General features: G+C 68.1%; 54 protein-coding genes and 2 tRNA genes (2 of these 56 only partly in view). 32 read left to right on the top strand and 24 right to left on the bottom strand.

Translation table 11 applies throughout. The features are described 5' to 3' along the window. The 3 genes from RCP38_RS12800 to RCP38_RS12790 form a co-directional block, all read right to left on the bottom strand. Positions 1-700, bottom strand: partial view of a glycosyltransferase family 4 protein gene (locus tag RCP38_RS12800; RefSeq protein ID WP_308473322.1) — the 5' portion only. It extends 545 nt beyond the left edge of the window; only the first 700 of its 1,245 coding nucleotides appear in the window; its start codon is at positions 698-700; the stop codon falls past the left edge of the window. Between the two features lie 109 nt (positions 701-809). Then, a complete protein-coding gene (locus RCP38_RS12795) occupies positions 810-2,345 on the bottom strand; it encodes a glycoside hydrolase family 57 protein (RefSeq protein WP_308473321.1) in 1,536 nt (511 codons plus the stop codon). Then, positions 2,342-3,139, bottom strand: a complete 798-nt coding sequence (locus RCP38_RS12790) for a class I SAM-dependent methyltransferase (protein WP_308473320.1) — start codon at positions 3,137-3,139, stop codon at positions 2,342-2,344. Before RCP38_RS12790 ends, RCP38_RS12795 begins: the two co-directional genes overlap by 4 nt. 196 nt (positions 3,140-3,335) lie before the next feature. On the opposite strand from RCP38_RS12790, the gene RCP38_RS12785 reads away from it, so the two are divergent. The 9 genes from RCP38_RS12785 (at position 3,336) to mnmA (ending at position 13,607) form a co-directional block, all read left to right on the top strand. After that, positions 3,336-4,127, top strand: a complete 792-nt coding sequence (locus RCP38_RS12785; protein ID WP_308473319.1) for an electron transfer flavoprotein subunit beta/FixA family protein — start codon at positions 3,336-3,338, stop codon at positions 4,125-4,127. Positions 4,128-4,162: 35 nt separating this feature from the next. Beyond that, positions 4,163-5,119, top strand: a complete 957-nt coding sequence (locus tag RCP38_RS12780; protein WP_308473318.1) for an electron transfer flavoprotein subunit alpha/FixB family protein — start codon at positions 4,163-4,165, stop codon at positions 5,117-5,119. A gap of 46 nt (positions 5,120-5,165) precedes the next feature. Then, positions 5,166-7,934: a helix-turn-helix transcriptional regulator gene (locus RCP38_RS12775; protein WP_373692354.1), complete on the top strand. Its 2,769-nt coding sequence runs from the start codon at positions 5,166-5,168 to the stop codon at positions 7,932-7,934. A 101-nt stretch (positions 7,935-8,035) separates the two neighbouring features. Continuing rightward, a complete protein-coding gene (locus RCP38_RS12770) occupies positions 8,036-8,776 on the top strand; it encodes an SDR family oxidoreductase (RefSeq protein WP_308473316.1) in 741 nt (246 codons plus the stop codon). Next, positions 8,773-9,501, top strand: a complete 729-nt coding sequence (locus RCP38_RS12765; protein WP_308473315.1) for an SDR family NAD(P)-dependent oxidoreductase — start codon at positions 8,773-8,775, stop codon at positions 9,499-9,501. Before RCP38_RS12770 ends, RCP38_RS12765 begins: the two co-directional genes overlap by 4 nt. A 117-nt stretch (positions 9,502-9,618) precedes the next feature. Next, the gene (locus RCP38_RS12760; RefSeq protein WP_308473314.1) at positions 9,619-10,470 is read left to right on the top strand and encodes a GNAT family N-acetyltransferase; all 852 of its coding nucleotides are present in this window, start codon (positions 9,619-9,621) and stop codon (positions 10,468-10,470) included. Between the two features lie 32 nt (positions 10,471-10,502). Then, a complete protein-coding gene (locus RCP38_RS12755) occupies positions 10,503-11,285 on the top strand; it encodes a lysophospholipid acyltransferase family protein (RefSeq protein WP_308477261.1) in 783 nt (260 codons plus the stop codon). A gap of 64 nt (positions 11,286-11,349) precedes the next feature. After that, positions 11,350-12,534, top strand: a complete 1,185-nt coding sequence (locus RCP38_RS12750) for a cysteine desulfurase family protein (protein WP_308473313.1) — start codon at positions 11,350-11,352, stop codon at positions 12,532-12,534. Continuing rightward, positions 12,531-13,607, top strand: coding sequence for a tRNA 2-thiouridine(34) synthase MnmA (gene mnmA / locus RCP38_RS12745; RefSeq protein WP_308473312.1), 1,077 nt, complete (start codon positions 12,531-12,533; stop codon positions 13,605-13,607). Before RCP38_RS12750 ends, mnmA begins: the two co-directional genes overlap by 4 nt. Before the next feature lie 16 nt (positions 13,608-13,623). On the opposite strand, the gene RCP38_RS12740 is transcribed toward mnmA, so the two are convergent. Next, positions 13,624-14,247 carry a sensor domain-containing protein gene (locus RCP38_RS12740; RefSeq protein WP_308477259.1) on the bottom strand — a complete coding sequence of 208 codons (624 nt, stop codon included), beginning with the start codon at positions 14,245-14,247 and terminating at the stop codon, positions 13,624-13,626. A 62-nt stretch (positions 14,248-14,309) separates the two neighbouring features. Here RCP38_RS12740 and RCP38_RS12735 point away from each other — a divergent pair, with 62 nt between their 5' ends. Then, on the top strand, positions 14,310-15,332 hold the full coding sequence (locus RCP38_RS12735) for a uroporphyrinogen decarboxylase/cobalamine-independent methonine synthase family protein (protein WP_308473311.1): 1,023 nt from the start codon (positions 14,310-14,312) through the stop codon (positions 15,330-15,332). Here the strand turns inward: RCP38_RS12735 and RCP38_RS12730 are convergent. After that, positions 15,329-15,724 carry an MmcQ/YjbR family DNA-binding protein gene (locus RCP38_RS12730; RefSeq protein WP_308473310.1) on the bottom strand — a complete coding sequence of 132 codons (396 nt, stop codon included), beginning with the start codon at positions 15,722-15,724 and terminating at the stop codon, positions 15,329-15,331. The two genes, RCP38_RS12735 and RCP38_RS12730, sit on opposite strands and share 4 nt — an antisense overlap. Positions 15,725-15,757: 33 nt before the next feature. Between RCP38_RS12730 and ligA the strand changes: the two genes are divergently transcribed. Beyond that, positions 15,758-17,848, top strand: coding sequence for an NAD-dependent DNA ligase LigA (gene ligA / locus RCP38_RS12725; protein ID WP_308473309.1), 2,091 nt, complete (start codon positions 15,758-15,760; stop codon positions 17,846-17,848). A 5-nt stretch (positions 17,849-17,853) separates the two neighbouring features. Here the strand turns inward: ligA and RCP38_RS12720 are convergent, their stop codons facing one another. Continuing rightward, positions 17,854-18,519 carry an ACT domain-containing protein gene (locus RCP38_RS12720; RefSeq protein WP_308477257.1) on the bottom strand — a complete coding sequence of 222 codons (666 nt, stop codon included), beginning with the start codon at positions 18,517-18,519 and terminating at the stop codon, positions 17,854-17,856. Between the two features lie 79 nt (positions 18,520-18,598). On the opposite strand from RCP38_RS12720, the gene gatC reads away from it, so the two are divergent. The 4 genes from gatC (at position 18,599) to RCP38_RS12700 (ending at position 21,868) form a co-directional block, all read left to right on the top strand. After that, complete coding sequence (gatC, locus tag RCP38_RS12715; protein ID WP_308473308.1) at positions 18,599-18,898, top strand: Asp-tRNA(Asn)/Glu-tRNA(Gln) amidotransferase subunit GatC; 300 nt, start codon at positions 18,599-18,601, stop codon at positions 18,896-18,898. Further along, the gene (gatA, locus tag RCP38_RS12710; protein ID WP_308473307.1) at positions 18,895-20,376 is read left to right on the top strand and encodes an Asp-tRNA(Asn)/Glu-tRNA(Gln) amidotransferase subunit GatA; all 1,482 of its coding nucleotides are present in this window, start codon (positions 18,895-18,897) and stop codon (positions 20,374-20,376) included. Before gatC ends, gatA begins: the two co-directional genes overlap by 4 nt. A 37-nt stretch (positions 20,377-20,413) precedes the next feature. Beyond that, the gene (locus RCP38_RS12705) at positions 20,414-21,445 is read left to right on the top strand and encodes an ATP-dependent 6-phosphofructokinase (RefSeq protein WP_308473306.1); all 1,032 of its coding nucleotides are present in this window, start codon (positions 20,414-20,416) and stop codon (positions 21,443-21,445) included. Positions 21,446-21,535: 90 nt separating this feature from the next. Continuing rightward, on the top strand, positions 21,536-21,868 hold the full coding sequence (locus tag RCP38_RS12700; RefSeq protein ID WP_308473305.1) for a hypothetical protein: 333 nt from the start codon (positions 21,536-21,538) through the stop codon (positions 21,866-21,868). Positions 21,869-21,900: 32 nt separating this feature from the next. On the opposite strand, the gene RCP38_RS12695 is transcribed toward RCP38_RS12700, so the two are convergent. Continuing rightward, positions 21,901-22,287: a DUF2237 family protein gene (locus tag RCP38_RS12695; protein WP_308473304.1), complete on the bottom strand. Its 387-nt coding sequence runs from the start codon at positions 22,285-22,287 to the stop codon at positions 21,901-21,903. Positions 22,288-22,329: 42 nt separating this feature from the next. On the opposite strand from RCP38_RS12695, the gene tenA reads away from it, so the two are divergent. Then, positions 22,330-22,992, top strand: a complete 663-nt coding sequence (tenA, locus tag RCP38_RS12690; RefSeq protein ID WP_373692353.1) for a thiaminase II — start codon at positions 22,330-22,332, stop codon at positions 22,990-22,992. 38 nt (positions 22,993-23,030) lie between these two features. Further along, positions 23,031-24,533 (top strand): Asp-tRNA(Asn)/Glu-tRNA(Gln) amidotransferase subunit GatB, encoded by a 1,503-nt coding sequence (gatB, locus tag RCP38_RS12685; RefSeq protein ID WP_308473302.1) that lies wholly within the window; start codon positions 23,031-23,033, stop codon positions 24,531-24,533. A 75-nt stretch (positions 24,534-24,608) separates the two neighbouring features. Here gatB and gjpA (RCP38_RS12680) read toward each other — a convergent pair whose 3' ends face one another. From gjpA (RCP38_RS12680) to RCP38_RS12670, 3 genes are all read right to left on the bottom strand, one after another. After that, a complete protein-coding gene (gene gjpA / locus RCP38_RS12680) occupies positions 24,609-25,688 on the bottom strand; it encodes an outer membrane porin GjpA (protein WP_308473301.1) in 1,080 nt (359 codons plus the stop codon). A 328-nt stretch (positions 25,689-26,016) separates the two neighbouring features. Then, positions 26,017-27,084 (bottom strand): outer membrane porin GjpA, encoded by a 1,068-nt coding sequence (gjpA, locus tag RCP38_RS12675; RefSeq protein WP_308473300.1) that lies wholly within the window; start codon positions 27,082-27,084, stop codon positions 26,017-26,019. 285 nt (positions 27,085-27,369) lie between these two features. Further along, positions 27,370-28,491, bottom strand: coding sequence for a PQQ-dependent sugar dehydrogenase (locus RCP38_RS12670; RefSeq protein ID WP_308473299.1), 1,122 nt, complete (start codon positions 28,489-28,491; stop codon positions 27,370-27,372). A gap of 142 nt (positions 28,492-28,633) precedes the next feature. Between RCP38_RS12670 and RCP38_RS12665 the strand changes: the two genes are divergently transcribed. Next, the gene (locus tag RCP38_RS12665) at positions 28,634-29,449 is read left to right on the top strand and encodes a DoxX family protein (RefSeq protein WP_373692352.1); all 816 of its coding nucleotides are present in this window, start codon (positions 28,634-28,636) and stop codon (positions 29,447-29,449) included. Positions 29,450-29,478: 29 nt separating this feature from the next. Here the strand turns inward: RCP38_RS12665 and RCP38_RS12660 are convergent, their stop codons facing one another. Beyond that, positions 29,479-29,817 (bottom strand): PH domain-containing protein, encoded by a 339-nt coding sequence (locus tag RCP38_RS12660; protein ID WP_308477255.1) that lies wholly within the window; start codon positions 29,815-29,817, stop codon positions 29,479-29,481. A 157-nt stretch (positions 29,818-29,974) separates the two neighbouring features. Between RCP38_RS12660 and RCP38_RS12655 the strand changes: the two genes are divergently transcribed. The 5 genes from RCP38_RS12655 to ilvC all read left to right on the top strand — a co-directional run bounded on the left by RCP38_RS12655 (position 29,975) and on the right by ilvC (position 35,146). Next, complete coding sequence (locus RCP38_RS12655; protein WP_308473297.1) at positions 29,975-30,637, top strand: TetR/AcrR family transcriptional regulator; 663 nt, start codon at positions 29,975-29,977, stop codon at positions 30,635-30,637. Then, positions 30,634-31,491 carry a metal-dependent hydrolase gene (locus RCP38_RS12650; protein WP_308473296.1) on the top strand — a complete coding sequence of 286 codons (858 nt, stop codon included), beginning with the start codon at positions 30,634-30,636 and terminating at the stop codon, positions 31,489-31,491. The genes RCP38_RS12655 and RCP38_RS12650 overlap by 4 nt, the downstream gene beginning before the upstream one ends. Before the next feature lie 207 nt (positions 31,492-31,698). Then, a complete protein-coding gene (locus tag RCP38_RS12645; protein ID WP_308473295.1) occupies positions 31,699-33,579 on the top strand; it encodes an acetolactate synthase large subunit in 1,881 nt (626 codons plus the stop codon). Then, positions 33,579-34,091, top strand: a complete 513-nt coding sequence (gene ilvN / locus RCP38_RS12640) for an acetolactate synthase small subunit (RefSeq protein WP_024443377.1) — start codon at positions 33,579-33,581, stop codon at positions 34,089-34,091. Before RCP38_RS12645 ends, ilvN begins: the two co-directional genes overlap by 1 nt. Before the next feature lie 53 nt (positions 34,092-34,144). After that, the gene (ilvC, locus tag RCP38_RS12635; RefSeq protein WP_308477253.1) at positions 34,145-35,146 is read left to right on the top strand and encodes a ketol-acid reductoisomerase; all 1,002 of its coding nucleotides are present in this window, start codon (positions 34,145-34,147) and stop codon (positions 35,144-35,146) included. A gap of 110 nt (positions 35,147-35,256) precedes the next feature. On the opposite strand, the gene RCP38_RS12630 is transcribed toward ilvC, so the two are convergent. The 3 genes from RCP38_RS12630 to gjpA (RCP38_RS12620) all read right to left on the bottom strand — a co-directional run bounded on the left by RCP38_RS12630 (position 35,257) and on the right by gjpA (RCP38_RS12620) (position 38,442). Then, positions 35,257-35,853: a hypothetical protein gene (locus RCP38_RS12630; RefSeq protein ID WP_308473293.1), complete on the bottom strand. Its 597-nt coding sequence runs from the start codon at positions 35,851-35,853 to the stop codon at positions 35,257-35,259. 189 nt (positions 35,854-36,042) lie between these two features. After that, positions 36,043-37,476, bottom strand: coding sequence for a phytoene desaturase family protein (locus RCP38_RS12625; RefSeq protein WP_308473292.1), 1,434 nt, complete (start codon positions 37,474-37,476; stop codon positions 36,043-36,045). Between the two features lie 153 nt (positions 37,477-37,629). Continuing rightward, positions 37,630-38,442, bottom strand: coding sequence for an outer membrane porin GjpA (gene gjpA, locus RCP38_RS12620; protein WP_308473291.1), 813 nt, complete (start codon positions 38,440-38,442; stop codon positions 37,630-37,632). 616 nt (positions 38,443-39,058) lie between these two features. Here gjpA (RCP38_RS12620) and serA point away from each other — a divergent pair. Both serA and RCP38_RS12610 read left to right on the top strand, forming a co-directional pair. Beyond that, positions 39,059-40,645: a phosphoglycerate dehydrogenase gene (gene serA, locus RCP38_RS12615; RefSeq protein ID WP_308473290.1), complete on the top strand. Its 1,587-nt coding sequence runs from the start codon at positions 39,059-39,061 to the stop codon at positions 40,643-40,645. Then, complete coding sequence (locus RCP38_RS12610) at positions 40,642-41,658, top strand: 3-isopropylmalate dehydrogenase (RefSeq protein WP_308473289.1); 1,017 nt, start codon at positions 40,642-40,644, stop codon at positions 41,656-41,658. The genes serA and RCP38_RS12610 overlap by 4 nt, the downstream gene beginning before the upstream one ends. Here the strand turns inward: RCP38_RS12610 and RCP38_RS12605 are convergent. The 6 genes from RCP38_RS12605 to RCP38_RS12580 all read right to left on the bottom strand — a co-directional run bounded on the left by RCP38_RS12605 (position 41,655) and on the right by RCP38_RS12580 (position 47,461). Next, a complete protein-coding gene (locus RCP38_RS12605; RefSeq protein ID WP_308473288.1) occupies positions 41,655-42,851 on the bottom strand; it encodes an MFS transporter in 1,197 nt (398 codons plus the stop codon). The genes RCP38_RS12610 and RCP38_RS12605 overlap by 4 nt on opposite strands. Before the next feature lie 47 nt (positions 42,852-42,898). Next, positions 42,899-43,801, bottom strand: a complete 903-nt coding sequence (thpD, locus tag RCP38_RS12600) for an ectoine hydroxylase (protein ID WP_308473287.1) — start codon at positions 43,799-43,801, stop codon at positions 42,899-42,901. Then, entirely contained in the window at positions 43,798-44,205 is a 408-nt protein-coding gene (locus tag RCP38_RS12595; RefSeq protein ID WP_308473286.1) for an ectoine synthase, read from the bottom strand. The genes thpD and RCP38_RS12595 overlap by 4 nt, the downstream gene beginning before the upstream one ends. Then, entirely contained in the window at positions 44,202-45,479 is a 1,278-nt protein-coding gene (gene ectB / locus RCP38_RS12590) for a diaminobutyrate--2-oxoglutarate transaminase (protein ID WP_308473285.1), read from the bottom strand. The genes RCP38_RS12595 and ectB overlap by 4 nt, the downstream gene beginning before the upstream one ends. A 188-nt stretch (positions 45,480-45,667) precedes the next feature. Next, entirely contained in the window at positions 45,668-46,177 is a 510-nt protein-coding gene (gene ectA, locus RCP38_RS12585) for a diaminobutyrate acetyltransferase (RefSeq protein ID WP_308473284.1), read from the bottom strand. 27 nt (positions 46,178-46,204) lie between these two features. After that, positions 46,205-47,461: an MFS transporter gene (locus tag RCP38_RS12580; RefSeq protein ID WP_308473283.1), complete on the bottom strand. Its 1,257-nt coding sequence runs from the start codon at positions 47,459-47,461 to the stop codon at positions 46,205-46,207. A 109-nt stretch (positions 47,462-47,570) separates the two neighbouring features. Here RCP38_RS12580 and RCP38_RS12575 point away from each other — a divergent pair, with 109 nt between their 5' ends. From RCP38_RS12575 to RCP38_RS12560, 4 genes are all read left to right on the top strand, one after another. Then, positions 47,571-48,359, top strand: coding sequence for a fumarylacetoacetate hydrolase family protein (locus RCP38_RS12575; protein ID WP_308473282.1), 789 nt, complete (start codon positions 47,571-47,573; stop codon positions 48,357-48,359). After that, positions 48,356-49,828, top strand: a complete 1,473-nt coding sequence (gene gltX / locus RCP38_RS12570; RefSeq protein WP_308473281.1) for a glutamate--tRNA ligase — start codon at positions 48,356-48,358, stop codon at positions 49,826-49,828. The genes RCP38_RS12575 and gltX overlap by 4 nt, the downstream gene beginning before the upstream one ends. Before the next feature lie 100 nt (positions 49,829-49,928). Beyond that, positions 49,929-50,000 (top strand) — tRNA-Gln (locus RCP38_RS12565). 73 nt (positions 50,001-50,073) lie between these two features. After that, a tRNA-Glu gene (locus RCP38_RS12560) sits at positions 50,074-50,146 on the top strand. Positions 50,147-50,213: 67 nt separating this feature from the next. Here RCP38_RS12560 and RCP38_RS12555 read toward each other — a convergent pair. Beyond that, positions 50,214-50,714: a PPOX class F420-dependent oxidoreductase gene (locus RCP38_RS12555; RefSeq protein ID WP_308473280.1), complete on the bottom strand. Its 501-nt coding sequence runs from the start codon at positions 50,712-50,714 to the stop codon at positions 50,214-50,216. Positions 50,715-50,749: 35 nt separating this feature from the next. Beyond that, positions 50,750-51,451 (bottom strand): IclR family transcriptional regulator, encoded by a 702-nt coding sequence (locus RCP38_RS12550; RefSeq protein WP_308473279.1) that lies wholly within the window; start codon positions 51,449-51,451, stop codon positions 50,750-50,752. A gap of 55 nt (positions 51,452-51,506) precedes the next feature. Here RCP38_RS12550 and leuC point away from each other — a divergent pair, with 55 nt between their 5' ends. The 3 genes from leuC to RCP38_RS12535 all read left to right on the top strand — a co-directional run bounded on the left by leuC (position 51,507) and on the right by RCP38_RS12535 (position 54,446). After that, positions 51,507-52,925 carry a 3-isopropylmalate dehydratase large subunit gene (gene leuC / locus RCP38_RS12545; RefSeq protein ID WP_308473278.1) on the top strand — a complete coding sequence of 473 codons (1,419 nt, stop codon included), beginning with the start codon at positions 51,507-51,509 and terminating at the stop codon, positions 52,923-52,925. 28 nt (positions 52,926-52,953) lie between these two features. Further along, positions 52,954-53,550 (top strand): 3-isopropylmalate dehydratase small subunit, encoded by a 597-nt coding sequence (leuD, locus tag RCP38_RS12540; protein WP_308473277.1) that lies wholly within the window; start codon positions 52,954-52,956, stop codon positions 53,548-53,550. Between the two features lie 188 nt (positions 53,551-53,738). Further along, positions 53,739-54,446 carry an HU family DNA-binding protein gene (locus RCP38_RS12535; RefSeq protein ID WP_308473276.1) on the top strand — a complete coding sequence of 236 codons (708 nt, stop codon included), beginning with the start codon at positions 53,739-53,741 and terminating at the stop codon, positions 54,444-54,446. Between the two features lie 51 nt (positions 54,447-54,497). Here RCP38_RS12535 and mutT1 read toward each other — a convergent pair whose 3' ends face one another. Both mutT1 and RCP38_RS12525 read right to left on the bottom strand, forming a co-directional pair. Beyond that, positions 54,498-55,421 carry an 8-oxo-(d)GTP phosphatase MutT1 gene (gene mutT1 / locus RCP38_RS12530; RefSeq protein WP_308473275.1) on the bottom strand — a complete coding sequence of 308 codons (924 nt, stop codon included), beginning with the start codon at positions 55,419-55,421 and terminating at the stop codon, positions 54,498-54,500. A gap of 63 nt (positions 55,422-55,484) precedes the next feature. Next, positions 55,485-55,526, bottom strand: the final stretch of a protein-coding gene (locus tag RCP38_RS12525; protein WP_308473274.1) for an RNA degradosome polyphosphate kinase. It continues 2,163 nt past the right edge of the window; the window shows 42 of its 2,205 coding nt (coding positions 2,164-2,205); the start codon falls outside the window, past its right edge — the gene reads right to left on this strand; its stop codon occupies positions 55,485-55,487.

Genomic DNA, 55,526 nt, shown 5'->3' with positions numbered 1-55,526 from the left:
TGTCGTGCACGCCCTTCTCGTATTCGAGACGTCCGACGAACAGCAGTTCCGGTGCTCCCTTACGCGGCTTCCGGCGGGCGAACGGCCAACGCGCGGCGTCGATTCCGTTGCGGATGACGGTGGTCTCGGACAATCCTGGACCGAACAGGTCGGTGATCTCGTCGCGCATGGACGCCGAGCAGGTGATCAGCGAGTCCGATTCCCGGACCAGCCAGGATTCCACAGCATGCACCTGGCGGCTCAACGGTCCCGACACCCAGCCGGAATGGCGTCCGGCCTCGGTCGCATGGATCGTGGAAACCAAAGGCACATCATAGAATTCGGCCAACGCGATGGCGGGGTGTGCCACCAGCCAGTCGTGGGCGTGCACCAGGTCGGGGCGCCACAGGCTCTGCCCGCCGTCGGTCTTCAACGACAATCCGGCCCGGACCATGGAATGGCCCATCGCCAGTGTCCAGGCCATCATGTCCTCACCGAAGGAGAACTCGTGCGGGTCCTGGGCCGCGGCGACCACCCGCACACCCTCGCTGATCTCGTCGGACGACGGGTGGGTGCTCGGGTCCGTGCCGTAGGGGCGGCGGCACAGCACGACGACATCGTGTCCGGCGGCGGCCAGTGCGGTCGACAGGTGATGGACATGGCGACCCAACCCGCCGATCACCACCGGTGGGTACTCCCACGACACCATCAGGATTTTCACGCGGCTGGTCCGTTCTGACGAGGCTGGTGCGAGGGTGCGCAAACGCGGTCGGAGGCCCGGCGTGCCGGCCGGGAAGGCGCACACGCGCGCCGGGGGGCGGAGCGGGGGGTCACCGTGGCAGCCTACGGGCATCCAGGGCGCCGAACAGGTCGTCGGCCTTATTCCATCCGTCGGCCAGGCGCTGCGCGGTTTCGCGATGACCGGCCGCCAGCGCGTCGGAGATCTCCCGGGTGGCGTGCGCGTGCAGCTGCGCGCGTGAGCGGGCGTACTCGGCGGCGGAGTCCTTGCTCACCATGAACGGCCAGTCACTGGAGACCGTCAGCAGTGCTTCCCGCAGGATCTGGTCGGCCACCCGATCGCGGGGCACCGGACCCGACGGCGTCGCCGACTGCGCCAAGGCCTTGTCGACGGCGTTCAACGCGGTCTCCACCACCTCGGAGTTCAGCTGTACCAGGTCGGCGACCTGGTCGCCGGACCACACCCGCCAGTCCTTGCCCGAACCCCACGAACCCGGCGGCAACTCGACGGACTCACCGACGAAACCGGTGTTGATCGCATCGGAGAGCGTTCCCACCCGAATACCGGCCTCCGGCAGTGCCCGCAGGACCCTGGCCAGCCAGGTCGGACCCTCGTACCACCAGTGACCGAACAGTTCGGTATCGAATGCGGCGACCACGTGCGCGGGCCGGCCGATGCGTTCGGATTCGCTCACCAGCCGGTTGCGGACCACCTCGACGAAATCGGCGACGTGGGTGTCGATCGCGGCATCGGCGCGCAGCGGGTCGTACGGCGCCTTCTGCTCGGGGGAGACGTTGCGGCCGGTCACCCGGGACGGCTTGAGGCCGGTTCGGTGGTCGTAGGTGTGGAAGTCCCGGTAGGCGTCGTGACCGGGGTAGCCCGACTTCGGCGACCAGACCCGGTAACTGACCGACAGGTCGCGGCCGAACGCGATGACGTCGGTGTCCCCGACGGGCCGGCCCAGCGCGGTGTCGCCGTGCAGCGACGGGCCGTCGACCATGAAGTGCGAGACCCCCGCGGCGGCGTAACCGTGTTCCAGCCCGGGCGTGTAGGCGCACTCCGGCGCCCAGATGCCGGTCGGACGGTGATCCAACCGCGCCCGGGCGTCGGCCAACCCCTCACGCAGCGCGAAGTCACGCAGCCGCGGCGCAAGCAGTGGCTGGAACGGATGGGCCAGCGGGCCGCCCAGCAGCTCCACCGTCTCGGCCTGCGCCAGCTCCCGCAGCAGCGGGCTGGCGCCGTGCCGCCACAGCAGTGCGAAGTCCTCGAGGGCCTGCTCGGTGGCGGCGCGTTCATGCAGCCCGAACGGACGCAGGTCCGCCAGCGTGGTGGCCTGCTCGGCGCGCAGTTGCCAGTTCGCCAGCCAGTGATGCATGCCGTCGAGGCAGTACGGGTCGTCGAGCTGGGCGGCGACCACCGGAGTGACCCCGAGCGTGAGCAGGTGTCGTCGTCCCTCGGCGGCCAGGGTCCGCAACACCCGCATCAGCGGCAGATAGGCGGCCGACCAGGATTGATACAGCCATTCCTCGCCGACCGGCCAACGACCGTGGTGGGCCAGCCACGGCAGGTGGGTGTGCAGGACCAGCGTGAACAGGCCCGGTACCGGGCCGCCGGATTTCGTCGTCACGGTCGCACCGCGATCGCCACCAGATCGAGGCTGTCATCGATGTCGCGTTCGGTGGCTTCCAGGATGTCGAAGTCGTCGCAGTCCACGGCCGCGACGTCGGCCAGCAGGTCGGCCGGCCAGGGGGCGTCGGCGACCGCCCGGGCGATCTGGGCGTCGATGATCGAGCCGCCGTGCCGGGCATCCATCGCCTGCAACGCCGGGCCGTGAAAGACCCCGAACATGCCGTCCATGGCGAAGCCGCCCTCGACCAGCAGTTCGGTCAGTTCGGCGGCGTTGAGTTCGCGGGTGTGGAACGGGTTGATGGGGGTGTCGCGCCCGGGGGAGAACGTGATCCGGTTGGGGGTCGAGATCATCAGCACCCCGCCGGGCCGCAGTACCCGCGCGCATTCGCCGATGAACTGTGCCTGATCCCACAGGTGCTCGATCACCTGGAAGTTGACCACGACGTCCACCGAGGCGTCGGGCAGCGGCAGTTCGGCGAGATTGCCCTGGATCGACTCCACCCGCGGGTAGCGGGACCGCACGTGAGCCACCGCCGCGTCGTCGTAGTCCAGGCCGATCACCCGCTCGGCCACGCCCGCGATCAGGTCGGCGCCGTAACCTTCGCCACAACCGGCCTCGAGGACGGTGCGGCCGACGCAACGCGGTGCCAGCCGCTCATAGACCACCTCGTGGCGCCGGAACCAGTAGTTCTCGACGTCGAGTCCGGGGATGGTGCGTTCCCCGGTCAGCGGCAGCGTGGTGGTGCCGGGCGGCGTGCCGGTGGGGTCGCCGGCGGGTTTCGTAGATTTCATCGCACAGGCAGGCTAACGCGAAGGCCGCGGTTCACGAACCGGCTACCCCGCACTGGCCATATCACGACCCGCTACTCTGTACAGGCGAACCGCACTAAGTTACCGGCGAGTAGCATGGTGGTGCGGCTGCGTGAATCGCTGCCCCGTCTTGCGGCCCGCCGTCGCAGGACCCCTTCGAGGAGGACGAACCACTCTCATGACGAACATCGTGGTCCTGATCAAACAGGTCCCAGACACCGGCTCGGAGCGCAAGCTCAGCGACGGTGACTTCACTCTGGACCGTGACGCTGCCGACGCCGTGCTCGATGAGATCAACGAGCGGGCCGTCGAAGCCGCGCTGCAGATCCGTGAGGCCGAAGGCGCCGAAGGCACTGTGACCGTGCTGACCGCCGGACCGGAGCGCGCCACCGAGGCGATCCGCAAGGCGCTGTCGATGGGTGCCGACAAGGCCGTGCACATCCTCGACGACGGCCTGAAGGGCTCCGACGTCGTCCAGACCGGTTGGGCGCTGGCCCGGGCCCTGGGCGCCATCGAGGGCACCGAGCTGGTCATCGCCGGCAACGAGTCCACCGACGGTGTCGGCGGTGCGGTTCCGGCGATCATCGCCGAGTACCTGGGTCTGCCGCAGCTGACCCACCTGCGCAGCCTGACCGTCGAGGGCGACAAGGTCACCGGTGAGCGCGAGACCGACGAGGGCGTCTTCGGCCTGGAGGCGTCGCTGCCGGCCGTGGTCAGTGTCACCGAGCGGATCAACGAGCCGCGCTTCCCGTCCTTCAAGGGCATCATGGCCGCCAAGAAGAAGGAAGTCACCGTGCTCACCCTGGCCGAGATCGGCGTCGAGGCCGACGAGGTCGGCATCGCCACCGCCGGTTGCAAGGTGACCGGGTCGACCCCGAAGCCGCCGAAGACCGCCGGCGAGAAGGTCACCGACGAGGGCGACGGCGGCACCAAGATCGCCGAATACCTGGTCGGCCAGAAAATCATCTAAGCGATCCCCGGACCTGGAAGAAGACGGATAAACACATGGCTGAAGTACTTGTGCTCGTCGAGCACGCTGATGGAGCGCTGAAAAAGGTCAGCTCCGAACTGATCACCGCCGCGCGTGAGCTCGGCGAGCCGTCGGCGGTCGTCGTCGGTGCCCCCGGCACCGCCGCCCCGCTGGTCGACGGTCTGAAGGAGGCCGGCGCCGCCAAGATCTACGTCGCCGAGTCCGAGGTGGCGGAGAGCTACCTGGTCACCCCGGTCGTGGACGTGCTGGCCGCACTGGCCGAGTCGGCCACCCCGGCGGCGGTGCTGATCGCCGCCAACGCCAACGGCAAGGAGGTCGCCGGTCGGCTGGCCGCCCGCATCGGTTCGGGGCTGCTGGTCGACGTGGTCGCCGTCAAGGCCGGTAACAAGGTGGTGCACTCGATCTTCGGTGGTGCCTTCACCGTCGAGGCCGAGCCCACCGGCGACACCCCGGTCATCACCGTGCGTGCCGGTGCCATCGAGGCGGCCCCGGCCGCCGGTGCCGGTGAGCAGGTCACGGTCGAGGTTCCCGCCCCCGCGGAGAACGCCACCAAGATCACCTCGCGTCAGCCGGCCGTGGCCGGTGACCGTCCCGAGCTCACCGAGGCCGCGATCGTGGTCTCCGGTGGCCGCGGTGTCGGTAGTGCGGAGAGCTTCTCGGTGGTCGAAGAACTCGCCGACTCCCTCGGCGGGGCCGTTGGTGCCTCGCGTGCCGCGGTCGACTCGGGCTACTACCCGGGCCAGTTCCAGATCGGCCAGACCGGCAAGACGGTCGCCCCGCAGCTCTACATCGCGCTGGGCATCTCCGGTGCCATCCAGCACCGGGCCGGCATGCAGACGTCCAAGACCATCGTCGTGGTCAACAAGGACGAAGAGGCGCCGATCTTCGAGATCGCCGACTACGGCATCGTGGGTGACCTGTTCAACGTCGCCCCGCAGCTGACTGAGGCGGTCAAGGCCCGCAAGGGTTAATTTCTACTGTGTGAACAGTCGCCGAAACCCCCATTTCGAATCCGAAATGGGGGTTTCTGCTGTGGACACCTCCGGCCTGCGGGGGACTCTTCGCGGGCGGGAGACCGAATGCGGTCAACTGCGCGACCTGCTCACCGCCGCCCGCACCGGCCACAGTCGGGTGCTGGTGCTACGCGGCGAGGCCGGTATCGGCAAAACCGCCCTGCTGAACTACCTGGCCGACTCCGCGCCCGATTTCCAGGTGATCCGGGCGGCCGGCGTGGAAGCCGACATGGAATTGGCGTTCGCCGGGCTGCAGCAGCTGTGCGTTCCGCTGGGCGACGGGATGGGGGAGCTGCCCGAACCGCAGCGTGCGGCGCTGGACATCGCCTTCGGTACCAGCAGCGGCTCCACCCCCGACCGGTTTCTGGCCGGATTGGCGGTGCTGGGACTGCTGGCCGGGCAGGCGGTGCAGAAGCCGGTGCTCTGCCTGGTCGACGATGCCCAGTGGCTCGATCGGGTCTCGGCCCAGACCCTCGGGTTCGTGGCTCGCCGGCTGCTGGCCGAACCCGTCGCGCTGGTCTTCGCGCTGCGCGAACCGGTCGACGGCCTGACCGGGCTGCCGAAACTGATGTTGCGCGGGCTGGCGGACACCGACGCACATGCGCTGCTCGAATCGGCGTTGCCGGGCCGGATCGACGCCCAGGTGGCCGACCGGATCGTCGCCGAGACGCACGGCAACCCGCTGGCACTGCTGGAGCTACCGCGCGGGCTTTCCGCGGCAGAACTGGCCGGCGGCTACCACCGACCGGACGTGCTACCGGTTGCCGGCCAGCTCGAACGCCACTACCGGGCCAGGATTCAGGCGCTGCCCGACGATACCCGGCAACTGATGCTGATCGCGGCGGCCGAACCGGTGGGGGACGTGACGTTGCTGCTGGGTGCGGCCCGGGTGTCGGGTCTGGCGACCGCGACCCTGGCCCCGGCCGAGGAAGCCGGCCTGCTCGAGGTCGGTGCGCGGGTGCGGTTCCGGCACCCGCTGGTGCGCTCGGCGGTCTACCGCGCGGCGCGCCTGCAGGACCGCCGCGAAGCGCACCGAGCCCTGGCGCAGGCCACCGATCCCGCCCACGACCCCGACCGGCGGGCCTGGCATCGCGCGCATGCGGCCGCCGGCCCCGACGAATCGGTCGCCACCGAACTGGAGCGCTCTGCGGGCCGGGCTGCGCTGCGCGGCGGCACCGCGGCCGAGGCGGCGTTCCTGGCGCGGGCCACCGAGCTCACCGCCGACCCGGCGCGGCGCGGATCGCGTGCACTCGACGCGGCCGAAGCCAAACTCGCCGTCGCCGAACTCGATGCGGCCGGCGCACTGCTGGCGACCGCCGAGTTGTCTCCGCTGGACGCCGGGCAGCTCGCCCGGTTGGCCCGGATGCGGGCGCAACTGGCATTCACCCGTGGCCGCGGCAGCGGCCATACACCCACCATCCTGGATTCGGTTCATCAATTCTTCAGCGCAGCAAGTCAATTGGAATCGATTGACCCGGAGATGGCGCAACAGACCCTGCTGGAAGCGGTCAGTGCGGCCATGTATGCCGGACGTGCCTTCGGCGATCGGGTACGCCACCACACCGCGGCGGCACTGGCGGCCGGCACGCCCGGTACCGCCGATCGGCCGGCCGCGCTGTTGCTGCGCGGGTTGGCCACCCGCATCAGCGCCGGCTGTCGGGCCGGCCGGGAGCCGTTGCGCGCCGCGATCGCCGCCCTCACCCCGGAGGCCTGGTCCTGGCAGGCCTTCCCGGTGGGCTACGAGGCCGCCGTGCACGACCTGTGGGACGACGAGTCCTGGTATCGGATCGCCACCCAGGCCGTGCGGGTCGCGACCGACACCGGCGCGCTGGGCGTGCTACCCACCGCGCTGGCGACTCGCGCCGGTGTGCACCTGCAGATGGGTGAGTTCGCCGCGGCACAGGCGTTGATCGCCGACGCCGACGCGCTGTCCGCCGCGGCCGGCCAGACACCGCTGCGCTACCACGGGCTGGCGTTGGCGGCATGGACGGGCGAGGAGGCGACGGCGACCGCGCTGATCGACACCGCGGCGCGCAGCGGGGCGGCCCGCGGGGAGGGCCGCGTGGTCGCGCTGATCGGCTACGCCTCCGCGGTGCTGTACAACGGCCTGGGGCGCTACCAGGCGGCCTGCGACGCGCTTCGCCCGGTCCTGGAGTACGAAGACCTCGGCCTGTACGGGATGAACCTGGCCGAACTGGTGGAAGCCGGCGCACGCTGCGGTGACCGTGCACTGGCCGAAGAAGCCCTGGCGCAACTACAGGAACGCGCCACGGTGAGCGGCACCGACTGGGGCCTGGGTCTGCTGGCCCGCTGCGGGGCGCTGCTGTGCGACGGGCCGCTCGCCGAGGCCCGTTACCGCGAGGCCGTCGAGCGGTTGGGACGCACCCGGATCGCGGTGGATCTGGCGCGGGCGCACCTGGTGTACGGCGAATGGCTACGACGGGAGAAGCGGCGCACCGACGCGCGCACCCAGCTGCGGACCGCCCACGAGATGTTCGCCCGCTTCGGTGCGCAGGCCTTCGCCCAGCGCAGCAGGCGCGAACTACAGGCGATCGGCGACAAAGCCCCCAGCCGGGTCGTCGACGGTGGCGAAGCCCTGACCCCCCAGGAACAGCAGATCGCCGAGTTGGCAGGTGCGGGTCTGACCAACGCCGAGATCGGGGCGCAGTTGTTCATCAGCGCCCACACCGTGGAATGGCACCTGCGGAAGGTCTTCGCGAAGCTGGGCATCCGGTCGCGCCGGCAACTGCGCGACGCGGCGATCACGCGGTAGACGCCCCGGCGGACTACGGACTTTCCGGGGTACCCCCACCGGGCTCCGGGTGCCAGGCTCGAGGTATCGCAAGCGAGCGGACCGAGAGGGTGTGGCTGAGAATGAAGATCACAGTGATGGGTGCCAGCGGACAGATCGGCGGCAAGGTCGTCGCGCTGCTGCGCGCCGCCGGCCACGAGACCGTCGCGGCATCTCGCGACACCGGCGCCGATGTGCTCAGCGGTGACGGCCTGGCCGAGGCGTTGGCGGGCGCCGACGTACTGGTGGACGTGGTCAACTCACCCGACTTCTCCGACGGCCCGGTATTGGATTTCTTCACCAGGTCCACCACCAACCAGGTGGCGGCGGCCAAGGCCGCCGACGTGGGGCACTACGTCGCGTTGTCTATCGTGAACTGCGACGAACTGCCCGACAGTGGCTACATGCGCGCGAAGGTGGCCCAGGAACGCATCGTCACCGAATCCGGGCTGCCCTACACGATCGTGCGCGCCACGCAGTTCCACGAATTCGCCGACGGAATCATCACCTCGATCACCGTCGACGGGCAGGTCCGCGCACCCGACGGCCTGATCCAGCCCATCGCCGGTGCCGAAGTGGCGGCCGAGGTGGCCCGCGCCGCCCAAGCCGCGCCGGCCGACGGGATCGTCGACATCGGCGGCCCGCAGAAGATGACCTTCGCCGAATTGGCCACCCTGGTGCTGGCCCACCGCGGCGAGACCCTGCCCATCGTCGTCGACCCCGAGGCGGTCTACTTCGGCACCAAGGTGGGCGAACTCCTGGTCACCGGCGACGGCGCGAGGGTGGCGACCACCCGCCTGGCCGACTGGCAAGCGGCGCAGTGAAAGAGTTGGCGGGCCTGACCGCGCTGGTGACCGGCGGAACCGCGGGCATCGGGTTGGAATCCGCGCGGTTGCTGGCCCGGCACGGTGCCGCGGTCATCATCACCGGCCGCTCAGCCGATCGCGGCGCCGCGGCGGTCGCCGACCTCGGCGCGGGGGTGCGATTCGTGGCCGCGGACCTGGCGGATCTGGCGTCGGTGAAATCCCTGGTGCAGCAATGCGGTGACGGCGTCGACATCGTGGTGAACAACGCGGCCAGCTTCCCCGGCGCGCTGACCGTGGAACAGGACGTCGCATCGTTCGAGGCCACCTTCGACACCAACGTGCGCGGCGCGTATTTCCTGGTCGCCGCGCTGGCCCCGGGCATGTTGCGGCGCGGGCACGGCAGCATCGTCAACGTCACCTCCATGGTGGCGTTCAAAGGGGTACCCGGCGCATCGAGCTACAGCGCATCCAAAGCCGCCCTGGAGTCGTTGACCCGGACCTGGGCCGCCGAATTCGGGCCATCCGGCGTGCGGGTCAACAGCGTCGCCCCGGGGCCGACCGCCACCGACGGGGTGGTCGCGGAATGGGGCGACGTCAACGACGAACTGGGCCAGGCGCTTCCGCTGGGCCGCACGGCGCGGCCCGTCGAGATCGCCGAAGCAGTGCTCTTTCTGGCCTCGCCGCGATCCAGCTTCATCACCGGATCGACGCTGCACGCCGACGGCGGCGGGGCCGCCGCCTGACGGCAACGGTCGCCGAGGCTGCAGCCCGGCGCCGCGGCACAACTCGTCACCGAGCGTGCATCCCCACGTCATGCGGTGATTGCCTCGTCGCAGTCTGGCTGCGCGACCGTGCTGAATGTGAGCACCGGTTCTGTTCTCATCGCCCCCGAGCCCGCCACCGACACTCCCGCTTCCGGGACCGACACCCCCCGCTACTCGTTGCTGGTGTCCACCGACGCCGACCTGATCGAGGCCGCACAGCGGCTGCGTCACCAGGTGTTCAGCACCGAGCCGGGGTTCTGCCTCACCGATTCGGCCGACGGAGTTCCCGGCCTGGACGCCGACCGGTTCGACGAATACTGCGATCACCTGCTGGTGCGTGACGAGGGCACCGGCGAGCTGGTCGGCTGCTACCGGATGTTGCCGCCGACCGGCGCCATCGCCGCCGGAGGCCTATACAGCGCAAACGAATTCGATGTCACCGCACTGGATCCACTGCGTCCGTCACTGGTGGAGATGGGCCGCGCGGTAGTCCGCCCCGGCCACCGCAACGGGGCCGTGGTGCTGTTGATGTGGGCCGGAATCCTGGCCTACCTGGACCGCTACCAATACGACTACATCGCCGGCTGCGTGTCGGTGCCGGTGTGCGGCGAGGGTGCCCCCGGCAGCCAGATCCGCGGCGTGCGCGACTTCGTCCGGCGACGTCACGACTCCCCGTACCGGGTGACTCCGTATCGGCCGGTGGTGGTCGACGGCAAGGGGCTCGACGAGATCGCACCCCCGGCCCGGCCGAGCATGCCCCCGCTGCTGCGCGGCTACCTGCGGCTTGGGGCCCGGGTCTGCGGCGAACCGGCCCACGACCCGGAGTTCGGGGTGGGGGACTTCCCGGCACTGTTGCGCCGCAGCGACGCGGACACCCGCTACCTGCGGCGGCTGCGGTCGGTCTCGGCGGCCACAGTGGTCTCCGGCGACAGCGCCGCGGACGCGTGAACGAACCGGTTGTCAACGCCTGGGCACCCCGCATGGTCTGCACCCCCGACTGCGTGCGGGACGGGGGAGCGCGAGCGTTTCCGCCGGTGGTGGCTCTGAGGCTGGCGATGATCGTGCTGCTGGCACCGCTGCTTCCGCTGCTGGCGGTGCCGATCCCGGGTCGCGTTCGGCTACAGCGCGGCTGCTGTCGGCTGGTGCTGCGCTGCTTCGGGGTGCGGGTCCGCACGACGGGCGGACCGGTGCGCAATCTGCGCGGCATGCTGGTGGTCAGCCCGCACGTGTCCTGGCTGGACGTCTTCGTCATCGGTGCGGTATCGCCGGGGACGTTCGTGGCGCGGGCCGACCTGATCGGCTGGCCGGGCATCGGCGCACTGGCGCGGCTGATGCGGATCATCCCGATCGAGCGAGACAGCCTGCGCGGCCTGCCGGAAGTGGTCGACACGGTCGCGGCTCGATTGCGTTCGGGCCGCACGGTCGTGGCGTTCCCCGAGGGCACCACCTGGTGCGGGCGGGCCCACGGCAGGTTCTATCCGGCGATGTTCCAGGCCGCGGTCGATGCCTCGCGGCCGGTGCAGCCCCTGCAGCTCACCTACCACCACCGCGACGGTTCGCCCTCGACCGTTCCTGCCTTCGTCGGCGACGACGGCCTGCTGACGTCCATGCGCCGACTGATCACCGCGCGGCGCACCGTCGCCCGGGTGCACGTCGCCGCCCTGCAACTCCCCGGGACCGACCGTCGCGAGCTCGCGGCGCGGTGTCAGGCGGCCGCGGGCCGGCGAGCGCGACAGCACCGACGAGCCCGTATCGCCTGTTGACTCGCGGCGGCGGCCCGCCGCCGCGCCGAGGTGGCGACGACAGGCCCGGTAGTCTGAGCAGGTCATGGTGTACCTCGACCACGCCGCCACCACCCCGATGCTCCCGCAGGCCATCGAGGCGATGACGGCTGTGCTCGGGACCGTCGGCAACGCCTCGTCCCTGCATGCGGCGGGTCGCGCGGCGCGCCGCCGGATGGAGGAGGCGCGGGAGTCCATCGCCGCCGGACTGGGGGCACGCCCCTCGGAGGTGGTGTTCACCTCCGGCGGCACCGACAGCGACAACCTCGCGGTCAAGGGCATCTACTGGGCCCGGCGCGACGCCGACGCGGGCCGGCGCCGGATCATCACCACCGAAGTCGAGCATCACGCGGTGCTGGATTCGGTGAACTGGCTCGCCGAACACGAGGGCGCCGAGATCACCTGGTTGCCCACCGATGCCGATGGATCGGTGTCACCGGATGCCCTGCGCGACGAACTCGACGGCGGCCGCGCCGACGACGTGGCACTGATCACCGCGATGTGGGCCAACAACGAGGTCGGCACCGTGCTGCCGATCGAAGAACTTGCGGCGGTCGCCGCAGAATTCGACGTCCCCATGCACTCCGACGCGGTGCAGGCGGTCGGCGCGCTGCCGGTCGACTTCGGTGCCAGCGGGCTGGCGGCGCTGAGCCTGACCGCACACAAATTCGGCGGACCCTGTGGAACCGGCGCGCTGCTGGTGCGCCGCGACATCTCCTGCGTTCCGCTCACCCACGGCGGGGGGCAGGAGCGCGATATCCGTTCCGGCACACCCGATGTCGCCGGGACAGTCGGGATGGCAGCGGCACTTCGGGTCGCGGTGGACACGCTGGACTCCACCGCCGCGCGGATCGCCGCCCTGCGCGACCGGCTCATCGACGGCGTGCTCTCCGGTATCGCCGAGACCCGGGTCAACGGATCACGCACCCGACGCCTGCCCGGCAACGCGCACTTCACCTTCACCGGCTGCGAAGGCGATTCGCTGCTGATGCTGTTGGACGCCAACGGTATCGAGTGCTCCACCGGTTCGGCATGCACCGCCGGAGTGCCGCAACCCTCCCATGTGCTGATCGCGATGGGCGCCGACCCCGCGGCGGCCCGCGGCTCACTGCGACTGTCGTTGGGGCACACCAGTGTCGACAGCGACGTGGACGCCGTCCTGGCGGTGCTTCCGGGGGCGGTCGATCGGGCCAGGCAGGCCATGCTCGCCGCCGCGGGGGTGGTCCGATGAGGGTGATCGTGGCGATGAGCGGCGGGGTGGACTCCTCGGTCGCCGCGGCCCGGATGGTCGACGCCGGCCACGACGTGGTGGGCGTGCACCTGGCGCTGTCGCGCAACCCCGGAACGCTGCGCACCGGGTCGCGCGGATGCTGCTCGCGGGAGGACTCCGACGACGCCCGGCGGGTCGCCGACGTGCTCGGGATCCCGTTCTACGTCTGGGACTTCTCCGAGCAGTTCAAGGAGGAGGTGATCGATGACTTCGTCGTCTCCTACGCCCGCGGTGAGACACCCAATCCGTGCATGCGATGCAACGAGAAGATCAAATTCTCCGCCGTCGCCGCCCGCGCCCTGGTGCTCGGCTTCGACCTGGTGGCCACCGGCCACTACGCCCGCCTCGACGACGGGCGACTGCGTCGCGCGGTGGACGCCGACAAGGACCAGTCCTATGTGCTGGCGGTGCTGACCGCCGAGCAGTTGAGCCATGCCGCGTTCCCGATCGGGGACACCCCTAAACCGCAGATCCGTGCCGAAGCCGCCGAACGCGGGCTGGCGGTGGCAAGCAAGCCCGACAGTCACGACATCTGCTTCATCCCCACCGGCGACACCCGCACCTTCCTCGGCGGCCACATCGGGGTGCGGCCCGGCGCCGTGGTGGACACCGGCGGGGCGGTTCTGGCCGAACACGACGGCGTGCACGGTTTCACCATCGGCCAGCGCAAAGGCCTGGGCATCGCGGGTCCGGGCCCGGACGGACAACCCCGCTACGTGACCGGGATCGACGCGTCCACCGGAACCGTCACCGTCGGATCGGCCGCAGACCTGGATGTGCGGGAGCTGACCGGGCGCGCCCCGGTGTTCACCTCGGGGCGGCCGTGGCACGGCCCGGTCGAGTGCGAGGTGCAGGTGCGCGCGCACGGCGAGACCGTCGGTGCGTCGGCCGAACTGGTCGGTGACGCGCTGCAGGTCCGACTGCACCAGCCGTTGCGCGGCGTGGCGGCGGGGCAGACGCTGGCCTGCTACCGCCCGGATCCGGCCGGTGACGAGGTGATCGCCAGCGCGACGATCTCCCACACCGGGGTGTGACCGCGCGCCGGCGGCGTTAACCGGGTACCTCGGCCGCCATGTTCGTGAGCACCAGTTCGGCGTCGGAGTCGGAGAAGCCGCAGTAGGTGACCTCCAGCAGCACCACCGATTTGACCTGGTACGCCCGCCCGCAGGCACCCGCCTGAGTCCGCAGGAACTGCTCGTCGGCACTCCAGTCTCCGACCAGGCCCGGTCCGCCGGGACTCTCCGAGCACTCGGCGACCGCGGCGGTCAGGCCGTCGAAGGCATGTCGTGCCGAGTCGGCATCGGGATAGACGGCCGCGCCCTGCGACACCATCGCGGGCCGGGGCGGGTACTGGTAGGTGATCTTGTGGAAACGCAGCGTCGTGGAGCCGAACACCGCGGTCTCGGCATAGATGAACCGGCACGCCGGTGGCACGGCGGCGGCGAGTTCGTCGACATCCACCGGGCCGGTGGTGTCCATGGTCGGGATGATCGTGAGCCGCTCGTCGGTACCCATGATCGCCCGCATCCGGGGGGTGCCGAGCATGATCCGGCCCGCATCCACCGCGCCGTCGGGCACCGGCGGGACCGCCGGGGGCAGGGCCATGCCGCCCACCAGGCGGCTGCAGCCGGCCAGCATCACCGTGCAGGCCCAGATCGGCGTCAGCCGCGACATCCTCACCCGATGAAGGCTAGCCCGCCGGGACACAGGTCCGGCCGCTTCAATACGGTTGACCGGTGAGTTCTTTCGCCACCGGTACCGGATTGGGGTCGTGGCCGGGCACGTCGGCCCGCGCTGCCGCCGAGGTGATCGTCGGTGAACTGGGCGGCGGCCTGGCGCACCTGGCCGAGTTGCCGGGCCGCGGGGTGGGCGCGGACATGATCGGCCGGGCCGGTGCGTTGCTGGTCGACATCGCCTTGGATACCGCCCCGCGGGGGTACCGACTGACCGGTCGTGCGGGTGCGGTGACCCGGCGCGCGGTAAGCCTGCTCGGTGAGGACACCGACGCCCTCGAGGAGGCCTGGGAGATCGCCGGACTGCGGGGCGGCGGGCATCCGGTCAAGGTGCAGGCGCCGGGGCCGTTGACGCTGGCCGCTCAGGTGGAATTGGCGAACGGGCACCGCGCGATCACCGACGGCGGAGCACTTCGGGATCTGGCCGCATCGCTGGCCGAGGGGGTCAAGACACACCGGGCGGACCTGGCGCGCCGGCTCGACACCCCGGTGGTGGTGCAACTCGACGAGCCGTCCCTGGCCGCCGCGGTGGCCGGGCGACTGACCGGGGTGACCGCACTGAGCCCGGTGGCCGCCATCGACGAAGCGGTGGCCACGACACTGCTCGACGACTGCGCCGAGACGATCGGCGGCGAGGTGATGGTGCACAGTTGTGCCTCCGATCTCCCCTGGAACGTGTTGCAGCGCAGCAGGATCACGGCGCTGTCTGTGGACTGCACGGCAGTGGAACCTGCCGACTACGACCAGATCGGCGCCTACCTCGACTCCGGCCGCACCGTGGTGATGGGGTTGATCCCGGCCCTGGCGCCGCCGCGGCGCCCCGCGGTCGAGGAACTGGCCGCCGCGGTCGTGGCGATCACCGACCGGATCGGCTTTCCCCGCTCGGTGCTGACCCGGCAGGTCGGGATCAGCCCGGTCTGTGGGATGGCCGGGGCGACCTCGGCTTGGGCGCGCACCGCGATGGGACTGGCCGGCAAAGTGGGCGAAGTGCTGGCCACCGATCCCGAGGCGATTGCCGGCGCTTAGCGCCCGTCGAGCAGCCGGATCAACCGCTGTGAAGCGACCAACCGGAACGACGCGTCGATCAGCTCACCGACTTCGACCCAGTCCACCGGTGCCGCATCGAAATCCAGTCCCAGCCACCCCGACGGTCCCAGGTAGGCGGGATAGAAGAAACGTCGATCCTGCTGGAGTGCACGCCGCTCGGATTCCTCGACCTTGATCAGCGCCGCGTGCGGGTAGCCCACCATCGTGCCGGTGGCCTTGGAGCTGCCGCCGTAGATCGCGAACATCTTCGGGGCGCAGAACACCGGGCGACCGTGGGAGATCTTTTCGCACGCCTCGGGAAAGCCCAGCGCGATCTTCCTGAGCTCGGCCAGCCCGGGGTCGTCGTCGCGGTACATGCTCGGGTGTGGCATGCCGCCAGGGTAGCCAGCCGATAACCTGCCAGGGTGAGCCCAGAGCCCGACAGTGTGCCCCCGGAACTCCGCCGACAGTGGCATGACCTGGCGGAGGAAGTACGCGAGCATCAGTTCCGCTACTACATCAAAGACGCGCCGGTCATCACCGACGGCGACTTCGACCAACTGTTCAACGCGCTGCTCGCGCTGGAGGACCAGCACCCCGAACTGCGCACCGCCGACTCGCCGACCCAACTGGTGGGCGGTGCCGGGTTCACCACCGAGTTCCACCCGTCGGAGCATCTGGAGCGGATGCTGTCACTGGAGGACGTGTTCTCCGCCGACGAACTGACCGCCTGGGGCGGCCGGGTCATCGGTGAGATCGGCGGCGACACCGCCTACCTGTGCGAACTCAAGGTCGACGGGGTGGCGCTGGGCCTGGTCTACCGCGACGGCCGGTTGCACAGCGGGGCCACCCGCGGCGACGGCCGGGTCGGCGAAGACGTGACGCTGAACGCGCGCACCATCGTCGACGTCCCCGAATACCTCACCCCCCACACCGATTTCCCGATTCCGGCCGTGTTGGAGGTGCGCGGCGAGGTGTACTTCCGGCTGGAGGATTTCGAAACCCTCAACGCCGGCCTGGTGGAAGAGGGGAAACCGCCGTTCGCCAATCCGCGCAACAGTGCGGCCGGTTCGCTGCGACAGAAGAACCCGGCGGTCACCGCTCGGCGCAATCTGCGGATGGTCTGCCACGGTCTCGGCTACACCGAGGGCTTCAACCCGGACACGCTGCACGACGCCTACCTGGCGATGAAGGCCTGGGGATTGCCGGTCTCCACCCACACCAGCCGGGTCGAGGGCATGGCCGCCGTCGCCGAGAAGATCACCTACTGGGGTGAGCACCGCCACGACGTCGAGCATGAAATCGACGGCGTGGTCGTCAAAGTCGACGACCGGAGCCTGCAACGCCGGCTCGGCGCGACCTCCCGGGTGCCGCGCTGGGCGGTGGCCTACAAGTACCCGCCGGAGGAGGCACAGACCAAACTGCTGGACATCAAGGTGGGTGTCGGCCGCACCGGGCGGGTCACCCCCTACGCCGACATGACTCCGGTCAAGGTCGCCGGATCCACGGTGGCACAGGCGACTCTGCACAACGCCTCGGAGGTCAAACGCAAAGGTGTGTTGATCGGTGACACCGTGGTGATCCGCAAGGCCGGCGACGTCATTCCCGAGGTGCTCGGCCCGGTCGTCGACCTGCGCGACGGCACCGAACGCGAATTCATCATGCCCACAACATGTCCCGAATGCGGCACCGAACTCGCCCCGGCCAAGGAGGCCGATGTCGACATCCGCTGCCCCAACTCTCGGTACTGCCCGGCGCAGCTGCGCGAGCGGGTGTTTCACGTCGCCGGACGCGGTGCCTTCGACATCGAAGCCCTCGGCTACGAAGCGGCGACCGCGTTACTGACCGCCGGCGTCATCGCCGATGAAGGCGACCTGTTCACCCTCACCGAAGAGGACCTGCTGCGCACCGACCTGTTCACCACGCAGAAGGGCGTGCTGTCCAAGAACGGCCAAGCGCTGCTGACCAATCTGGACAAGGCCAAGGCCCAGCCGCTGTGGCGGGTGCTGGTCGCGCTGTCGATCCGCCACGTCGGACCGACCGCGGCGCGCGCGCTGGCAACGGAATTCGGTGAACTCGACGCCATCACCGGGGCATCCACCGAGCAGCTGGCCGCCGTCGAGGGGGTGGGACCCACCATCGCCGCCGCGGTCACCGAATGGTTCGACGTCGACTGGCACCGGGCCATCGTCGACAAGTGGCGCGACGCCGGGGTGCGGATGGCCGATGAGCGCGACGCGAGCATCGAACGCACCCTGGAGGGGTTGAGCATCGTCGTCACCGGCTCGCTGACCGGATTCTCCCGCGACCAGGCCAAGGAGGCGATCATCGTCCGTGGCGGCAAGGCCGCCGGTTCGGTGTCGAAGAAGACCGCCTACGTGGTGGCCGGCGATGCGCCCGGCTCCAAGTACGACAAGGCCGTCGAGCTCGGGGTGCCGATTCTCGACGAGGACGGGTTCCGGGCGTTGCTGGCGAACGGGCCCGACGTCTCCGCCGATTCCGGCGATCCGTCCTAGCTCCGTCAGCGCAACAGCGTCGCCACGATCCCGGCCAGATAGCCCAGCCGGACCACCTCGGCGGGCAGGAACGCCGGACCCCCGGTGCGGCCCAGCACCACCGCGGTGCGTGGGTTGCCCAGTGGCGCGGTGGCCAACGCGACATCCATCTCCTGCCACACCGCCGGTACCCAGTCGGCGGTGTTGTCCAAGGCGGTGGCCTGCTCGATCGGCAGCCAGGGCACCGCGCTCACACTGGTCTCCGGGGCACCCGCACTGGCAGCCAGGCGGCGGAACTCCCCGTCGTTCCCCTCGCTGCGCAGCACCGCGCACCAACTGACCCGCAGTACCCGCGGTGCTTCATCGGCCAGTTTCTGCAGCTTGGCGGCACGATCACCGGCAGCCGCCACGTGGTCGATGAGTTCGAGTTCGCGGTGCGCATCCAACAGCCCGGTATGCGGACGGACGCTGTGCACCCGCACCCCGGGGAGTCGCTCGGCGGCGGTGATCAGCACGTCCGGCATCGAGCCCTGCGGCAACTCGACCACCAGGTCGTCGATCGCCGCGCCACTGCCGCGCTCCACCACGTCGAGCGAGAGGATGTCGGCACCCACCGAACCCAGACCCACGGCGAGCGCGCCGAGGCTGCCGGGACGGTCGTCGAGTTCGACGCGGAGCAGATAGGAGGGCATGGGCAACTTTCCCACAGCGGCCCCACATCGCCGAACGTGACGCCGGCGACACCAACGGTGGGGACTAGGCTTGCCAGTCGTGTCCCAGATCTCCCGTGACGACGTAGCGCACCTGGCCCGGCTGGCCCGGCTGGCGTTGACCGATGCCGAGCTGGACGGCTTCGCCGGCCAACTCGATGCGATCCTGACCCATGTCAGCACGATTCAGTCCGTCGACGTCACCGGCGTCGAAGCCACCGACAATCCGTTGAAGGCCGTCAACGTCACCCGGCCCGATGAGACGGTGGCCAGCCTGACCCAGGCCGAGGCACTGGCCGCCGCGCCGCGTACCGCCGAGAACCGCTTCGCGGTCCCGCAGATCCTGGGGGAGAGCCAGTGACCGACTTGATCCGATCCGACGCCGCCACGCTGGCCGCCCGTATCGCCGCGCGCGAGGTCTCCTCGGTGGAGGTCACCCGGGCCCACCTCGATCAGATCGAGGCCACCGATGAACGCTACGGCGCGTTTCTGCACGTCGGCGCCGAGGAGGCGCTGGCCGCCGCCGAGGCCGCAGACCAGGCCATCGCCGCCGGTGCGGCGCCGTCGCCGCTGACCGGGGTGCCGTTGGCGCTCAAGGACGTGTTCACCACCGTGGATGCACCCACCACCTGCGGGTCGAAGATCCTGGAAGGCTGGCGGGCCCCCTACGACGCGACCGTCACCGCACGGTTGCGCGCGGCCGGTATTCCGATTCTGGGCAAGACCAACATGGACGAGTTCGCGATGGGCTCCTCCACGGAGAACTCCGCATACGGCCCGACCCGTAACCCGTGGGACGTCGAGCGGGTGCCGGGCGGCTCCGGCGGCGGCAGCGCCGCGGCGCTGGCGGCCTTCCAGGCGCCGCTGGCCATCGGCACCGACACCGGTGGCTCGATCCGCCAGCCGGCCGCGTTGACCGCCACCGTCGGGGTCAAGCCCACCTACGGCACCGTCAGCCGTTACGGGCTGGTGGCGTGCGCCTCGTCGCTGGACCAGGGTGGCCCGTGCGCGCGCACCGTGGCCGACACCGCACTGCTGCACTCGGTGATCGCCGGTTACGACCCGCGTGACTCCACCTCGCTGAACGTGGCCGTGCCCGACGTCGTCGGCGCCGCGCGTGCCGGGGCGAGCGGTGACCTGTCCGGGGTGCGGATCGGAGTGGTGCGCCAGCTGCACACCGGGGAGGGCTACCAGCCCGGTGTGCTCGCATCGTTCAACACCGCCGTCGAACAGCTCACCGCACTGGGCGCGCAGATCACCGAGGTGGACTGCCCGCACTTCGACTACTCGCTGAGTGCCTACTACCTGATCCTGCCGTCGGAGGTCTCCTCCAACCTGGCCCGCTTCGACGCGATGCGCTTCGGGCTGCGGGTCGGCGACGACGGCACCCACAGCGCCGAGGAGGTGATGGCGCTGACCCGGGCGGCCGGCTTCGGTCCGGAGGTCAAGCGACGCATCATGCTGGGCACCTACGCGCTGTCGGCGGGCTACTACGACGCCTACTACAACCAGGCGCAGAAGGTGCGCACGCTGATCGCCCGCGACCTGGACAAGGCATACGAGTCCGTCGACGTGCTGATCTCCCCGACCACACCCACCACCGCGTTCCGGCTCGGGGAGAAGGTCGACGACCCGCTGGCGATGTACCTGTTCGACCTGTGCACGCTGCCGCTGAACCTGGCCGGGCACTGCGGCATGTCCGTGCCGTCCGGGCTCTCCGGCGACGACGGGCTGCCGGTGGGGTTGCAGATCATGGCGCCGGCGCTGGCCGATGACCGGCTCTACCGGGTGGGCGCGGCCTACGAGGCCGCCCGCGGGGAACTTCCGACCGCGCTGTAACCCGGCGTAACGACGCCGACCCCGGCAAGATGGGGTCATGCGGATCGGAGTGCTCACAGGCGGCGGTGACTGTCCCGGCCTCAACGCGGTGATCAGGGCGGTGGTGCGCACCTGCGACGCCCGCTACGGCTCGAGCGTGGTCGGCTTCCAAGACGGCTGGCGCGGTCTGCTGGAGAACCGGCGCGTCCAATTGGCCAACGACGACCGTAACGACCGGCTGCTGGCCAAGGGCGGCACCATGCTCGGCACCGCCCGGGTCAATCCGGACAAGCTGCGGGCGGGGCTGGACCAGGTCAAGGCCACGCTGGACGACAACGGCATCGACGTGCTCATCCCGATCGGCGGGGAGGGCACTTTGACTGCGGCGCATTGGCTCTCGCAGGAGAACGTCCCGGTGGTGGGCGTGCCCAAGACCATCGACAACGACATCGATTGCACCGACGTCACGTTCGGCCACGACACCGCATTGCAGGTCGCCACCGACGCGATCGACCGCCTGCACTCCACCGCCGAATCACATCAGCGGGTGATGCTGGTCGAGGTGATGGGCCGCCACGCCGGCTGGATCGCGCTCAACGCCGGCGTGGCCTCCGGCGCGCACATGACGCTGATCCCCGAGCAACCCTTCGACGTCGAAGAGGTGTGCCGGCTGGTCAAGCAGCGCTTCCAGCACGGCTCGTCGCATTTCATCTGTGTCGTCGCCGAAGGAGCCAAGCCCGCGGCCGGTTCGATGGAGTTGCGGGCCGGCGGCGTCGATGAGTTCGGCCACGAGCGGTTCACCGGTGTGGCCGCGCAGTTGGCCGTCGAGATCGAGAAACGCGTCAAGAAGGATGTCCGGACCACCGTGCTGGGCCATGTGCAGCGGGGCGGCACACCGACCGCCTACGACCGGGTGCTCGCGACCCGGTTCGGAGTGAACGCCGCCGACGCCGCGCATGCGGGCGAGTACGGGATGATGGTTTCGCTGCGAGGCCAGGAGATCGGCCGGGTTCCGTTGGCCGATGCGGTCCGTCAGCTCAAGGTCGTCCCGCAGAGCCGATACGACGACGCGGCGGCCTTTTTCGGCTGACGTGTCGCCGAAGTGACAACCCCACCGAATGACGGCACAATTGAGGGGTTGTGCAACTGTTGCCCGAAATGCGAAGGCTGGAGGTGGAGTATGGGAAAGACGGCGTTGTCTGCTGCGGTGCTGTTCGGTCTGCCGATGGGACTGGTCCTGTCCATACCGGCCCAGGCGAGCGGTGACGTGATCGGTGATTACATCGCCGACCACGGTGGCGAGGTCTGCGATTACATCAACGAGCAGCAGAATCTGGCGGGTGTCAAGCACGCGGTCGACCACATCCTGGCGACCAGCGGACTGCCGCAGAACCAGACCGGACGGCTACTGGCCGGGTCGGTGATGGCCGGATGCCCCGAAGACGGCCCGCTGGTCGATGAATTCGTCTGGTACGTCAAGTACCGCCAGCAACAGCAGGCGCCGGGCGCCTAGCCGGTCGCGAAGGCGTTGGGCCGGAACCGATCTCACAGACCGCTGGCGTCATCCGGCACATCGACGGCGTAATCCGCCAGGATGTCCAGGCTCACCACTTCCAGGGTGCGTTCGTGCGTGGCGGCCAACACCACCGGAGCCGCGCAGCCGTCGTGGTGGGCCCGCAACCAGTTCCGGGCGGTCACGCACCAGCGGTCACCGGGCTCCAGTCCCGGAAACCGGTAGGCCGGCATCGGCGTGGACAGATCGTTGCCGATCGAGCGTTGGTGGGCCAGGAATTCACCGGTCACCACCGCGCAGATGGTGTGCAACCCGATGTCCTCGGGTCCCGATGAGCAGCAGCCGTCGCGGTAGAAGCCGGTGATCGGGTCGCTGCCGCACGGCTCCAGTGGGCCGCCCAGTACGTTGCGGTCGGGCATGGGGTCAGTTTAGGGCGGGTTCGCCTACCGTGAGGTATGACCGTGCGAACCCGACAGCTGTTGTGGGCGGATATCGACGACATCTACCGGCGGATCCGCGAGCACCCGTTCATCACCGGACTGACCGACGGGACGTTGGGGCAGAACCGGTTTCGGCACTACCTGATACAGGATTCCCACTACCTGCGGGGCTACGCGCGTGCATTGGCCGGCTGCGCGGCGAAATCGCCGACCCACGCGGATCTGAAGATGTTCGTCGGGCACGCCGGCCAGGCGATGGCCGCGGAAGCCGAACTGCACGCCGGGCTGCTCGCGGAGCTGGGACTCGACGCCGACGCCGTCGCCGCGGTGCCGGTCGCCCCGACCACCCAGGCCTACACCAGCTATCTGCTCGCGGTGACCGCATCGGGGTCCTACGCCGAGGCCGTCGCCGCGGTGCTGCCCTGCTATTGGATCTACGCGCGAGTGGGTGAACACCTGCAGCGACAGGGCTCACCCGAGCCGTTGTTCCAACGCTGGATCGACACCTACGCGGGCGACGAGTTCCATGCGGTGGTCGACGATGTTCTGGCTGTCACCGACCGGATCGGCGCGCAGGCCTCGGCTGCGGAGTGGGAACGGATGCGTCGGCATTTCCATGCCGGCGCCCGCTATGAGTGGATGTTCTTCGACGCCGCCCACCGACTCGAGGACTGGCCGGTGTGACCGAGCCGGGCCGGCGGGGTCACCTAGACTTTGCTCCCATGACCGCTGCTGTCGCCGAACTGCTCGACTACGACGACGTCGTCGCCCGCTTCGACCCGGTTCTGGGCCTGGAAGTGCACGTCGAACTGTCCACGGCCACCAAGATGTTCTGTGGCTGCTCGACGGCCTTCGGCGCCGAGCCCAACACCCAGGTATGCCCGGTGTGCCTGGGGCTGCCCGGCTCGCTGCCGGTGGTCAACGCCACCGCCATCGAATCGGCGATCCGCATCGGGCTGGCACTCAACTGTGAGATCGCCACCTGGTGCCGGTTCGCCCGGAAGAACTACTTCTATCCCGACCAGCCGAAGAACTACCAGATCTCCCAATACGACGAGCCGATCGCCTTCAACGGCTACCTCGACGTGCCGCTGGAGGACGGATCGGTGTGGCGGGTCGACATCGAACGTGCCCACATGGAAGAAGACACCGGCAAGCTGACCCACGTGGGCAGCGACACCGGCCGCATCGAGGGCGCCAGCGAATCCCTGGTCGACTACAACCGGGCCGGGGTGCCGCTGATCGAGATCGTCACCAAGCCGATCACCGGCGCCGGTGACCGCGCCCCGCAGATCGCCCGCGCCTACGTGACCGCACTGCGCGATCTGCTGCGGTCGCTGGACGTCTCGGACGTGCGGATGGACCAGGGTTCGATGCGCTGCGACGCCAACGTATCGCTCAAGCCCACCGGGACAGTGGAATTCGGCACCCGCACCGAGACCAAGAACGTCAACTCGCTCAAGAGCGTCGAGGTCGCGGTGACCTACGAGATGCGCCGCCAGGGCGCGGTCCTGACCGGCGGCGGCACCGTGGTCCAGGAGACCCGGCACTTCCACGAGTCCGGCTACACCAGCCCGGGCCGGGCCAAGGAGACCGCCGAGGACTACCGCTATTTCCCCGAACCGGATCTGGAGCCGGTGGCTCCGGCGGCGGAGTTGGTCGAGCGCCTTCGGGGCACCATTCCCGAACTGCCCTGGTTGGCGCGCAAGAAGATCCAGGAGCAGTGGGGCATCTCCGATGAGGTGATGCGCGACCTGGTCAACGCGGGTGCGGTCGAGCTGGTGGCGGCCACCGTGGCGGCCGGCGCGTCCAGTGAAGCGGCGCGGGCCTGGTGGGGCAACTTCCTGGTGCAGAAGGCCAACGAGGCCGGCGTCGAACTCGACGCGCTGGCGATCACGCCGAAGCAGGTCGCCGCGGTGGTGGCGCTGGTGGAGTCCGGGGAGCTGTCCAACAAGCTGGCCCGCCAGGTGGTCGAAGGAGTGCTCGCCGGGGAGGGGGAGCCCGTCCAGGTGATGGCCGATCGCGGCCTGGTCGTGGTGCGTGACGACTCGGTCATCCAGGCCGCGATCGACGAGGCGCTGGCCGCCAACCCCGATGTGGCCGACAAGATCCGCAGCGGCAAGGTGCAGGCCGCCGGTGCCATCGTGGGTGCGGTGATGAAGGCCACCAAGGGACAGGCCGACGCCGCCCGGGTGCGCGAACTGGTGCTGGCCGCCTGCAGCTGAGCCGGTACCGCCGCGCAAAAACCGGGTGGCCCCTCGTAGGAGAGGCCACCCGGTAGCGGGTGAAAGCGCTGTTGCTTAGAACAGGTCGCCCAGGATGTCGCCGGAGCCGTCCCAGCCGAGCGCCATCGCGATCGACTGACCGAACTCCACCATGGCGGCCAGTGGCCCGACGGCCAGGCCCGGCAGGTCCATGACGCCGATACCTTCGCCGCCGTCGGCGACGATGCCGAGTGCGTCGACGATGGATCCTCCGCCGCTGCTGAACAGCCCGCCCAGTTCCAGGCTCAGTCCGGTCAGGTCGGTGGGCAGGCCGGCGACGATTTCGAGAGGCGGCAGGTCGATGCCAAGCTCGTCGAGGAGCGGCATCAGGTCGACGGTGCCGTAGCCGTTGAGGTAGGCGTTGACGAGGTTGGCCGGCATGTCGGTCAGGGCTTGCAGTGCCGCGTCGGTGTCGCCGCTGGCCATCGCCTCGGAAATGACGTTGATGTCATCGCTGAACTGCAACACGGGGCTGAGCGCGGTGCCGATCTCGCCCATCAGGATGCCGCTCAGTGGGGACGAGGCGAAGTTGATCAGTGCCTCCGCCAGGGGCAACGCCGACGCGTCCAGGCCAAGGGCCTCCACGATGCGCGGAACTCCGCCGTCGTCAAAGAGAATCTGGATCAGGAATTGGTGGTTGAGGAAGACCACGTCGAATAACCCGGTGCCGGTGCTGTTTACGGTGCTGTCGAGCGACGGGTACAGGATGTCGCTGTCGACGCCGGGCAGGAACGGGCCGAACAGCGCGCCCGGGGTGGCCGGAGTGTCGTCGGTGGCGGGGGTGCCGAACAGGGCATTCACATGGTTCTGGATGTCGTCGGTGACGTCGCTGAACTTCAGTGAGCCGTCGAGCAGGCCCTGGATGTAGCCGATCTGGTTGGCCAGTTGCTGCTGCAACGCCGGGAAGGGTGCGGCGGAGAAGTGGTCCTGGATGTCGGCGGCGTTGGCCTGGGCGGTCGCCAGCACGTCATCCCAGCTCGCGGTGAGCTGAACGGCGCGGGACTGCAGGTCTGACAATGCGGCAAGCGGTGCGGTCGCGGGGGTGGCTGCGATGGCTCCGGCGCCGACGAGGGCGATACCGGCGGCAACCCAGGGGGCCGCGATGGTTCGAGACATTTCTCTCATTCTTACCTAAGCGTGACGGGTGTCACGGACTCGGTAACGTTACTCGAAAGTAGCTTAGGTACAAAATTGGCGTTTAACATCGCTGTCCGATTATTTTCCTATGAAAAGACCAGCTCGTGCCGTATCCGGCCAGGCAATGCCCAGGATCGACGGTCAACGGATTCTCAAACTGGCAGTAAATACACAGGAAATATCCTGTAAGTCAGCAGCTTCGGCGCGCGGGGCTGCGGTTCGCCCGGCGGGTGGTGGGATGCCATGCAAAAACCGGGCGGTCCCCGGTGGGGGACCGCCCGGCTTCGCGGGTGGTGCTTGTCGGACGTCAGCCGATCAGATCGGCGCCGGCATCGACACCGTCGTCCAGCCAACCCAGCGGGTTGGGGATGCCGTCCCAGCCGAGCTGTTCGGCGATGATCATGCCGATGCTCTCCAGGGCGCCCCACGGGCCGACCGCGGTCGCCGGAGCGTCCATCTCGCCGAGGATCGGAACATTGCTGACGTGCAGGCCCAGCGAGTTGAGGATGGAGCCGCCGACGTGCTCCATGCCGAGGTTGCTGGGGGTCATGATCACATCGCCGGGGGTCAGCAGCCCGCCGAAGGCAAAGCTGAGCCCGTCGAGGGCGGCGCCCTCGGGTAGTGGGACCAGGCCGGTCTCGTTGATCAACGGGATCAGGCCGCTCAGGTCCAGGGTGGCGCCGTTGAGCCAGGCGCCGACCATGTTGGCCGGAATGTTGATCAGTTCCTGCAGTGCCGCGCTCAGATCGGCGTCGTCGCCGGTCAGCGCATGGCCGATACCGTCGAAGCTGTTGGCCAGCGCAACCCAGGGGCTGATCGACGGGCCGAGCGCGCCGATCAGCAGGCCACTCAGCGGCGAGGACAGCAGCTCGACGATCGTCGGGATCGGCTCGTCGGGCGCGGGGAATCCCAAGAACTCGGCGCCGCCGGTCAGTGCCAGGAACACCATGTTGTGGTTGACCTCGGCCGAGTAGCCCAGCTGCCCGCCGATGTACTCCGGGTCGGCGTCGAAGAACGTCACGGCCTTGCCCACGGCGTCGGCGTTGTCCTGCATGGCGTTGAGTACGTCGTCGTTGGTCAGCGTGCCGTCGGACAGCCCGTCCTGGTAGGCGGCCTGATTGACGAGCATCTGCTGCACGGCGATGAACGGGTTGCGGTCGAAGACCGTCCACAGTTCCTCGGCGTTGGTCTTGGCGGCGTCGAACACGTCCTGCCAGGCGCCGAACAGGTCGAGGCCGGCGGTCAGGGTCACGGCGGGCGCCTGCGCGGCGGCGAGGTCGGGCAGCGTCGCGGTGATCGGAGTGGCGGCGATGGTGCCGGCACCGACGAGCGCGATGCCTGCCGCGACCCAGGGGGCGGGGGCGAGGTGTTGCATGGGTCTCCTAGTTACGTGAGCGTGACGGCTGCCACGACGTCGAAACCTTACTTGAAAGTAGGTTATACGCAACTGGGTGAAGCGATAACAATATCCGCTGGTCAAGCTGGCAATGTGATTACTGAACTCGCGGTATCGGGTACTTCGCTTCAATAATTCTTAGGAAATTCATAGAAATATAGCGGAACAATGCGGACACGGGAACGTCGGAAGTGAACCGTTGCGTGTGATGGGGTACGGCGGTTCGGCCGTCGAAATTGCGCCGGCGGCGCGAGCCCGGGGGAGCTAGTCCTTGTCGTCGTTGGCGCGCGGGAAGCCGCCGCCGGACGGGAACAGCGGGAACACCACGTCGTCGAGCTTCTCGGCGTCGCCGGCCGTCTTGTTCACCGTGGCGCCCCAGACGTTGCCGTCGGGCGACATCTTGACCGCCCAGACGTGCCCGTGGGTGTCTTGGCGCATGACTTCGGGTTCGCTGGTGACCGAACCGGTACCGGATGCCATGCGCACCGCTACCGTCTGCTTGGTGTTGACCAGGTTGACCAGCACGATGCCGTCCTGGGCCGCACAGCCCGCGACGCCCGGCTTGTCCGGCCACGTCCACACCGTCGACACCCGGGAGTCCTTGGTGATGCGTTGCAGCCGGTCGCCGTCGGGCGTGCGGTCGGTGACGTACAGCGAGCCGTCGACGTGGTCGATGCACAGTCCGCCGCCGGCACCCATTCCGCTCAGCGCGGTGGTGGGTGCGGCCTGTCCGATGGTGGTGGGCTGCTCGATGCGCAGTACCTTGCCGGCCGTCGACGCGGGATCTGCGGCGGCGGCGGGATTACCCGCATCGCCGGTCAGTACCACCAGGGTGGTTTTGCTGGTGAAGATCAGGGCCCCGGTGTTGCCGGTCGCGCCTTTGGGGATTCCTGTCAGGATGTCTTTGGGGACGTCGCCGTCGGCGATCCGGATGACCCGGTTGTCGGTGGGAGTGCTGATGTAGGCGTACATCAGGCGGTCCTGCGTGTAGGTCGGCGACAGCACGATGTCCATCAGTCCGCCGTCGCCGGCCGGATCGACACCGATCACGGTCTTGACCTTGGGTTCGGCGGTCAGCGACACCTCTTTGACCGCGCCGGTGGTCCGCTCGGCCACCAATGCCGATTTGCTGTCGGCGTGCATGATCAGGCCACTCGTGCTCTCCAGGCAGCCCTGCATCACGCCCGGTGCCGGGCACTGTTTGGGGAACGGGTTGGCCGGCAGAGGAGGTGGCGGCGGGGGAGTCGTGGTCGGCGCCATCCCGCGGCGCGGCACGTTGGTGAACGGCTGGGACTGCGCGTCGTCGAAGTGGGCGCAGCCGGTCAGAACCAGTAGTGCCGCGCACAGCACGACAGGTACCCGGTGAAGCCGCCCGCGTATGCGCATGCCCGTCAGGTTACGTATAGCGAGTCGGGGGCGCCACGAGGCCCACGGTGACATCGCGTGGGGTTGGCCCGTGTCGGATTCGATTCGCTAACGAAGCGGTTCAAATCCCCAATCCCGCCGAGGTTGCCCTTACCCTGGCAGGGTGACCAGTGATGGGGAGGGCGCACGCTGGCGTCGGCCGGGTGGGACCACCGACTCAGACAGGGGGCGCCCCAACTCGGCGCACCTGGTAGATCCAGAGGACGACATGCCATCGGCGAGCTACACCGGCGATTTCGAGACCGCCGCGATTCCGGCCTACGACCCGACGGGTTCCGGCGCCATGGCGGGGGGCTACAGTCCGCTGCCCTACGCCGAACCGCAGGCGAGCCCCGGGCGTGTCGGAGGTCCGAGCGCCGCGGCCGGCGATGCGGATGAGCCCTTTCGCGCGCTGGACCGGCGCGGCACCCAGGATCTCGGCTTACTGATCCTGCGGACGGGCCTGGGTGTGCTGCTCGTCGCCCACGGCCTGCGTCAACTGTTCGGGTGGTGGGGCGGTCGAGGAGTAACCGGCGTGAAGCACGCCATCGCCGAGGCCGGCTATCAGCACGCCGACATCCTGACCTATGCCGCGGGCGGCGGCCAGATCGCGGCCGGATTGTTGCTGGTACTGGGCCTGTTCACGCCGCTGGCAGCGGCCGGGGCGCTGGCGTACTTCATCAACGGCGTGCTCGCCGGGGTCGCCTCGCAGAACGAGGGTCGCTTCGGCCTGTTCCTGCCGGACGGCCACGAGTATCACGTCGTCCTGATCGTGGTGGCGGTGGCGATCATCCTGGTCGGTCCCGGCCGGTACGGGCTCGACGGTGACCGCGGCTGGGCCCGGCGTCCCTTCATCGGTTCCATCGCGGCGTTGGTGATCGGCATCGCCGGCGGCATCGCGATGTGGGTCTTCCTCAACGGGACCAACCCGCTCGGCTGACGCCCGGGCGGCGCTGTGCCGCCGCCCGATCAGCGATAGGGGTTGGGCACCCGTCCTCCGCTGGCCTCGGTCAGCAGCGGCAGGGTCGCGAAGCTCACCGCGGGCAACCGCAGCGTCCCGCCGTCGTTCAGGTGCGCCAGCGCCCACGATCCCCGGGTGAATCCCAGCCCGGCGATGTCGTCCCAGTTCACCGATCGGCTGCCCAGTAGCGTCCGCGCGGTGACACGCTGCGCGTCGGCAACGGTTCGCCAGCGGGCGATCAGTACCGATAGCAGCACCGGTAACGCCAGTAGTGGCGCGGACCAGGGCCAGGTCAACACGGGGACCAGTAGGCCCAGGGTCAGGAAACCGACCGCGAAGTGGGCCATCGGCGAAATGCGGATCACCAAGGGTGCGGATTCGGGTGATGGAGACGCCACCACCGCATGATGTCATCGCGATGCCGGTGACGCGGAATCGTGGGTGGCCGACGGCGCGGCAACAATAAATATTGACTACTTATTTTATCTGCTGCATCATGGGCGCATGCCACCGACCAAGCCCCGGCGAACTCAGGCGGAGCGCACCGCCGAGACGCGGCGCGCATTGCTGGAGGCGACGCTCGATGCGCTGGTGGAGGTGGGTTTCAAGGGGACGACCACCACCGAGGTGGCTCGCCGTGCCGGCATGTCGGTGGGGGCGCTGCAAGGGCATTTCCCGACGAAGATCGGTCTGCTGACCGCCGCCATCGAGTTCGCGCTGAACCGTCGCATCGAAGAGTTCGAGGTGCTGATCTCGGGACTGGATTCGGCGACCGACAAGCTCGACGAGGCCATCGACCTGTTGTGGTCGATGTATTCCGGCCCGACTTTCACCGCATCGCACGAACTGTGGGTGGCCGCCCGCACCGACCCCGATCTGGCGCCCGCGGTGATCGAAACCGATCGGCAGTTCTCGGCGGCCTGCGACCGGGTATACGCCGAGTTGTTGGCGTCGGCGGAAGCGGCCGGTACCGAGACCAAGCCGTCGCGCATCGGCCCGCAGATGACCTTCGCGCTGATGAACGGCCTGGCGATGTCGCGATCGATCGCCGGATACGAACCGCTGGACACCGCCGAGATCCTCGACGCCTTCAAAGTGCTGGCCCGGCCACTGGTGGCCGGCCTGCCGACCCGACAAGACGAACCACAGCCCGAGGGGGAGCCATGACCGCCGAAAACCAGCGCGGCACCGCAGCGGTACAGCCGCGCCGCATCCGTTTCAACTACCCGGTGGCTTCCCTGCAACGGCACTTCGTCAAGGGCGACCTGGTGATGAGTCACATGATCGCCCACCTGTCGGCGGTGTTCCCCGAAGGCGAAGATTTCTTCATCCGTTCGGTGCGTCGCTACGCCGACCAGATCACCGATCCGGTGCTCAAAGAACAGGTCAAGGGATTCATCGGGCAAGAGGTGACGCACGGTCGCGAGCACCGCGCACTCAACGAGCGACTCCAGCAGATGGGATACCCCACCCACCGGATCGACCGGCTGGTGAACCGGCGCCAGCGGGCCATCGAACGGCGATTCTCCCCGCTGACCTGTCTGGCGATCACCGCTGCCCTCGAACATTTCACCGCGGTGTTCGCCGAGACCCTGCTCACCGACGAGCGTGCCCAGGCTCTGCTGGGCACCTCGGAGGTGCGGTCCATGCTGCTGTGGCATGCCATCGAGGAGTCCGAGCACCGCTCGGTCGCCTTCGACGTCTACCGGGCCGTCGGTGGCGATGAGGCCCGGCGGATCCGCACGATGCGGATCATTCGGTTCACCTTCCCGATGGCGGTGTCGCTGAACACCATCTTGTCGCTGCTGGCGGATCCGGCGGCCTACCACCCGGTGCGGCTCATCCGTAGCTTCGCCGCACTGCGGCACTCGCCGTTCCTGACCCGAGACGTCTTTCGTCGCCTGGGCGACTACCTACGGCCCGGCTTTCATCCGGACGACCACGACAACACCGCGCTGCTCGAGCGCTGGGAGGCGGAGCTGTTCGGTGAGCAAGGAACACTGGTCGGCCATTTGAGCTGAGCGCTCGCTCATTTGACGCTGGGATGGTGCAGCGGCTACCGTCGTCTGCTATGGACAACGGCATGCTCGTAGTAGCCCACTGCGCGTTGGTTGTTGCCTGAACTCGCAACCACCGACGCGCAACCCTCGTGCAGCAGCTGAGCTGGCGGGGGTTTTTTGTTGCCACCAGTGCCCAAAGACACAGTCGTCGAAGACAAAGAGGAAACCGTGAGCGCACCCACCACGCGACCGCCGGAGCGGTCGGCAGATGCTCAGCCGGCCGGCGGGACTTCGGCCGCCGCCAAGACCACCGACGAGGCGACGGCCCAGGCCAAGTCGCCCGCCAAGCGCGTTGCGCCGGAGCAGATGACCGGTGCCCAGTCGGTGATCCGGTCGCTGGAGGAACTCGATGTCGATGTGATCTTCGGCATCCCCGGCGGCGCCGTGCTGCCGGTCTATGACCCGCTGTTCGATTCCAAGAAGCTGCGCCACGTACTGGTCCGCCATGAGCAGGGCGCCGGGCATGCCGCCAGCGGCTACGCCCACGCCACCGGCCGGGTCGGCGTCATGATGGCCACGTCGGGACCGGGTGCCACCAACCTGGTGACTCCGTTGGCCGATGCGCAGATGGACTCGATCCCGGTGGTCGCGATCACCGGTCAGGTCGGTCGCCAGCTGATCGGTACCGACGCCTTCCAAGAGGCCGACATCTCCGGCATCACCATGCCGATCACCAAGCACAACTTCCTGGTCCGCAACGGCGACGACATCCCGCGGGTGATCGCCGAGGCGTTCCACATCGCGGCGAGCGGAAGGCCCGGGGCGGTTCTCGTCGACATCCCCAAGGATCTGTTGCAGGGGCAGTGCACGTTCGCCTGGCCGCCGCGACTGGACCTGCCCGGCTACAAGCCCACCACCAAGCCGCACAGCCGTCAGGTCCGCGAGGCCGCCAAGCTGATCTCCGCCGCGACCCGGCCGGTGTTGTATGTCGGCGGTGGTGTGATCCGCGGCGACGCCTGTGCCGAACTGGCCGAGCTGGCCGAGTTGACCGGCATCCCGGTGGTCACCACCTTGATGGCGCGCGGCGCGTTCCCCGACAGTCACCGCCAGCATCTGGGTATGCCCGGCATGCACGGCACCGTCGCGGCGGTGGCGGGGTTGCAGCGCTCCGATCTGCTGATCACCCTCGGTGCCCGGTTCGACGACCGGGTCACCGGGCAGTTGGACTCGTTCGCCCCCGAGGCCAAGGTGATTCACGCCGACATCGACCCGGCCGAGATCGGCAAGAACCGGCACGCCGACGTCCCGATCGTGGGTGACGTCAAGGCCGTCATCACCGAGTTGCTCGAGGTGCTTCGGCGCGGCGAACTGTCGTTGGAGTTGGCCGACTGGTGGGCTTACCTCGATGACGTCCGCTCGACCTACCCGTTGAGCTACGGCCCGCAGAGCGACGGCAGCCTGTCGCCGGAGTACGTGATCGAGACGTTGGGCCGCATCGCCGGACCCGAGGCGCTCTACGTCGCCGGCGTCGGCCAGCACCAGATGTGGGCCGCGCAGTTCGTGAAGTACGAGAACCCGCGCACGTGGCTGAACTCCGGAGGCCTGGGCACCATGGGCTTTGCGATCCCCGCGGCGATGGGGGCCAAGATGGGCCGCCCGGACGCCGAGGTGTGGGCGGTCGACGGCGACGGCTGCTTCCAGATGACCAACCAGGAACTGGCCACCTGCGCCATCGAGGGCATTCCGATCAAGGTGGCGTTGATCAACAACGGCAACCTGGGCATGGTGCGCCAGTGGCAGACCCTGTTCTACGGGGAGCGCTACTCACAGACAGATCTGGCCACCCACTCCCGTCGCATCCCGGACTTCGTGATGCTGGCCGAGGCTCTCGGCTGTGTCGGATTGCGTTGCGAACGTGAGGAAGATGTCGAAGCCGTGATCAACCAGGCGCGGGCGATCAACGACCGGCCGGTGATGGTCGAGTTCGTCGTCGGCGCCGACGCGCAGGTGTGGCCGATGGTGGCCGCCGGCACCAGCAATGATGAGATCCAGGCGGCACGCGGCATCCGGCCGCTGTTCGACGACGACGACAACGAGGGGCACGCGTGATGGCGACAGGCTGGAAGACCCACACGCTTTCGGTGCTCGTCGAAGACAAGCCCGGTGTGCTTGCCCGGGTGGCGGCGCTGTTCTCGCGACGCGGCTTCAACATCGAGTCGCTGGCGGTCGGTGCCACCGAGACGAAGAACATGTCGCGGATGACGATCGTCGTCTCGGTGGAGGACACCCCGCTCGAGCAGATCACCAAGCAGCTCAACAAGCTGATCAACGTCATCAAGATCGTCGAGCAGGAAGAGGACAACTCGGTCTCGCGCGAGATCGCGCTGATCAAGGTCCGCGCCGACGCGGGTACCCGTGGCCAGATCGTCGAGGCCGTGAACCTGTTCCGCGCCAGGGTGATCGATGTCTCTCCGGAATCGTTGATCATCGAGGCCACCGGTACACCGGCCAAGTTCGATGCACTGCTGCGCGTGCTGGAGCCCTATGGCATCCGCGAAATCGTCCAATCGGGTCTCGTATCGTTGTCTCGCGGTCCGCGCGGCATCGGCACCACCAAATAGTCCCCCCAGAAATAGCCAGTAGAGATAGTTAGGAAGCAAAAGTGGCAGTTGAGATGTTCTACGACGACGACGCCGACCTGTCGATCATCCAGGGTCGCAAGGTCGGGGTCATCGGCTACGGCAGCCAGGGCCACGCGCACTCGCTGAGCCTGCGCGACTCCGGCGTGCAGGTGAAGGTGGGCCTCAAGGAGGGCTCGAAGTCCCGTGAGAAGGTCGCCGAGCAGGGCCTGGAGGTCGACACTCCGGCCGAGGTCGCCAAGTGGGCGGACGTGATCATGGTGCTCGCGCCCGACACCGCGCAGGCGGAGATCTTCAAGAACGACATCGAGCCCAACCTGGAAGACGGCAATGCGCTGTTCTTCGGCCACGGACTGAACATCCACTTCGGTCTGATCAAGGCACCGGCCAACGTCACCGTCGGCATGGTCGCTCCCAAGGGGCCCGGCCACCTGGTGCGTCGCCAGTTCGTCGACGGCAAGGGCGTCCCGGCCCTGATCGCCATCGACCAGGACCCCAAGGGCGAAGGTCAGGCGCTGGCGCTGTCCTACGCCAAGGGCATCGGCGGCACCCGCGCCGGCGTCATCAAGACCACCTTCAAGGAAGAGACCGAAACCGACCTCTTCGGTGAGCAGGCCGTGCTGTGCGGTGGCACCGAAGAACTGGTCAAGACCGGTTTCGAGGTCATGGTCGAGGCGGGCTATGCCCCGGAGATGGCGTACTTCGAGGTGCTGCACGAGCTGAAGCTGATCGTCGACCTGATGTACGAGGGCGGCATCGCCCGGATGAACTACTCGGTCTCCGACACCGCGGAGTTCGGCGGCTACCTGTCCGGCCCGCGGGTGATCGACGCCGGCACCAAGGAGCGGATGCGCGCGATCCTGTCCGACATTCAGGACGGCACCTTCGTCAAGCGGCTGGTGGCCAACGTCGAGGGCGGCAACAAGGAACTCGAAGGCCTGCGTAAGGAGAACGCCGAGCACCCCATCGAGGTCACCGGCAAGAAGCTGCGCGATCTGATGAGCTGGGTGGACCGGCCCATCACCGAGACCGCCTGATATCGAGCCTTCGAACTTGTCGCGGTAGCCGTCGGCGCCGCCGCAACAGGAAAGTAGAGAGGGGCCCCTTCCCGCGGAAGGGGCCCCTCGTCTTTCGCCGGTGGGTGGGCCTAGAGGCCGCCGAGCAAACCGTCGAGCATGCCCGACAGGTCGATGTTGGCGAAGATTCCGGAGAGATCGATGTTGGCGAAGATGTCGGACAGGTCGATGTTGGCGAACATGTCGGACAGGTCGAAGTTGGCGAATATGTCCGATAGGTCGATGCTGGCCAGCATGTCGACCAAGCCGTCGAAGATGCTGGCGAAGTCGATGTTCGACAGCAGATCGGCGAAGCCGGTGAAGATGCCCGACAGGTCGATGTTGGCCAGCATCTCGGTGATGCTGCTGAAGATGCTGGCGAAGTCGAACTCGGCGAAGAAGTCGGTGATCCCGTCGACGATGCCGACGAAGAAGTCGCTGATGCCACTGAAGATGCCGGCCAGGTCGAAGTCGGCGAGGAAGTCGCTGATGCCGCTGAAGATGCCGGCGAAGTCGAAGCCGGTGAAGGCGTCGACCAATCCGTCGAACGCCCCGCCGGCGTCGGCGGTCAGCGTAATGGCCGCTATCGGGGGGCTCGCCGGTGTGACCACCACGGGCGTGGCGGCAATCGCCCCGGCGCCGATGATCGCGGCACCGGCCAGAGCGAGCGGGCGAAGACTGGCATGCATGGTTCTCTCCTTAGGGTTGTGACCCGTGACACCCCCGGAGAGATTTGTGCCCTCCGCCACAAGTGAGGCAGAGACTACAGCAAACCTGACAGTAAGTCGTTAGTTGCCTGGGAAATATCTGGCGATCTACGAAAAAGGCAAGTTCATCGGGTATCTATGTGTGCCCGCGGGGATATCATTTCGCGGCCTTCATGGGGCCAGATTCGGCAGCTGGCGAATGCCGAACTCGCGGCGCAACACGGTGCGGGCGGCGTAATATCCGGCCATTCCGTGCACGCCGGCACCGGGTGGTGTGGCCGCCGAGCACAGATACACGCCGGGAATCGGGGTCGTCCACGGGTCGATCCGCGGTGTCGGTCCGGTGATGGCCCGCCACGCGTTGTTGCCGCCCGCGGCGATGTCGCCGCCGACGTAGTTGGCATTGTGGTGAGTCAGTCCGGCTGCCGGTATCGACCGCACCGCGACCACGATGTCGCGGAATCCGGGAGCGAAGCGCTCGATGGTGGCGGTGACCGCTTCGGCCTGGTCGACCGTGGAGCCGGCGGGAACGTGGGCGTAGGCCCACATCGGCCGTCTGCCGCCGGCGTCGATCCGGCCGGGGTCGACCAGGTGCGGTAGCGCAGCCAGGACCATCGGCCGCTGAGCGTGCCGACCGGCGGCGACGTCGGCCTCGGCTTGTGCCATTTGTTGGCGGTTGCCGCCGAGATGCAGGGTGGGGGTTGTCGCCAGGCGCGGATCGGACCAGGGCACCTCGCCGGAGAGCACGAAATCGACTTTGGCGGCGGCCGAGCCGAATCGATAGCGCCCCAATGCTTTTGCGTACCGAGTGGGTAATGCGTCGCCGTAGATCGACAGCAATGCCGTCGGTGCGGTATCGAACAACACCACCCCGCCGGGTGGCGTGGACACCGGCGTATCGGCGGCCAGTTCGCCACCGTGTGCGATCAGGTCGGCGATGAGGGCATCGGTGATCGCCTGGCTGCCGCCGACCGGGATCGGCCAGCCGACGGTATGACCCAGAGTCGCCAGCATCATGCCCGCGCCGGCTGAGGTCACCGAGGGCAGTCGCGAGATCGTGTGGGCGGCAACGCCGGTATACAACGCACGTGCGTCGTCGCCCGTCAGCGCCGCGTTCCAAGCCGGCCCCGCCTGCCCGGCCATTCGCAGTCCCAAGCGGGCGACCGTGGTCAATCCCGAGGGGACCGACCGCTTGTCACCGAGCAGGAACCGCACCACTGCGGCACTGTCGGCGACCAGCGGCCCCATCAACCGCTTCCATGACGAACCGTCCTGCAGTTCCGCGCAGGTGCGGTCCAGGTCCCGGTAGGCGATCGCGGCCGGCCCGTCGTCCAGCGGATTGCCGTAGGAGACCTCCGGGGCGTTGACCTGCACACCACGGGCGGCCAGGTCGAATTCGGTGAAGAACGGCGAAGCCAGCGCCAGGGGATGCACCGCCGAGCAGATGTCGTGGGAGACGCCGGAGAACTCCGGATCGGCGGCGGTGCGGGCCCCGCCGCCGAAGGTGGGTTGGGCTTCCAAAACCTGTACCGACAGGCCGGCGCGGGCGCAGATGACTGCGGCGGCCAGGCCGTTGGGTCCACTACCGACGACGGTGACGTCCATTCGTCGATGGTAGGGAAGGGCCGAGACTTGCGGTGCAGTACGGGGTCGGCGGGTGCCTGCCAAGACTGTGATCTTCGCAGGCACCCGCCGAGTGTTCTTCAATCCGAAGCAACGGGCCGACGTGTCGGCGTCGCGCTGCAGAGGGGTGGCTCCCTAGTCGGCTGCACCCAGGTCCATCGTCGAGGTGACGATCTCCCACAGGTTTGTCAATGCCGACATCAGGCCGGTCGCTTCGCCTGTGATGTCGCCGGAACCATCGCCCGGGAAAGCGAATCCGATCGCGTTGAAGATCGAACCACCGGTACCCAGGTTCTCCGGGTCGGCGGGATCGAAATCGGCGGGGTCACCGATGGTGACGCCCTCGGTCAACAGGCCGCCCAGCGCGATGTCGAGTCCGCTAAGAGCGCCGGGCGGGAAGAGGCCGCTGTCATCGAAGAGGGGCAACAGCCCGGACAGGTCCAAGGTGGTGCCGTTCAACAAGGCATCGAAGACGTTTTCGGGAGCCGCCAGCAGTGCGTCGAGCACTTGATCGAAGTCGCCGTCTTCCAGGCCGGCGAGGATGTCCTGGAAGCTGTTGTAAAGCTCCACGATGGGGCTGAGTAGCGGTCCCAGCGCGCCGATGAGCACTCCGCTGATCGGCGAGCTGATGAAGTTGATCACCGCGAGCATGTCGTCGTCGAGAGCGGGGGTGCCGTCCCCGTACGGCGGGATCCCGTTGAACGTACTCCACAGGAAGCCGTGGTTGAGGTCGGTGGTCAGGAATGCCGCCGGCTGCATCACGTCGTAGTTCGGTTCCCCGAGGAACGTGATGGCCTGGAACACGTCGCCCATGCCATCGGCGGAGGCGCTGAGCTGGATCTCGGGGAGATGCGTTGTGGTCACCGGGGCGACCGGTGTGGCAGCGATGGCGCCAGCCGCGAGAGCGGCGACGCTCATTGCCGCGTAGGGGCGCAGCAGATTTTGCATGGGTGGTATCCCTCCGGTTAGTTAACGACGAGTTCTAAGCAAACTTATAATTACACAAATTTTTGCTATGGCAAGGGTTTTTGGTCACCGGCCGTCTTGTGCGCCGGCTCGTCGGCGGGAGGGTCCGGTCGCATGGCTTGGGGCCGGTGATTCGGTGGGGCCGCGCAGCCGCGGACGTGCTGATGGGATTTTTCTAGAACATGTTCATCGTTTGCGACACCGCGCAATGAAACTGTAATAACCCCTAGTTGTGCTAGATGCTGGGCTAGCCACTGAATTTGCCGATCTGCCGCAATGTGAAGCTGTGACTTGCGGTGGAACTTTCCGGGTGGGGCGAGACCGCTGAGGGCGTGCCGCGGCGGTGTCGGTTCCATAGATACATAAGAAAAACATGTGTAAACAATGTGTTTAACGAAACCGCGGGGTGCGAAAAGTGCAGGTTCATCTGCGTCTGGCAAATCTCTCCCGGATCTTTCCCCGGGGTAGGGCGCCGCCAGCGCGGGGCTGCGGATAATTCGGCGGGCGTGATGCGCAGACGAGGTGAGCAGCGTCGCCGCGCGGCTGCCATAGGCAAACCCGAACGAAGCCGCCGAACATCAGCCACTAGGCTGTCCGGGTGACTCTGCCTGTGGTTTTGATCGCTGACAAACTCGCCCAATCCACCGTCGCCGCGCTCGGCGACCAGGTCGAGGTTCGCTGGGTGGACGGCCCGGACCGGGAGAAGTTGCTGGCCGCCGTGCCGGATGCCGACGCGCTGCTGGTGCGTTCGGCCACCACCGTCGACGCAGAGGTGCTGGCCGCCGGTACCAAACTCAAGATCGTCGCGCGCGCCGGTGTCGGCCTGGACAACGTCGACGTCGACGCCGCCACCGCCCGCGGCGTGCTGGTGGTCAACGCCCCGACCTCCAACATTCACAGCGCCGCCGAGCATGCGATCGCGCTGATGCTGGCCGCCGCGCGTGAGATCCCGGCAGCCGACGCTTCGCTGCACGCCAAGCAGTGGAAGCGTTCCTCGTTCTCCGGTACCGAAATCTACGACCACACCGTCGGCGTGGTCGGTCTCGGTCGCATCGGGCAGTTGGTGGCCCAGCGATTGGCCGCATTCGGCGCGCACATCGTCGCCTACGACCCCTACGTGTCGGCGGCCCGCGCCGCCCAGCTGGGCATCGAGCTGTTGTCCCTCGACGACCTGTTGGCGCGTGCCGACTTCATCTCGGTGCACCTGCCGAAGACCCCCGAAACCGCGGGGCTGATCGGCAAGGAGAACCTGGCCAAGACCAAGCCGGGTGTCATCATCGTCAACGCCGCCCGCGGTGGACTGATCGACGAGGCCGCGCTGGCCGAGGCGATCACCAGCGGCCACGTCCGGGCCGCCGGCCTGGACGTGTTCGCCACCGAGCCGTGCACCGATTCGCCGTTGTTCGACCTGCCCCAGGTGGTCGTGACCCCGCACCTGGGCGCCTCGACCGTCGAGGCGCAGGACCGGGCCGGTACCGATGTCGCCAAGAGCGTAAAGCTGGCGCTGGCCGGCGAATTCGTCCCCGACGCGGTCAACGTCGGCGGTGGCGCGGTCAGCGAGGAGGTTGCGCCGTGGCTGGACCTGGTGCGCAAACTCGGCCTGCTCGCCGGTGCGCTCTCCGACTCCCTGCCGGTATCGCTGTCGGTGCAGGTGCGCGGTGAACTCGCATCGGAAGAAGTTGGCGTGCTGCGGCTTTCGGCGTTGCGCGGCCTGTTCTCCGCGGTCATCGAAGACCAGGTGACGTTCGTCAACGCGCCGGCGCTGGCCGCCGAACGCGGCGTGGACGCCGAGATCGGCACCGCCAGCGAAAGCCCCAACCACCGCAGTGTCGTCGAGCTGAAGGCGGTCACCGCCGACGGCGCGACCGTCACCGTCGCCGGCACCCTGTCCGGCACCCAGCAGGTGGAGAAGATCGTCGAGATCAACGGCCGCCACTTCGACCTGCGGGCCCAGGGCGTCAACCTGATCGTCAACTACGCCGACCAGCCCGGTGCGCTCGGCAAGATCGGCACCCTGCTGGGAGCGGCGGACATCAACATCCAGGCCGCGCAACTCTCCGAGGACGCCGCCGGAACCGGTGCGACCATTCTGCTGCGGGTCGACCGCGGTGTCCCCGAGGATGTGCGCTCCGCCATCGGCGCGGCCGTCGGCGCCAACAAGCTGGAAGAGGTTGACCTGGCATGAGTGTCAAACTTGCGGTCATCCCTGGCGACGGTATCGGCCCCGAGGTCATCGCCGAGGCGGTCAAGGTGCTCGACGCGGTGCTGCCGGGCGTGGAGAAGACCCACTACGACCTGGGCGCCAGGCGTTACCACGCCACCGGCGAGATCCTGCCGGACTCGGTGCTCGAGGAGATCCGCGGCCACGACGTGATCCTGCTCGGCGCCATCGGGGATCCCTCGGTGCCGTCCGGTGTGCTCGAGCGCGGCCTGCTGCTGCACGCCCGCTTCGCCCTGGACCACCACGTCAACCTGCGGCCCGGCCGCCTGTATCCGGGCGTGGCCAGCCCGCTGGCCGACCCGCCCGAGATCGACTTCCTGGTGGTCCGCGAAGGTACCGAGGGGCCGTACACCGGCAACGGTGGCGCGTTGCGCGTCGGCACACCGCACGAGGTGGCCACCGAGGTCAGCGTCAACACCGCATTCGGCGTGGCCCGGGTGGTGCGGTACGCCTTCGAGAAGGCCCGCGCCCGGCGCAAGCACCTGACCCTGGTGCACAAGAACAACGTGCTGGCCTACGCCGGATCGCTGTGGACCCGCGCGGTCGCCGAGATCGCCAAGGACTACCCGGACGTGGAGACGGCCTACACCCACGTGGACGCCGCCACCATCTATCTGGTGACCGACCCCGGCCGGTTCGATGTGATCGTCACCGACAACCTGTTCGGCGACATCGTCACCGACCTGGCCGGTGCCGTCTGCGGCGGGATCGGTCTGGCGGCCAGCGGCAACATCGATGCCACCGGCACCAACCCGTCGATGTTCGAACCGGTGCACGGCAGTGCGCCCGACATCGCCGGGCAGGGCATCGCCGACCCGACCGCGGCCATCACCTCGGTGGCCATGCTGCTGGGCCACATCGGGGAGGCCGCGGCGGCCGAACGCGTCGACGCGGCGGTCGCGAAGCACCTGGCCACCCGCGGCGCGGAGAAGTTGTCCACCAGCGCCACCGGCGATCGGATTCTGGGCCTGCTCTAGTCGGCGGGATCCGGGCCCGCCGGCACGAGCGGGAACGCGGCCAGCGGGAACAGCGCACAGACGGCGAACGCCAGCGGGTACCCCGCCACGCCGATCAGTGTGCCGAACAACGGCGGCACCACGCCGGCGGCGAAGTGCTGGCTGGTGTTCTGGGTGCCCAGCGCCCGCCCACTCCAGAACGGGCCGGCGATCTCGGCGATCGCGGTGAACGCCAATCCGTTGTCCGACACCGTGATCGCCGAAGCCAGCACGATGATCACGACACTGATCGGCCAGTTGGCCCAGGACGTCAGCGCCAACGCGAGCATGGCGACCGCGGCGGCGACGGCGATGGTGCGGATCGGTCGCAGCCGTGAGCCGACGTGATCCGACCAGCGGCCGGCCCCGATCCGGCCGGCCGCCCCCAACAGCTGGCTGACGGTGACCACCGCACCGGCCGCTCCCGCGGACCAGCCCCGCTCGGCCATCAGCCACACCAGCATGAACGTCCACACCATTGCCTGCGGCACCACCAGTAGCACCGACAGTGCATGGATCCGCCACAGCATCGCCGAGCCGCGGTAGGGATTGGCCAGGTGCTCGGCGGGGGCCGCCGCCCGGGGCGGACGCGGCGGATCGCTGACCCCCACCACGCAGGCCACCGCGGCGGCCGCGCACACGATCGCCGGGAACAGCAGGGCGGAGCCGATGCCATGGTGTTGAGCTATGCGGGGAATCACCAAGGCGCCCAATCCAACTCCCAGCGGTTGGGCGGTCTGGCGGATACCCATCGCCAACCCGCGCTGATGCGCCGGAAACCACCCGACCACCAGTCGGCCGCTGGCACTGTTGCTGCTGGCTGCGGCCATCCCGCCCAACAGTAGGAAGACTCCGGTGGTACTCAGCGAACCGGCCGAGGCGGCCTGCGCCGCACCGAAAGCGGCCAACGCGGTCAGCGCCGATCCGGCTACCAGCACCAGTCGCTCGCCCCACCGGTCGACCAGGTAACCCCAGGCGATCAGGGTGGCGACCAGACCGAAGCTGGGCAGCGAGGACAGCAGCCCGGCGTGTGCCAGGTCCAGGCCGTGGTCGCTGTGCAACGTGGGGATCAGGAACGCGACACCGTTGATGAAGACGTTGGTGCACAACGTCGCTGCCAATGCCAGACCGAGGATCATCCAGCGGCGCGCGCCACCGATCGCCTCACCGGTCATCCGGTGATCGTCGCACGCTGTCTCGACCGCAGACCAACCGCCGGGTGCTACACCGGGTCGAAGACGCGGCTGGCGATGAATGTCGGCCGTGGCGCCGCGGCACCGTACGGCTCCACCAGGGTGTTCTCCACGCTGTTGTAGACGATGAAGACGTTCGAGCGGGCATAGGGCGTGATGTTGCTGCTCGAGCCGTGCATGCAGTTGCTGTCGAAGAACACCGCCGAACCGGCCGGGCCGGTGATCTGCTGAATCCCGTGCTGGTCGGCCAGCCAGGTCAGGCTCGCGTCGTCGGGTGTCCCGATCTCCTGCTCGACCAGAGACGAACGGTAGTGATCCGGCGGAGTCGCGCCCGGGCACGAAACGAACCAGCGGTGCGAACCGGGCATGATCATCAGGGACCCGTTGCTGTCCAGGTTCTCGGTGAGCGCCAGCGAGACACTGACCGCGCGCGGCGTCGGCATCCCGTCTTCGGCGTGCCAGGTCTCGAAATCGGAGTGCCAGTAGAACTCCCGGCCGTTGAATCCCGGCTTGAAGTTGACCCGACTCTGATGCACGTACACATCCGAGCCCAGCAGTTGGCGGGCCGGGCCCACCAGTCGGGGGTCGCGCACCAGCGCGGCGAACGCGGGGCTGATCCGGTGTACCTCGAAGATCGACCGGACCTGCCCGCTGTCACGTTCGCAGATGGACCGTTCGTCGGCGGCCAGCGCGGGATCGGCACGCAACCGGTCCAACTCATTGCGCAGGTCGGTCACGACGTCGGCATCGACCAGTGCGTCGATGGACAGAAAGCCGTCGGTGTCGAACCGCTCGACGCTGGCCGGCCCCAGCGGGCCGCCGTTGCCGTCGCGCGTCCACACCACCGGGTCGCGCCGCGGCTCGATTCCGATGGCGACGTCGTTGCGGGTGGGGTAGTGGTCGGTGACTGCTTCGGTGAGGGAGGGGGTCACGACACCACCTCGCGCGGTTCCTCGGTGATCAAGGGGTACGCGCCGGTCTCGTCGTGCACCTCCTGCCCGGTGACCGGCGGATCGAAGACACACACCATGCGCAGGTCGGTGTGTGCCGAGACGCGGTGGTGCTCATGGCCGTCGAGCAGGTACAGGGTGCCGTCGCGCAGCGGGTGGACCTCACCGGTCTCGTCGTTGATCAACTCACCCTCACCGCCGACGCAGTACACCGCCTCGACGTGGTTGGCGTACCACATCGCGGTCTCGGTCCCGGCGTACAGGATCGTCTCGTGCAGTGAGAACCGCTGCCCGTCACGGGCCAGCAGAAGTCGTTGGCTGTTCCATGTTTTGGACTGGACATCGCGGTCGGTGCCCTTGATCTCGGCGAGGGTACGGACGATCATCGGCTGACTCCTGAAGTGGTGGTGGTGTTTTCTCGGGCGACGACGGCTTCGATGGACGCGGCGGTGATCTCGAGTCCTTCGGCGAGGTCGTCGTCGTCGATGACCAACGGCGGCATCAACTTCACGACCTCGCCTTCCGGTCCGGAGGATTCCAGCAGCAGGCCGCGCTCGAACGCCTCACGGCACACCGCTCCGGCGAGCTCGGGGCGCTCGAACGCGATGCCGCGGATCAGGCCGCGGCCCCGAGTGGTGACGCCGGGGATCGGATCCACCACTTCGGTCAGGGCTTGTTCGATCAATTCACCCTTGCGCAGCACGGACTTCTCCAACCGGTTGTCGGTCCAGAAGTTCAGTGCGGCCTTCGCCGTCACGAAGGACGCGTTCTGGCCGCGGAAGGTGCCGTTGTGCTCACCCGGCTCCCACACGTCGAGTTCGGGCTTCAGCAGGGTCAGTGCCATCGGAAGCCCATAGCCACCGATGGACTTGGACAGGCAGACGATGTCGGGGACGATGCCGGCCGCTTCGAAGCTGAAGAACGGACCGGTACGGCCGCAACCCATCTGCACATCGTCGACGATCAGCAGCAGGTTGTGGCGCTTGCACAGTTCGGCCAATCCACGCAGCCAGTCCAAGCGGGCGACGTTGATCCCGCCCTCGCCCTGCACGGTCTCGACGATCACCGCGGCCGGGTCGTTGAGGCCGCTGCCGCTGTCCTGCAGCAGGCGCTCGAACCACATGAAGTCGGGTACCACGCCGTCGAGGTAGTTGTCGTAGGGCATCGGGGTGGCGTGCACCAGCGGAATGCCCGCACCGCCGCGCTTCATCGAGTTACCGGTGACGCTCAGCGAACCGAGCGTCATTCCGTGAAAAGCGTTGGTGAAACTGATGATGCTCTCGCGACCGGTGACTTTGCGCACCAACTTCAGTGCTGATTCCACCGCGTTGGTCCCGGTGGGGCCGGGGAACTGAACCTTGTAGTCGAGTTCGCGGGGTTTGAGGATCACCTCTTCGAACCGCTCGAGGAATTCGGCCTTGGCCACGGTCTGCATATCGAGGCTGTGGATCACCCGGTCCGAACTCAGGTATTCCAGCAGTGGGGCCCGCAATTCGGGGTGGTTGTGCCCGTAGTTGAGGGCGCCGGCGCCGGCGAAGAAGTCGAGGTATTCCTTGCCGTCGACATCCCACATCCGCGATCCGCTGGCCCGGTCGAACGTCACCGGCCAGGATCGGCAATAACTTCGTACCTCGGATTCCAGGGTTTCAAAAATGGTCATGGTTCCTCCGTCCGTCGGTCACATACAACGGAACGGAACGACAGGTCGATTTCCTAACTCGTGCCGTGGGTGATCTCGGCTCGACCCACCACCCCGCTCGGATGCCCCCGACTAGGTCCGCAGGGGCTCACGTTTGCGCGTCCGTGACCTTACCGAGACCAATTTGTTATCTCAACATCGCCACGCCTTCAGAAACGACTTGGGGGTACCCGCAAGGGGCCAATGCGAAACAACTCTTCGGCCAGATGTGATTCCGGGAATAAACCGGCTCCGAACAGCTCAGAACATTCCAGGGCTGCATCCCATCTGCGGGCGAACGCGGTGAACAACCGCCGACTGGCGTCGTTATCCGGTGTGATCGACGTCTCAAGATGGGTGACGCCGGCGGGGGTCAGTGCGGTCGCCAGATGGTCCAACATCCGGCCCGCCAGGCCGACCCCACGATGGGCGGTGTTCACCGCCACCTGCCAGATCATCAGGGTTGCGGGCTGGTCGGGGCGGCGATATCCCGTGATGAAGCCCCCCGGCGCCCCGTTCACCTCGGCGATCACCGAAGTCGCGGCGAAGTCCCGACACCACAACAGGTAGGCGTAGGGGGCATTCACATCGAGGGTGACGCTGTCGACGGCCATCTGCCACAGGGCCGGGCCGTCTGCCACCGTCGGTGTCCGGAGTCGAACGTCAGCGGTATCGGTCATACGTATCGACGGTACTTGGTGGTCGGTTCAGGGGGTGGCCGACGGGTCCGGCGGCGGCCCCGGGGGTACCCGCAGGGTGCGCAACGCCTCCAACACCGAACGTCCCTCGGGTTCGGCGCTGACCGGAACCAAGCGCAGGGCCGCCAGTGGAAACAACCCGCAGAGCGCGAAGGCCAGCGGGTAACCGACGGTGCCGATCAGCGCGCCGAAGAGCGGCGGTGCGATCCCGGCGGTGAGACGCTGAGTGGTGTTCTGGATGCCCAGCGCGCGACCGCCCCAATACGGTCCGGCGACCTCGGCGACCGCGGTGGACGCCAACCCGTTGTCCAGCACGGTGATCACCGCCGCGACGACCATCGCCGCCTCGGCCAGATGGGAGTGCAGGTGATCCGCGATGCCCAGTGCCAGCATCGCCACCGCACCGGCGAGTGCCAGGCTGCGGATCGGCCGAAGTCGTGAACGCACCCGGTCGGACCACCGGCCGGCCGCCACACGTCCGACCGCACCGATCAACTGCGACACGGTCACCAGGCCGGCCGCCGCCGCGATCGACCAGTGGGTGTCCACGATCAACCACACCAGCATGAAGGTGGCGATCACACCCTGCGGAACCATCAGCAGCGCCGAGGACAGGTGGATGCGCCACAGCACCTTCGAACCGCTGTAGGGGTTGGCCAGCTCCGCGCCGGAAGCAGCCGAACGCGGCGCTCGTGGCGGGTCGACCACCCCGATCGCACATGCCACCGCCGCCACGGCGCACAGGGTGGCCGGGAACATCAGTGCCCGGGCCAGCCCGTGCTCGGCCAGTTCCGGAATCACCTCGGCTCCCAACGCGATACCGAGGGGTTGCGCGGTCTGGCGGATGCCCATCACCAGTCCGCGTTGGTGGGGTGGGAACCAGCCGGTGACCAGGCGACCGCTGGCGCTGTTGGCACTGGCTGCGGCCATACCGCCCAGAAACAGGAACGCGCCCACCGCGATAAGGGAGTGCATCGACGCGGCCGCGAAGGTGGCCAGGGCGGTCAGCGCCGAGCCGACGGACAGCACGATCCGCTCGCCGATCCGATCCAGCAGGGCGCCCCATGCGAAGAGGGTCAGCACCATGCCGAAACTCGGCATCGACGCCAGCAGGCCGGCCATCGCCAGATTGGTCTCCCGCTTGGTCTCCAGCATGGGGATCACGAAGGCGATGCCGTTGATGAAGACGAACGAGCACATGGTGGCCAGCAGTGCGACCACCACAACCGACCAGCGAGCTGCCTTGCTCAGCGACTCGGTCGACATCCGCTCATGGTTTCACAGCGACGCCCGGCCGGGGGAGCGCTGCGCGGTAAGACATCGACCCGCTTCGGCCCGCTCCGCGGCGCCGGCGATCCCGATTAGGCTTGCCGGTATGCGCCTAGGCCGAATTGCCAGCCCGGACGGTGTCGCCTTCGTCAGTCTTGAAGGGGACCCGGACCGGCCACACGAGATGACCGCCCGTGAGATCGCCGAGCACCCGTTCGGAACGCCGGAATTCACCGGCCGGACCTGGCCGCTGGCCGACGTACGCCTGCTGGCCCCGATCCTGGCCAGCAAGGTGGTCTGCATCGGCAAGAACTATGCGGCCCACATCGCCGAGATGGGCGGCACCCCACCGGCCAACCCGACGATGTTCCTGAAGCCCAACACGGCGATCATCGGACCCGGCGTGCCGATCCAACTGCCCGCCAATGCATCCCCGGTGCACTTCGAGGGGGAGCTGGCCGTGGTCATCTCCCGGCCCTGTAAGGACGTTCCCGCCGCGCGGGCCAGGGACAACATCCTCGGATACACCATCGGAAACGACGTTTCGGCCCGTGATCAGCAGAAGTCCGACGGCCAGTGGACGCGAGCCAAGGGCCACGACACGTTCTGCCCGATCGGCCCCTGGATCGTCACCGACTTGGACCCGCAGGATCTCGCGATCCGCACCGAAGTCAACGGGGAGCTCAAACAGGACAGCCGGACCTCGCTGATGATGCACGACGTCGGCGCCATCGTGGAGTGGATCTCCGCGGTCATGACGCTGTTGCCCGGCGACATCATTCTCACCGGCACCCCCGAAGGGGTCGGTCCCATCGAACACGGTGACACCGTGTCCGTCTCCGTCGAAGGCATCGGCACGTTGTCCAACCCCGTTATCCGCAAAGGAAAGTCGTGACCACATCTGGTGTTCGTGTCCGGTTCTGCCCGTCGCCGACCGGCACCCCGCACGTCGGGCTGATCCGTACCGCGCTGTTCAACTGGGCCTACGCCCGCCACACCGGCGGCACCTTGGTCTTCCGGGTCGAAGACACCGACGCCGAGCGCGACAGTGAGGAGAGCTACCTGGCGTTGCTCGACGCACTGCGCTGGCTGCACCTGGACTGGGACGAGGGCCCCGAGGTCGGCGGTCCCTACGGGCCCTACCGGCAGTCCGAACGCGCCGACCTGCACCGCGGGGTGGTCGCCCGGCTACTGGAAGCGGGCGAGGCCTATGAGGCGTTCTCCACCCCCGAGGAGGTCGAGGCCCGCCATCTCGCCGCCGGTCGCAACCCCAAGCTGGGCTACGACAACTTCGACCGGGACCTGACCGCCGAGCAGCGAGCCGACTATCTGGCGCAGGGCCGCAAACCCGTGGTGCGGCTGCGGATGCCCGACGCCGATCTCGGCTGGAACGACCTGGTCCGCGGGCAGACGACGTTCCCCGCGGGCACGGTGCCCGACTTCGCCCTGACGCGCGCCAACGGCGATCCGCTGTACACACTGGTGAACCCGGTCGACGACGCCATGATGAAGATCACCCACGTCCTGCGCGGCGAGGACCTGCTGCCGTCCACGCCCCGGCAGCTCGCCCTGTACCAGGCGTTGATGCGCATCGGGGTGGCCGATCGGATCCCGGAATTCGGACACCTGCCAACGGTTTTGGGCGAGGGAACCAAGAAGCTGTCCAAGCGTGATCCGCAGTCCAATCTGTTCGCACACCGGGATCGCGGTTTCATCCCGGAGGGCCTGCTGAACTACCTGGCGCTGCTGGGCTGGTCGATCGCCGACGACCGTGACGTGTTCAGCCTCGACGAGATGGTGGCGGCCTTCGATGTGGTCGACGTCAACTCCAATCCGGCCCGCTTCGATCAGAAGAAGGCCGATGCGCTCAACGCCGAGCACATCCGGCTGCTCGGCTTGGAGGACTTCACCGCACGACTGCGCGCCTACCTGGAGTCCCAGGGTCACGACACCGGACTCGACGAGGCGGGCTTCTCGACGGCGGCGGCGCTGGTCCAGACCCGCATCGTGGTGCTCGGCGATGCCTGGGGCCTGTTGAAGTTCTTCAACGACGACCATTACGAGCTGGACCCCCGTGCGGCCGCCAAGGAGTTGGGGCCCGACGCCGCGCCGGTCCTGGACGCCGCTATCGCCGCGCTGGACGGGCTGGGGGAGTGGACCACCGCCAACATCGAGGCTGCGCTCAAAGCGGCGCTACTGGATGGTCTGGAGCTCAAGCCGCGTAAGGCGTTCGGCCCGATCCGGGTGGGCGTCTCCGGCGGTCTGGTCAGCCCGCCGCTGTTCGAGTCGTTGGAACTGCTGGGCTCGGCACGTAGCCTGACCAGGCTTCGGGCGGCCCGAGAGGGTGTCGGGCAAGCTCGATGACAACTTCGCCGTAGAAGTTTGGTAGTCTGCTCGTCGGCCCAAGAACGGCTGGCCAGAAATGCCTCACCGGCACTCTGACCAGCAGTAATGGGCAGGCCAATGGGGTATGGTGTAATTGGCAACACAGCTGATTCTGGTTCAGCCATTCTAGGTTCGAGTCCTGGTACCCCAGCAAAAGCAGTCCGCCACAAGCGATTAGGCGGTCTGCGCGGGTTGAGCTATGCTGGCAACCCGGAAATGTTCTAGCCCCCGTCGTCTAGCGGCCTAGGACGCCGCCCTCTCACGGCGGTAGCGTGGGTTCGAATCCCATCGGGGGTACAACGCAAGAGGCCCGCACCTGTGAAGGTGCGGGCCTTGTGCGTTTGGCGGGCGGCGCCGCGGCGGATCAGTCCGCGACCGGCGCGGTGGAGCCGGAGAGTGGCATGGCCGGCAAGCCGAGCTTGCGGTGGTCCCACGACCGGGTGCGCGCTGTGACGATGCGCACAGCCACCCGGTTGTTCATCATCGCGTCGACACCGGGCTTCATCTCGTCGGTGTAGGGGCCGGTGTAGCGCTCCCAGACGCTCACCCCGACCCGGAAGAGGGTGTCCGGGTCGTCGAAGAACTCCGCGACCCCCTCGAACGCCGCGCCGCGCAGCGTGTCGTAGGTCTCGCCGTCCTCGAGCAGGAAGGTGACCCGCGGATCGCGGCGCAGGTTGACCGCCTTCTGCGACTTGGCCTTGGTCTCGAGCCAGATCTCGCCGTCGAGTACCGCGTACCACATCGCGGTCAGGTGCGGCTGACCGTCGGGCCCGATGGTGGCCAGCGTTCCGGTCCGGTGGTTGTTGACGAAGTCGGCGACCTCGGCGTCGGTCATGACGATCTGTGCGCGCTGTTTGGTTCCCATCCCAGCAGTGTGGCAGGTGGTCGGCGGACGGGTGCCTACAGCCGGGCAGCGAGCTCGTCGGCCGCGGCGAGCAGGTCGTCGGCCCAGCGCGCCCCGGGGCGCCGTCCCATCCGATCGACCGGACCGGACACCGATATGGCGGCCACCACGGTGCCGCTCCGGTCACGCACCGGCGCCGAGATGCTGGCCACACCGGGCTCGCGTTCGGCGACGCTCTGCGCCCAGCCCCGCCGACGCACCTCGGACAGGGCGCGGCCGGTGAACTTGGCCTCGGGCAGCACTTGCTGTTGAACGGCGGGATCGGCGTAGGCCAGCAGGACCTTTGCTCCCGACCCGGCGGTCATCGGAAGTCTGGTGCCCACGGGAACGGTGTCACGAAGCCCCGCAGGAGGTTCCAGTGCCGCCACGCAGACCCGTTCGGAGCCTTCGCGGCGATACAGCTGGGCGCTCTCGCCGGTGAGCTCGCGCAGCCGCGGCAGCACCGCCGCACCGGCCGCCCGTAGCGGATCGTCGGCTCGGGCCGCCAGCTCGGCGATCGCGGGGCCGACCTGCCAGCGGCCGTCGGCGTCGCGCCCGAGCAGCCGGTGGGTTTCGAGCCCGGCCGCCAGGCGGTGCGCGGTGGCGCGGGGCAGTCCGGTGCGATCGCAAAGTTCGGCCAGCCCGCAGGGGGATTCGGCAACCGTGTGCAATACCGCCAGCGCTTTGTCGAGAACGCCGATGCCGCTATGCTGTCCCATATACAGATACTAGCGTCTCAAAATATGAGACTGTGCAGATTTGGGGATGGCAGCAATGTCCAAGACCGAGCAGCCTCGCACCCTGGCCGAAAAGGTCTGGGCGGACCACGTCGTGGTCTCCGGCGGCGGCACCGAACCCGACCTCATCTACATCGATCTGCATCTCGTGCATGAGGTGACCAGCCCGCAGGCCTTCGAGGGACTGCGGCTGGCGGGCCGGCCGGTGCGGCGCCCGGATCTGACCATCGCCACCGAGGATCACAACGTTCCCACCGTCGACATCGACAAGCCGATCGCCGACCCGGTCTCGCGTACCCAGGTCGAGAAGCTGCGGCACAACTGCGCCGAATTCGGCATTCGGCTGCACCCGATGGGCGATATCGACCAGGGCATCGTGCACATCATCGGGCCGCAACTGGGCCTGACCCAACCGGGCACCACGGTCGTGTGCGGCGACAGCCACACGTCGACCCACGGCGCGTTCGGCGCGCTCGCGATGGGAATCGGCACCTCCGAGGTCGAGCACGTGCTGGCCACCCAGACGTTGCCGCTCAAGCCGTTCAAGACCATGGCGGTCAACGTCGACGGCCGGCTGGCGGAGGGGGTGACCGCCAAGGACGTCATCCTGGCGGTGATCGCCCAGATCGGCACCGGCGGTGGACAGGGCTACGTCATCGAATACCGGGGCAGTGCCATCGAGGCGTTGTCGATGGAAGCCCGGATGACGATCTGCAACATGAGCATTGAAGCCGGTGCCCGGGCGGGCATGGTCGCGCCGGATCAGACCACCTACGACTACCTGCAGGGCCGTCCACACGCACCCACCGGCGCCGACTGGGACGCCGCGGTGGCCTATTGGAGCAGCCTGCGCACCGACCCCGGCGCGCAGTTCGACACCGAGGTCTACCTGGACGCCGACGCGCTCACTCCGTTCGTGACCTGGGGCACCAACCCCGGGCAGGGGGCGCCGCTGGGTTCCGACGTTCCCGACCCCGAGTCGATCGTCGACGAGGCCGAACGGCGGGCCGCGGAGAAGGCGTTGGCCTACATGGACCTTCAGCCGGGCATGCCGCTGCGTGACATCGCCGTCGACACGGTCTTCGTCGGGTCGTGCACCAACGGGCGTATCGAGGATCTGCGGGCGGTGGCCGAGGTACTGCGTGGGCGCAAGGTCGCCGACGGAGTGCGGATGCTGGTGGTGCCCGGATCGATGCGGGTGCGCAATCAGGCCGAAGCCGAAGGGCTATCCGAGGTTTTCATCGCGGCCGGGGCGGAGTGGCGTCAGCCGGGCTGCTCGATGTGCCTGGGCATGAATCCCGACCAGCTCGAACCCGGTCAGCGGTCTGCGTCGACCTCCAACCGCAATTTCGAGGGCAGGCAGGGCAAGGGCGGGCGTACCCATCTGGTCTCCCCGGTCGTCGCCGCGGCCACCGCCGTCCGCGGGACGCTGTCGGCGCCCTCCGACTTGAACTGACCGACACGGTATTTAAAGGAGTCAAGCCATGGAAGCGTTCCACACCCATACCGGAATCGGAGTCCCGCTGCGGCGTTCCAATGTCGACACCGACCAAATCATTCCCGCGGTCTATTTGAAGCGGATCACACGGACCGGATTCGAGGACGGCCTGTTCGCCACCTGGCGTACCGACCCCTCGTTCGTGCTGAATCTCAGCCCGTTCGACCGCGGTTCGGTGCTTGTGGCCGGCCCGGATTTCGGTACCGGATCGTCTCGGGAACATGCGGTGTGGGCGCTGCTCGACTACGGCTTCCGTGTGGTGATCTCCTCTCGGTTCGCCGACATCTTCCGCGGTAACGCGGGTAAGGCCGGCCTGTTGGCGGCTCAGGTGGCTCAAGACGATGTGGAACTGCTGTGGAAAGTCATCGAGCAGAACCCGGGGCTGGAAATCACTGTCAATCTTCAAGATCGGAATATCACCGCCGGAACGGTGGTGGTGGCGTTCACGATTGACGACTACACCGCCTGGCGGCTGGCCGAAGGACTCGACGATATAGGCCTTACGCTGCGGAAACTCGATGAAATCGATTCATTCGAGGCGGCACGGCCGGTGTGGAAGCCGCGCACGCTGCCCGCTACTTAAGGCGGGTTGCCGAGCCGAATTTCGGCGATGTGAACGGTCTTTCCAGCCTCCAAGGGAGGTAACCGGATTGCCGGAATTCGCCGATAATCTCACCTGAAATTGCGCGTGGCTCTTGGATATCACTGGTATCAGGGATTACCGTGTGCTCTAGTCGGCTCAAGTAGGGCCACTGGTCTCGGAGGGATTGGATGAACAAAGCAGAGCTCATCGAGGTGCTCACAAAGGAATTGGACACCGACCGTCGGTCGGCGACCGAAGCCGTCGAGCATTTCGTCAATGCCATTGTGCGTGCGGTCCACAAGGGTGAGAGCGTCACCATCACCGGGTTCGGTGTCTTCGAGCGCCGTCGTCGCGCCGCCCGCGTCGCCCGTAATCCCCGCACCGGTGAAACGGTCAAGGTAAAGCCGACGTCTGTTCCCGCATTCCGCCCGGGCGCCCAGTTCAAGGCGATTGTTTCTGGCGCGCAGCGTGTCCCGTCCGAGGGGCTGGCGGTCAAGCGCGGTGCCGGTGTGAGCGCCACCGCAGCCAAGGCGGCCAAGAAGTCGCCGGCCAAGAAGGCGACCAAGGCGGCCGCCAAGAAGACCGCGGCCAAGGCCACCAAGGCAACCGCGGCCAAGGCTCCGGCGAAGAAGGCCGTCGCCAAGAAGACCGCGGCCAAGGCTCCGGCGAAGAAGGCCGTCGCCAAGAAGACCGCGGCCAAGGCTCCGGTCAAGAAGGCTGTCGCCAAGAAGACCGCGGCCAAGGCTCCGGCGAAGAAGGCCGTGACCAAGGCTCCGGCGAAGAAGGCCGTCGCCAAGAAGGCCGCCACCAAGGCTGTGGCCAAGAAGGCTCCGGCGAAGAAAGCCGTCGCCAAGAAGACCGCGACCAAGGCTCCGGCCCGTAAAGGCCGTAAGTAACAACGCATAGCCGAGCGCCGCGAGGGTCTCCCTCGCGGCGCTCGGTCGTTGCTATCCGGCCGCCGGCTCCGCCAGGGGACTGCCGATATGGTCGGCGGCGATCAGTCGGCCGTCCGCCAGGGAGAGCACCCAGGTGCTGCCCTTGCGATTGCGTGATTTGTCCGGTTTGACGCCGTCGCGCTCACACCACCACGAGATCAGGTCCGGGATGACCTTGCCCTGAGTGCAGATGACCGGGGTGCCGCGCTGGCCGGCGATCTCGATCACCCGGTTGCGGGCCTTCGCCGCATTGTCGGCGTAGAACTCCTCGGTCAGCATCGGCTCGTTGTGAACCGCCACACCGAGTTCGGCGGCCAACGGCTCCACCGTCTGCCGGCACCGGACCCGGTCGGCCGCATGTACGGTCCCGGCCCCGAAAGCCAGCAGCAACTCGGTGAGGGCCTCTGCCTGAGCGCGGCCGCGCTTGTCCAACGGCCGTTGAGTGTCATCGCCGGAGAACCGTGAGCGGCGTCCCGCGGTGCCGTGCCGCACGAGCAGTACGGTCTCGGTGTCCGCGGGTGCTTTGGCGAACCGCCGCAAGACCTTCCGGTCGAACGGATAGACCAGTTCCTTCATCGCGGCAGCCACCGGCAGCCAGACCATGTCGTCGACCTCGTCATTGGGCACGAAGTCGCCGCCCAGGGCTCGGGCGCTCCAGTAGCGGACCTTCTTGATGCCCTGGCGGACCGGGTAGCGCACCGACCCCAGCCGGCGCCCCAGGTGTGCGTATTGGCCGGTCTCTTCCAAGATCTCCCGCACCGCCGTCACCGGTTCGGTCTCGCCCGGGTCGACCTTGCCCTTCGGCAGGGACCAGTCGTCGTAGCGCGGACGGTGGATCAGCGCCACCTCGACGGCGTTGCGCCGCTGCCGCCACAGCACCGCGCCGGCCGCGTGGACGGTCTTCTCCGCCGTCCCGGGTCCCTTCGACTCTGTCATTTCGAGCACCTTGCGCTCCTCCGGGTCTGATCGGTTGCCCGTTCGCGGGGATAGGCCGGGGTGTCAGGGATTGCGGTGCCGCTCCATCAACGATGCCTGGTGATC

Source organism: Mycolicibacter sp. MU0083 (genome assembly GCF_963378075.1).
In the GTDB taxonomy this organism is placed as follows: domain Bacteria; phylum Actinomycetota; class Actinomycetes; order Mycobacteriales; family Mycobacteriaceae; genus Mycobacterium; species Mycobacterium kokjensenii.
The sequence above is the reverse complement of the archived record's forward strand: the minus strand, read 5'-3'. Positions and strand labels throughout refer to the sequence as shown.

Coding starts and splice junctions, on each gene's coding strand:
- RCP38_RS12790 (WP_308473320.1), bottom strand. CDS start 3,139: ATGAAATCTACGAAACCCGCCGGCGACCCCACCGGCACGCCGCCCGGC.
- RCP38_RS12785 (WP_308473319.1), top strand. CDS start 3,336: ATGACGAACATCGTGGTCCTGATCAAACAGGTCCCAGACACCGGCTCG.
- RCP38_RS12780 (WP_308473318.1), top strand. CDS start 4,163: ATGGCTGAAGTACTTGTGCTCGTCGAGCACGCTGATGGAGCGCTGAAA.
- RCP38_RS12775 (WP_373692354.1), top strand. CDS start 5,166: ATGGGGGTTTCTGCTGTGGACACCTCCGGCCTGCGGGGGACTCTTCGC.
- RCP38_RS12770 (WP_308473316.1), top strand. CDS start 8,036: ATGAAGATCACAGTGATGGGTGCCAGCGGACAGATCGGCGGCAAGGTC.
- RCP38_RS12755 (WP_308477261.1), top strand. CDS start 10,503: ATGGTCTGCACCCCCGACTGCGTGCGGGACGGGGGAGCGCGAGCGTTT.
- RCP38_RS12750 (WP_308473313.1), top strand. CDS start 11,350: ATGGTGTACCTCGACCACGCCGCCACCACCCCGATGCTCCCGCAGGCC.
- mnmA (WP_308473312.1), top strand. CDS start 12,531: ATGAGGGTGATCGTGGCGATGAGCGGCGGGGTGGACTCCTCGGTCGCC.
- RCP38_RS12740 (WP_308477259.1), bottom strand. CDS start 14,247: ATGTCGCGGCTGACGCCGATCTGGGCCTGCACGGTGATGCTGGCCGGC.
- RCP38_RS12730 (WP_308473310.1), bottom strand. CDS start 15,724: ATGCCACACCCGAGCATGTACCGCGACGACGACCCCGGGCTGGCCGAG.
- RCP38_RS12720 (WP_308477257.1), bottom strand. CDS start 18,519: ATGCCCTCCTATCTGCTCCGCGTCGAACTCGACGACCGTCCCGGCAGC.
- RCP38_RS12705 (WP_308473306.1), top strand. CDS start 20,414: ATGCGGATCGGAGTGCTCACAGGCGGCGGTGACTGTCCCGGCCTCAAC.
- RCP38_RS12700 (WP_308473305.1), top strand. CDS start 21,536: ATGGGAAAGACGGCGTTGTCTGCTGCGGTGCTGTTCGGTCTGCCGATG.
- RCP38_RS12695 (WP_308473304.1), bottom strand. CDS start 22,287: ATGCCCGACCGCAACGTACTGGGCGGCCCACTGGAGCCGTGCGGCAGC.
- gatB (WP_308473302.1), top strand. CDS start 23,031: ATGACCGCTGCTGTCGCCGAACTGCTCGACTACGACGACGTCGTCGCC.
- gjpA (WP_308473301.1), bottom strand. CDS start 25,688: ATGTCTCGAACCATCGCGGCCCCCTGGGTTGCCGCCGGTATCGCCCTC.
- gjpA (WP_308473300.1), bottom strand. CDS start 27,084: ATGCAACACCTCGCCCCCGCCCCCTGGGTCGCGGCAGGCATCGCGCTC.
- RCP38_RS12670 (WP_308473299.1), bottom strand. CDS start 28,491: ATGCGCATACGCGGGCGGCTTCACCGGGTACCTGTCGTGCTGTGCGCG.
- RCP38_RS12660 (WP_308477255.1), bottom strand. CDS start 29,817: ATGGCCCACTTCGCGGTCGGTTTCCTGACCCTGGGCCTACTGGTCCCC.
- RCP38_RS12655 (WP_308473297.1), top strand. CDS start 29,975: ATGCCACCGACCAAGCCCCGGCGAACTCAGGCGGAGCGCACCGCCGAG.
- RCP38_RS12650 (WP_308473296.1), top strand. CDS start 30,634: ATGACCGCCGAAAACCAGCGCGGCACCGCAGCGGTACAGCCGCGCCGC.
- ilvN (WP_024443377.1), top strand. CDS start 33,579: ATGGCGACAGGCTGGAAGACCCACACGCTTTCGGTGCTCGTCGAAGAC.
- ilvC (WP_308477253.1), top strand. CDS start 34,145: ATGTTCTACGACGACGACGCCGACCTGTCGATCATCCAGGGTCGCAAG.
- RCP38_RS12630 (WP_308473293.1), bottom strand. CDS start 35,853: ATGCATGCCAGTCTTCGCCCGCTCGCTCTGGCCGGTGCCGCGATCATC.
- RCP38_RS12625 (WP_308473292.1), bottom strand. CDS start 37,476: ATGGACGTCACCGTCGTCGGTAGTGGACCCAACGGCCTGGCCGCCGCA.
- gjpA (WP_308473291.1), bottom strand. CDS start 38,442: ATGCAAAATCTGCTGCGCCCCTACGCGGCAATGAGCGTCGCCGCTCTC.
- RCP38_RS12610 (WP_308473289.1), top strand. CDS start 40,642: ATGAGTGTCAAACTTGCGGTCATCCCTGGCGACGGTATCGGCCCCGAG.
- RCP38_RS12605 (WP_308473288.1), bottom strand. CDS start 42,851: ATGACCGGTGAGGCGATCGGTGGCGCGCGCCGCTGGATGATCCTCGGT.
- RCP38_RS12595 (WP_308473286.1), bottom strand. CDS start 44,205: ATGATCGTCCGTACCCTCGCCGAGATCAAGGGCACCGACCGCGATGTC.
- ectB (WP_308473285.1), bottom strand. CDS start 45,479: ATGACCATTTTTGAAACCCTGGAATCCGAGGTACGAAGTTATTGCCGA.
- ectA (WP_308473284.1), bottom strand. CDS start 46,177: ATGACCGATACCGCTGACGTTCGACTCCGGACACCGACGGTGGCAGAC.
- RCP38_RS12580 (WP_308473283.1), bottom strand. CDS start 47,461: ATGTCGACCGAGTCGCTGAGCAAGGCAGCTCGCTGGTCGGTTGTGGTG.
- RCP38_RS12575 (WP_308473282.1), top strand. CDS start 47,571: ATGCGCCTAGGCCGAATTGCCAGCCCGGACGGTGTCGCCTTCGTCAGT.
- RCP38_RS12555 (WP_308473280.1), bottom strand. CDS start 50,714: ATGGGAACCAAACAGCGCGCACAGATCGTCATGACCGACGCCGAGGTC.
- RCP38_RS12550 (WP_308473279.1), bottom strand. CDS start 51,451: ATGGGACAGCATAGCGGCATCGGCGTTCTCGACAAAGCGCTGGCGGTA.
- leuC (WP_308473278.1), top strand. CDS start 51,507: ATGTCCAAGACCGAGCAGCCTCGCACCCTGGCCGAAAAGGTCTGGGCG.
- leuD (WP_308473277.1), top strand. CDS start 52,954: ATGGAAGCGTTCCACACCCATACCGGAATCGGAGTCCCGCTGCGGCGT.
- RCP38_RS12535 (WP_308473276.1), top strand. CDS start 53,739: ATGAACAAAGCAGAGCTCATCGAGGTGCTCACAAAGGAATTGGACACC.
- mutT1 (WP_308473275.1), bottom strand. CDS start 55,421: ATGACAGAGTCGAAGGGACCCGGGACGGCGGAGAAGACCGTCCACGCG.